Source organism: Pseudomonas sp. LBUM1648 (genome assembly GCF_059716145.1).
In genome coordinates this window covers 3,987,528-4,045,198 of record NZ_CP166808.1, presented here as the reverse complement: position 1 = coordinate 4,045,198, position 57,671 = coordinate 3,987,528, and the positions used below count along the sequence as shown (strand labels likewise).

Below are 57,671 nucleotides of genomic sequence, written 5' to 3'. Positions count from 1 at the left end.
TGGGAAATCGGCATCGCCGAGGGTGACCGCAAACAGGCTGGCCTGATCCCCAACCCCGAAGTGTCATGGGAGGCCGAGGACACCCGCCGCGAATCCCGCACCACCACGGTGATGCTCAGCCAGCCGATCGAACTGGGTGGCAAACGAGGCGCGCGCATTGATGTCGCCAGCCGCGCGCAGGACGCCGCCGGCATCGAGCTTGAACGCAAGCGCAACACATTGCGCGCCGATGTGATTCAAGCGTTCAACAGCGCCCAGACTGCCCAGCAGCGCTTGCAGTTGTCCCGTCAGTCGCTGCAACTGGCCGAGCACGGTTTGCGTGTGGCGCAAGGGCGGATCGAGGCTGGCAAATCATCGCCCGTTGAAGGCACGCGCGCGCAAGTGCAGCTCTCCGAAGTGCGCCTGGAACTGAGCCGCGCCGAACGCGATCAGGCCAACGCCTATCAACAATTGGCGCAGGTCATGGGCGCACCGTTGCCCACTTCGGTCAACGTGCAAGCCGCCACGCAGAGCCTCGCCGCCGTACCGCCACCCACACGTTTGCTTGATCGTCTTAACGAAACCGCCGAGCTGCGTCTGGCCAAATTACAGATCGATCAGCGCGAAGCCTCGTTGGGCCTGGAAAAGTCCCAGCGCATCCCCGACCTGACGGTGAGCATCGGCAGCCAATACAGCGAAACCGATCGCGAGCGGGTCAACGTGGTCGGGCTGTCGATGCCGATTCCGCTGTTCAACCGCAATCAGGGCAACGTGCTCGCGGCCGCGCGGCGCAGCGATCAGGCACGGGACCTGCGCAATGCCACCGAGCTGCGTTTGCGCACGGAAATCCAGACTTCACTGGCGCAATGGCAGACCGCCAACGGTGAAGTCACCGCGTTCAACCAGACCATCCTGCCCGCCGCGCAAAGTGCGGTGGACAGCGCCACGCGCGGCTTTGAAATGGGCAAGTTCGGTTTCCTCGATGTGCTCGACGCCCAGCGCACGCTGATCAGTGCGCGCAGCCAATACATCCAGGCTGTCAGCGAAGCGACGGACGCCCGGGTACGCATCGAACGGATCTTCGGCGACCTCGCCGTCAGCCCTTGAATTTCATCTTTTTGATCACTGCGCGATGGTTTGGCGCAGAGGAGTTTCCATGGATAAAAAACTGATTGTGGTTGCTGCGGCGACCTTGGCATTAGGCATCGGCATCGGCTCGATGTGGTCGGGCAATGCGTCCATCGACGCCCACGCCGATGAAGCAGCGGAACATGCCGATCACGCTGAAGAAGGCGCAGCCGCTGACGGCGACCACGCCGAAGAAGGGCATATCGAGTTGAGCGCCGAGCAGATCACCGCGGCGGGCATTCAACTGGCCCAGGCACAGGCGCAGAACATCAGCCTCGGCCTGCCGTTCCCGGGCGAAGTGCGCTTTGACGAAGACCGCACCGCCCACGTGGTGCCGCGCGTGCCGGGCGTGGTCGAGTCGGTAGCGGTCAACCTCGGGCAACCGGTGAAAAAGGGCCAGTTGCTGGCAGTGATCGCCAGTCAGCAGATCTCCGATCAGCGCAGCGAGCAAGCCGCCGCGCAACGTCGTTTGGCCTTGGCTCGCACGACCTACGAGCGCGAGAAAAAGCTGTGGCAAGACAAGATCTCCGCCGAGCAGGACTTCCTTCAGGCGCGCCAAGCGTTGGAAGAAGCCGAAATCGCCGTCAGCAACGCCCGGCAAAAAATCAGCGTACTCAGCGGCAGCGTGGTCGCTACCGGCGGCAATCGCTATGAACTGCGTGCACCGTTCGACGGTGTGGTAGTGGAAAAACACCTGACGCCGGGGGAGGTGGTCGATGAAACCACGGCGGCTTTCACGCTCTCGGACTTGTCGCGGGTTTGGGTTACGTTCGGCGTGTCACCCAAGGATTTGAGCAAGGTGCAAGTGGGCAAAGCAGTCACCGTCAGCGCCCCGGAACTGAACGCCCAAGTCACCGGCAGCGTGGCTTATGTCGGCAGCCTGCTGGGCGAGCAGACTCGCACCGCAACCGTGCGCGTCACTCTGGAAAACCCGCAGGGTTCGTGGCGTCCGGGGCTGTTCGTCACGGCGCTGGTGGCCACCGACAGCCGTCAGGCGCAAGTCGCGGTGCCGGAAACCGCGATCCAGACCATCGAGGACAAACCCACGGTGTTCGTGCGCACCGACGACGGCTTCAAGGCGCAAGCGGTGGAGTTGGGCAGTCGCGCGGCGGGGCAGGTGGAAATCACTCAAGGGCTGGAGGCGGGCGCGCAAGTCGCCAGCGCCGGCAGCTTCGTCCTCAAGTCGGAACTGGGCAAAGCCTCAGCCGAGCACAGTCATTAATTCTGGAAGGTCCCCATGTTCGAACGCCTGATCCAGTTTGCCATCGAGCAGCGCATCATCGTGCTGCTCGCCGTTCTGCTCATGGCCGGCCTCGGCATCGCCAGTTATCAAAAACTGCCGATCGACGCCGTGCCCGACATCACCAACGTCCAGGTGCAAATCAACACCGGCGCCGCCGGGTTCTCGCCGCTGGAAACCGAGCAGCGCATCACCTTCCCGATTGAAACCGCCATGGCCGGTTTGCCGGCGCTGGAGCAGACCCGCTCGCTGTCGCGCTCGGGGCTGTCGCAGGTCACGGTGATCTTCAAGGACGGCACCGACCTGTTCTTCGCCCGCCAATTGGTCAACGAGCGCTTGCAGATCGCCAAGGAGCAATTGCCCGAAGGCGCGGAAGCGGTCATGGGGCCGATTTCCACCGGTCTCGGCGAGATTTTCCTGTGGACGGTCGAGGCGCAGGAAGGTGCGTTGAAGGAGGACGGCACGGCCTACTCGCCGACCGATCTGCGGGTGATTCAGGACTGGATCATCAAGCCGCAATTGCGCAACGTCCCGGGCGTGGCGGAGATCAACACCATCGGCGGCTTCGCCAAGGAATACCAGATTGCGCCGGACCCGAAACGCCTCGCCGCGTACAAGCTGACCCTCACCGATCTGGTCACGGCGCTGGAGCGCAACAACGCCAACGTCGGTGCCGGTTACATCGAGCGCAGCGGCGAACAGTTGCTGATTCGTGCGCCGGGACAAGTGGCGAGCACCGAGGACATCGCCAACATCGTCATGGCCAATGTCGACGGCACGCCGATCCGCATCAAGAACGTCGCCACCGTGGAAATCGGTCGTGAACTGCGCAGCGGTGCGGCCACGGAAAACGGTCGCGAAGTGGTGCTCGGCACGGTGTTCATGCTGATCGGCGAAAACAGCCGCACCGTCTCGCAAGCCGTCGCCAGCAAGCTTGAGCAGATCAACAAATCCTTGCCCCAAGGTGTGATTGCGGTGCCGGTTTACGACCGCACGCACCTGGTCGACAAAGCCATCGCCACGGTGAAAAAGAACCTCATCGAAGGCGCGATTCTGGTCATAGCGATTCTGTTCCTGTTCCTCGGCAACATCCGCGCCGCGCTGATTACCGCGATGGTGATTCCGCTGTCGATGCTGTTCACCTTCACCGGCATGTTCAGCAACAAGGTCAGCGCCAACCTGATGAGCCTCGGCGCGCTGGACTTCGGCATCATCGTCGACGGCGCGGTGGTGATCGTCGAAAACACCCTGCGTCGACTGGCTCACGCCCAGCAACATCACGGGCGCTTGTTGACCCGGGCCGAGCGTTTCAGAGAAGTGTTTGCGGCGGCCAAAGAGGCGCGGCGACCGCTGATTTTCGGCCAGTTGATCATCATGGTCGTGTACTTGCCGATCTTCGCCCTGAGCGGCGTCGAAGGGAAAATGTTCCACCCGATGGCGTTCACCGTGGTCATCGCGTTGCTCGGTGCCATGCTGTTGTCGGTGACTTTTGTCCCGGCGGCGATTGCGCTGTTCGTCACTGGCAAGGTCAAGGAAGAGGAGGGCGCAGTCATGCGCGGCGCGCGTAATCTTTATGCGCCGGCGCTGGCCTGGGTCATGTCCCATCGCGCGGTTGCCGTGGGCGCTGCGTTGGGCGTGATCGTGCTCAGTGGTGTGCTCACCAGCCGCATGGGCAGCGAGTTTGTGCCGAGCCTCAGCGAAGGTGATTTCGCCCTGCAAGCCTTGCGCGTACCGGGCACCAGCCTGACGCAATCGGTGGACATGCAGCAGCGCCTGGAAACGCTGATTCTGGCCAAAATGCCGGAAGTCGAGCGCGTGTTCGCCCGCACCGGCACTGCCGAAATCGCCTCCGACCCAATGCCGCCGAACATCTCCGACAGCTACGTGATGCTCAAGCCCAAGGATCAATGGCCAGACCCGGGCAAGTCCCGCGACACCCTGATGGCCGAACTGCAAGCCGCCGCCGCGACTTTGCCGGGCAGCAACTATGAACTGTCGCAACCGATTCAACTGCGCTTCAACGAGCTGATCTCCGGCGTGCGCAGTGACGTGGCAGTGAAGGTGTTTGGCGATGACATGGATGTGCTGAACGCCACGGCGACGAAGATTGCAGCGGCCATGCAGAAGGTCAACGGCGCGTCCGAGGTCAAGGTCGAGCAGACCACCGGGTTGCCGGTGCTGACCATCAACATTGATCGCGACAAGGCGGCGCGTTACGGGCTCAACGTCGGTGATGTGCAAGACACGATTGCCGTTGCCGTGGGTGGGCGTCAGGCCGGGACGTTGTATGAGGGCGACCGACGCTTCGACATGGTCGTGCGTTTGTCAGATGACATGCGCAAGGACATCGAAGGCTTGTCGGCGCTGCTGATTCCAGTGCCTGCCGTGAACGGCTCGGCCAATCAAATTGGCTTCATCGCACTGCAAGACGTCGCCAGCCTCGATCTGGTGCTGGGGCCGAATCAGATCAGCCGCGAAAACGGCAAGCGCCTGGTGATCGTCAGCGCCAACGTGCGTGGGCGTGACATCGGTTCATTCGTTAAAGAGGCGGGCGAAGTGCTCGAACGTGATGTGCAGGTGCCGGCCGGTTACTGGACCAGTTGGGGCGGGCAGTTCGAGCAACTGCAATCGGCGGCCAAGCGCTTGCAGATTGTGGTGCCGGTGGCGTTGCTGCTGGTGTTCGGGTTGTTGTTCATGATGTTCAACAATTTGAAGGATGGCTTGCTGGTGTTTACCGGGATTCCGTTCGCGCTGACCGGGGGCGTGATGGCGCTGTGGCTGCGGGATATTCCGCTGTCGATTTCGGCGGGTGTCGGGTTTATCGCGTTGTCCGGGGTGGCGGTGCTCAACGGCTTGGTGATGATTGCGTTCATCCGCAATCTGCGGGAGGAGGGACGTTCGCTCACTGATGCGATCAATGTTGGAGCGCTGACTCGCCTGCGGCCGGTGTTGATGACGGCGTTGGTGGCGTCCCTCGGTTTCATTCCGATGGCGCTGGCGACCGGCACTGGCGCGGAAGTGCAGCGGCCATTGGCAACGGTGGTGATCGGCGGGATTCTGTCCTCAACGATCCTCACGCTGCTGATCTTGCCGGCGCTGTATCAGATTGCCCATCGCCGGGATGAGGACGCAGTCCCCACTTAATGGTGGCTACAACCCCCACCTGATGTGTGAACACAACCCTGTGGTGAGGGGATTTATCCCCGATGGGGCGCGCAGCGGCCCCGCTCTTCTCCTGAAAAGCAGGGGACTGCTGCGCAGTCCATCGGGGATAAATCCCCTCACCACAAATTACTTTTCAGGCCGGCAGCTTCTCTGGTGCGCTGACATTACGAATATGTAATCCCCTCGCCACCGTCACGATAGGTTCGGATTGTTACCTTGATCCCGTCAGCTACTTAAACGAGGAATCAAACATGAAATTGGTAAAAATCAGTGCCTTTGCAGCCGCTCTGGTGATGTCTTCTCTGGCCATGGCCGAAGGTGGCGGTGACCGCACTTTCGAAAAAATGATGACCGCCAACGACCGCTCTGTAGAGCTGTTTGTCGCCCGGGAACAGGCTCGCGACCCGGTCGTCGTCAACGATAAGAAAGATGAAAAAACCCAAGACCTGTAAGCGTGTCGCACTTGATCAAGCCCGTCATCGCGCATCGATGCCGGGCTTTTTTATGGAGGTAATAAACATGAAGTTGATCCAGTGGATGGCGTTTGTCGGGGTGATGGCGACGTCGCTGAATGTGTTGGCTGAAGGCGGCGGTGATCGCACGTTTGACAGGGCGTTGAGTGCCAACGGCAAAGCCATGGAAGAGTACGCCGCCAACCAGGGTAAAGCAGCGCCGGTGGTCAAGGAGTACGCGTACGGGATGAAGCTGGATGTGGTGAACGTGGTGAGTGTTGTGCGTTCGCCCGTGGCTTGCGCGGTAGTGCCTGCGGCGATGACTTATGAGGACTCCAAAGGCCAGCTCAACACCATTAAATACACCGTGGCGGGGGATTGCCGTAAGCGCGGTGGGTGAGGGCTACAGTTGGTATTTCAATTCGTGATGTTTAAGTGTGTAGGTAAATTGCAGAACCTTCCCACAATGTTTTCAGGTTGTCCGTCGGACGTCGGCTCTCTAGGCTGTGAACGTCGCTGCCAATTCAGCGATCTGGATTGGAACCCCGGAACCCCCGAAAGCGCAAAATCGGCTTTCATGACGTATGCTTGCGCACCTTGATGGTGTGCACTCCGTTATGGCGGCTGTGCGCAGGAGACTTCGAGTCTGTCGGGTTTTTTGGTGGCCCGGGTTCCAACCTGCGTACAGCTGCCACCCCTTCGATTGGAACCGAATGGGCCAGCTCCATCACCACACCGGAGTTACACCATGAAAAAGCCAACACCCAATCCGCCCGAAAAAACCATTCCTGCGGACGCCACTACAACGTCTCCCTACGTTTGCGAAGACACCCGCAAACTCCACGAAGCCGCCGACCGCGCCCTCGACTTCTACCTCAAACCCACGGCCGCCATCATGGCCACGCCCTACGTCCAGAACCAGATGTTCCAGGTCAATCCCACCGCCGACACCGAATCCCTGCTGGCCAACGCCAGCGAGTCCCTGGGCTCGGCCAGTGTCATGCTTGGCGACTTCGCCGCGCTGCTGCAAGGCACGCATCGCAAGACGCTGCTGGGGATCGCGCAAGTGGTGATGCTTGGTGAACTGGCGGTGAACAAGGCACTGGATAACGTCGAGCCTGCCGCATAGCCCTGTAGGAGCGAGCCTGCTCGCGATAGCGATGGTTCAGCCAATGAAGATATTGGCCATGCCGACGCCTTCGCTAGCAGGCTCGCTCCTACACTTTTTCGCGGTTCCTGCCGATCTTGAATACATTTACGAAGCTTTTTTTGAGTACGCAATAAAGTTGCCCGTGGATCGCCCCTTGTTGCCGGGAGCCTCTGCATCCATCAGAACAACATTCGACTGATCAATCACACCCAGGGCGCTTGAGTCTCCGCCGTCGAGGTTGACCGACCAGCCGGGTACCGCATTCAAACGATCGATTCTAGCCATGACCTGTGCCCATTCCGGCAAGGTAAATCCAGACGAGTCATCACCACGACGACTGTCTCCGATACCAATCACCAGTCTTGTACGAGCTGATGCGTCACCATGCTCAGAGGGGAGACTGATGGCGGAGCGATTGTTAGGTCTGTTGGCATGCCCAAGGTGTCCCGGCAGGTTGGCGTCAGGATTGAACTGGAATCTGGGCTCCTCCAGATGCCCTTCGGTAAAAACAGCCTGTCCTTCTCGGGCAAGTACCGGTCCTGTCTGAATGAACGACCCATTGCTCATTTTCAGGTCGACATAGCTATCGGCGTAATCAATAGGAACCGGCAAGGACTGTTTATATTGGCCATCAATGAAGCTTGCCCCGATGGAAGTCCATGAGGGTGCGTGCGCATCGGCACGCCGAGCCAGATTGTAAAATCCGCCGTTCAGATAAGCCGTCCATTTTGATTCCGGTGTGCTTATAGCCGCATTCAAACCGGACGCAGAAGCTGTTTTAAGAGACACAGGTTGATCGCCGCCCACAATCCGGCCTTCATAACTCGAGTCAATCGAGAGATAGAAAAGTGTTCGTTCACGTTTGAAATCTCGCGATAGCGATATACCAGCCTGTTCAAAAACCTCGGCATTCCCCATTAGGGCAACAGCGATGATGCCGGGGGCAATCGTGACAATATCTCGATCCTCACGGCGCTGCGCGAGGCTGTCAAAAGCAAACTGCCAAAGTCCTCGCGCTCTTTTTGAGTCCAGCCCGTCAGGGTCGATGTTGATGATTGGATTGCCGTCGACGAACTGAAAGTAATTCAACCCGGCAGCCGCCCCGGCCGGATCCGGATTCAACCACCGCTGCATCCACGCCACGTAATACCTGAACCCATAGTAATAAAGCCCCGTGCAATCGCGCTCTTTCCCCGAATAACGCAGCGTCTTGTAACTCGCCTCGACTTCCTCACGCCCGGCAAACCACGCAGTGGTGCCGAACGGGTGATAACGCTCATGGCTGATTACCTGGCCTGTGCCGTCGAGTTCCAGAGTGCAGGAGCCCAAATGATCGCTCAGGCTGTAACGCTGTTGATCGTTGGCGATGTCCTTGGGCGGTTCGGATTCCCAGTGCAAAACCTGCACGCTGCTGCGCCCGGCCTGAACACTGATGACCTGCAACACTTCACCCGTATTGCGCGTGCGGATTTCCAGGTTCGGCAGATAACGAACTTCAGCGACCAGCGTGCGGGCATTGCTCTGGGTCGAGCGCACTTTGCGCAGGCGCATGCCGTCAGCACCGTAAACGTAGCGCTCGCTGTCGTCAGCCGCCGTGTCACGCTCAACCGGTCGGACTTCGCGTAACTGGTTGCGCAGGTCCCAGTGCAGCGATTGTCGCGGTTGCAGGTGGAGCAAATTGCCGTTGGCATCGAAGCTGTTGCGAAAGTCCTTTTCATCAGGTTCCACGCCATCAATCACTGGCAAACAGCGGTTGCTCTGTGCGGCGGCGATCAAGCGATGGCCGTGATTTTGCGGACCTTCGTGGGTCAATTGCAGCAGGTTGCCGCCGCGGTCATAGCGGTAGGTCTGGGTGTAGTTGGCGCATGCGACGGGATCGTCGAACGCCGAAAACAGTGGTCCTTGATTGGGACCACCGGCCTCCCATCCGGCCGCTCTGATCAACTGATTCAGGCTGTCATACGCGTAACGGTTGATCGGTTCGATCCGCTGGTTGGCGAAGTAGCGAATCGGCAGGGCGGCGTCTTCGATGCTGAGCACGTTGCCCACCGGATCGTAGGCATAGCGCAAGTCTTGCAGGAGGTCGTTATTGCGTTTGGCTTGCAGCCGGGTCAGGCGGCCGTCTTCGGCGGCATATTGCAGCGTGGTGACGACGCCGTTGCCGGCGGTTTCCCGCTCAGTCTGGCCTTGGGCGTTGTACTCGATGGTATTGACCAGGGTCTTCGGCGTGGTATCCGTCTTCAGTTGCAGGCGCACCTCGCGCAGTTGGCCGTCGCAGGTCTGACTGAAAAACTGGCGGTTGCCTTTGGCGTCGGTGTGCTCGATGGCTTCGCCTGGCGGATTGAAAATCGAACGGCTGGTGGCTCCGGTGCCGGTTTCAAGCAACGTGTCGCGCTCGGTCTCAAGTGCGGGCCAGTCGGGGCAGTCCAGTGCGCTTAAAAAATGCCGGGTCTGCTCTAAAACCCCTCCCGTCAAACCGAACCGGGCAAACAACTGGGTGCCTGCCGGGTCATCGTGCCGAATCAGTTGTCCGCACTGGTTGTGCGCGGCGAATGCCGGATCGCTGCCGCCGTAGGCATAACGCTCCGTGCACAATGGCGCGCCGTCCACTGCCTGCTCGAATAGCGTCAGCGGTCTCATCAACTTGTCGTATTCAATCCGCCGCTGACTGCCCCGATCATCCCAGCCAAACACCGTCTGACTCGCTTCGCCCAAGAGGGCGGCGCGCCACCCGGCATCGACGCTGAGCGTGCTCAGAACCTGGCCGGACAGTGAATAGATCGTGGCGAGGTTGGCGGGCGCCGAAGCGTCGGTCATCAGTCGTGGATCGCGCTGTGCCACCAGACGTGCAGCGGCGTCATGCTGCTGAACGGTGATCCGGGCCTCGGTATCGACCGCCTGGCGCCAGTACGCGACCTGTCGGACCGGCAAGCCACGGCCGTCGATGACTGTCAGGTGAGGAGTCTGTGAGTCGATACTCACGTGTTTTTCCACCAGTTGGTTCGCCGTTGTTCGGGAGGCGGATCAAACAGGTCGTTTTCATCAAAGGTCACGGTGTACCAGATGCAGTATTGCTGCTCCCGGCGTAACGGTTGCAGTTGCGGCGGATTGCCTTGCAACATTTTTTTCGCCAGCACCGTTTCGGTCGGTCGGCCTGCCGCGTCGTAGAACTGTTGATCGAAATAGGTGTGCTGACGCATTGACCGAGCAGTGATGTAACGCAACGGTTCGAGAAAGTAGGGGCGATAAGTCCGCACGATCTGGCCCTTGTTGTTGTACTCCACGGGTTGGCTGACGCGACAGCGTCTCGGCACTTCAAACTCCTCGGGCGTGCCGTCGGGCTTGAGAATCAGTTCGTCGTTTGCATCGACCCGCCATGACAGGCCCGGTTCGACTTCCTGTCTGGTTTGCAGCACTCGGCCGAAGCCGTCCCAGCAGATGATGCTTAACCGCACTTGCATCGCTTCATCACCGGGGTAGCGGTCGGCCAACAAGGCGACGGCGTACACCGGCTCACGCTGTGCCGCGTCGATCTGCTGCTTGAGGATGGTCTCGTCCGGGTCGGGATTCTCCAGACCGGCCACGTGCTGCCGCGCCCTGTCGCAAAGGTGCCCGCTGGGCAGAATAAAACCTTCACGCCTGGCCCACGCAAACCATGTCGGGGAGGGTGGCGTGGTGCGTGAGATACGCCCCATCCAACTGAATGGATCGGAAAAACCGGCGCTGGCGAAGTTGCCGATGGCTGTTTTCGGGTCGGCGATGGCGATGGCAGGGTCACGGTCTGCTGGGGGGACGTAGGTTTCCAGACGATGGAAGCCCACCGGTTCTCCCAGTTCCGTACCGCAGAAACTGGTGATCAGCGGTTCGCCGAAGGCGTTGTAACGGGCTTCCTGAATGTTGCGGTTGGCATCCTCGATGGTTGCCGGCAGGAAAGTCCGGTAATCAACGTCAAGGCTGCGTGTGGTACACAGGTCCGGCAAGGTGACTGCGATGGTCAAACATCCGTAGTCGTCGTAGGTAATCTGCGTTTCGCCATGGCTGCGGGTTTCCCGGTACTTCTGGATGTTAAAAAAACCGTCCAGCTTGTGGTAAGTGGGAAAGCCACGGTGCACTGACCACAAATAGTTTTTCGCGTCTGTGGGGTCTGCAACCGTTTGCCGGGCCAACTCGGGCAGAAACAGATCCATGATGTGGTAGCCCACCTCAGGCGATTCGAGTTTTTCTTTGAGGTTGAAGGGCATGTTGCCTTGCTCGTCCTTGAGTTTGTCGTAGGCGCTCAGGGCAATCGCGTCCAGTTCGGCCATTTCGACATGGGCAGGCAAGCCTTCGAAGGTCGCTGCGCCGGGCGCAAGGGTCTGACCGTTCTCGGGGTTGATGTAGTGCTGCATGCTCAAACCGCTCAGCACCGCTTGTCTGGCCCACTCGCCGTCGTCCTTGCTCATTGCAAGAAAATGCTCATGGTGGATCGTGGCGGGAGTCAGAGCCTTTTTGTCCAGAACCAGAACATTGCTGCGATTTCGCCAAGGCAGGCCCAGGCGCCACGCCTGTGGAGCCGGCATGTGAATGGGCTGCGACCGGGTTTGCGTCAGATACCAGTGTTGCTGCGCATCGTCATGGGCGTCCTTCCACCAGGTCTGCTGATACTCGTCACTGAAGGGCGGCGTATCGTCGACGGTTTTACGGCGTGCGTAGTGCACGTCGAAACCATGGAGGCAGACGCCATATTCGTCCCATTCCAGGTTGATGTGATGCTGGCACAACGGGTCGTCCGGGATGTTCGGCTCATACTGGTAACGGATGGACTCCAGGTCCATGGGCTGCACCACGGCGTAGGGCTGATGCTCGCCTTTGGGCCGCAGCACCCGCACCAGATAGCTATTTTCCTGAACCGCGTAGGGCACGGCAGTGGCCGGCTCATCGTCTGCCGCGTAGGTTTCCGAGCGCAGCACTTTGCCGCTCAGGGCGCGGGCGATTTCATGGACGATGTCTTCATCGGCCGCGGTGAAAGGTTGCGTTGCCCTGTCGTTGAAATGGTAGTTGTGCAAAAGCGTGGGTTTGAGGGCAACCGCCAACGGATCGAGTGCGTAATAACCGTCCCGTGAGGGGTCGATGGCATCACCCGTGTGGAACCAGGTCTTGTTCAGGATCGGGGCGGTGAACCCGACAGTCGCGCGTTCAGTCGCCGAGGCTTCGGTATCGCTTTGCAGCAGCAGACGAAAGCCCCTGAACTCGCGTTCACGGCGGTCGTAATAACCGCCACGGTAGCTGAAACACTGTGTCAGGCGGTTACCGGTGATCTCATCGAGCTGCGTTTGCCGGCTGACCAGGTGCATCGCAAACGGCAGGTTGGATACAGGGTTCTCGACCCCGGCGGTGTGCTGTTGTTGTTTTTCGTCCAGCCATTCCTGTGCCGAGCTTCGATAGGTCACGCCGGTGCTGGCGCCCATGTTGTTGCAGGTGCCGTTGACCAGATAGGGTTTGGCTTTGACGAAATCGTAGCGCCAGTGTTGCGGCGCCATGTGCGGCACGGTCAGGATGAGGCTCGAGCAACCCAACCCTTGCAGGTCGGCGGTACTCACCTGGCAGAGCCGGTCGTAGCGTACGCCATCGGGCCAGCGCAGTTCGCGCCTGGTTTGCTCGTAGCCGTTACCGGCATGGTTCATGAATACCCGCAGGCCGTCGGGTTCCAGATAGATCAGATCGGCGGCCCCCGAGCCGTCCAGGTCGGCCAGCAACACTTGGGCGGCGTTGAACTCGCTGTACGCAAACGGCAAGGCACACAGCACAAAGCCTTTGCCGAACCGCCCACGTCCCAGATTCGGCCAGCATTTGACTTCGTTGTGACGGATGCGCACCAGATGTTGCTGCCCGCTGCCGAGCACATCAGCAAACGCCACCAGTTCGGTGGGCGTATCCCTCAGCGGCGGCAGGTCATCGTCATCACCCTCAGGGGTTTTATCCAGATGGGGCACGTCGATGCCGTCGGCGAACCCTTGCTCGCGCCGGTTGGCGTACAGGCGCACGCTGCGGGTGCCGATCAGCGCCAGGTCGCTGAGACCGTCACCGACCAGATTGGTCAGGCGCGACATCGGCTGGAAAAATTCGCTGGGGAAGGCATCGAAAGGTACGAAAGTCGACCAGTTGCGGTCCGGATCAAGGGTGAAAAAACCGCACATTCCGGGCATGGCGAGTACCCAGTCGAGCTTGCCATCTCCGGTCAGGTCAGTCAGCGACTGGTGAATCGGCTTGCGGCTGTCGGCCACCGGAATATGGTCCAGGCGTTTCCAGTCGCTGTAGCACACCTCGTCGCCACCTGTTTCGCCGCGCAACGGCTCGCGGTAATACCAGGCCTGGTCGTAACGACACAGGATTCCGGGCATGCCTTCGCCGTACAAGTCGACCAATTGATAACGCTGGCCGTCGTTGAGGCCGGGCATGTCGGGGAATCGAGTCCAGCCCTGAGGCTGCGGATCGGGTGCGAAAGCGTTATAGCTGAACTCCATCGGCGGCCGACTTTCGGTCTGACCCAGCCCGTCACAGGCCTGGATGTGCGCTGCGGTCAGTTGGCTGTAACCCAACGGACTGGTCCGGTGCTCCAGCAGCAGGCGCTGCACCAGGACGGGTATTTGACCCAGCTCCTCAGGGAAATGATGGAACATCAACACCTGCCGGCACAGGCGACGGGTGCCCAGTTCGAAACCATAGCTGTAGTTCCAGAATGGATCGTCGCGCGCGGGCCATGGTTGTTGTTCAGCGAAGGTTGGCATCTTTTCAAGTTCGATCCAGCGCTCGCCGTAATCGAACACCAGATGAAAGTGCCATTGTTCCTGTTTCCAGCTGTCGGTGGCCCACGCGTACAGGTGCGGATGGGCCTTGGCGTTGCCGTAGCACACGCGGGTCAGATAGCGCTGGGCACGGTAGTCACGCCACTGTGGTGCGGCAGGCGGATCTGTTTCGGCCTTGTACTCGTAAACAATGTGCTCACCCCGGGTGTTGAGGCTTTCGTCGATCATCCACACGCCGACATGCTGCGGGTTGTTCGGGTCGCTGCGGCGCGAGCTATCGGTGGTGCCATAGGCATGCAGACTGCCATCGGCACCGTGGATGAGCCAGAAACCCACGGTGTCGGCCACGGTGGACCAATGTTCGATCAGGGCGAACTCTCCCTCGACCCGCGGCCAGTGGCGCGCCACCTTGTATTCGCTTGTCAGGGGTTCGTTGTTGTAGGTTTTCTCGGTACGAGAGATCAGCTCACCGTTGCTTTCGTTGCGCTCGGGCATCCACACATCGCCGCCAGGCCCCACCACTTGGTCGGTGCCGTCGTACGTCGGCGCGCCCTGAGTCGTGCGCAGGGTGATGGCATTGACTGTCATCCGCCAGCCGATGCCGAACGGGCTGTTGCCCACGTCGCTGCTGTAGCCCAAACCCAGCGCAGGGGCAAAACCGCGTCCGGGAGAAATCGGCAGGGGTAACTCAAGCGACGCCGCCCCGGTGGTGCCAACGCCCCCCCAACCCTTGCCGATGCTTTGAATGGCACCGCCCATTTTTGGCAGGGAAGGGGTGTTGATTTGCATCGTCGACTGTTGCTGTGGCTGTTGTTCGTTCATAGCGAACCACCCTCGCGTCTGGCCGTGTAGCTCACGTGCACGATGATGTCGGTGAGGGATTTGATCTGGGCCTCCCGATCCGCGAGGTTGGTGAAGGTCAGGGTCCAGCGGGAAATGCCCCCGGTGTATTCGAACGGCAGGTAGCGTTCGTCCTGGAAGTTGAGCTGGAACATGCCGTTGTCATCGGTGCCGTGGGAGAGGGCGATCTGTTGGCTGACTCGCAGGTTTTCCTTGGTGGTGCCGGGGGTGGCGGCCATTTCAACTTTGCTATAGGTCTGACTCAGCACCGCGCAGATATCTTTATAGGGGCCAATGCTGACCGGGAGGGTCACGCTGAGGGTCTTGATCCGTCGCAGGTAGTGGTTTTGATTTTTGAAGTCATCGTCGAACATTGGTTGCGTCAGTTCGAATTCACAGGTGCCGTTAGTCTCCAGGTCGTTCTTGATAGCGTCCCAGGTCTTGTTGACGGTTGAGGCCGGATCCTTGTCCTTCAGCTCTTTTAGCGAGACGGTTTTACGGATTTCCAGGTCGCGCTTACTGTTTTTCAGGTAATCGGCATGCATCCGTTGCAGGCTCATTTTCAGCTCTTCGCCGGCACCGAGGCCGCGGTAGGTGGCGTTCCAGGCACCGGGACGGATGAAGGTCTGGCTGAAGTCGCCCATTTCGTATTGCCAGCAGGCCTCGGCTGCCTGACACAGGGATTGAGCGGTGGTGTAAGCGGTGCTGTAGAAACTGGCGAACTTGCTGTTGAGCCAGTCATAGGTCTGGGATCGGCTGAAGCGGTTGCTGCTCAGCAGAAAATCATGGGTCGCCCTGACGTGATCCAACGCGGTTTGCGCCTGGCGCAGTTGCAGTTGAGTGGCTTTGTGTTGTTCGTCACAGACGGCGAGTTGCGCCTTGATTTGTTCGGCTTCGAGTTTTGCCTGGTCATGGGCCTGGGTCCATTCCTGGGCGCGGCGGCGATAACTCTCGATGCGATCCATGAGTTGACCAGCGCTGTTTAGCCATGCTGACTCTGCATGAAGTGTGGCCATCACGCTGTAAGCCGGCGCTTCAAGGCGATGTCCACCTATTGAAAAGCCGATGATATTAGGTGGGGCCTTTGAGCTTTCGCCGAAGGCTTGAGCGACGCAAGCCCCGACTTGGGCCGCGCCGCCCAGAAAGTGAGTGGCCCCCGCGGCGATCTCGAGTTCGCTGACGCCATCGTTCACCAGTTTTTCGTAATAACTGACCCTTCCCGCGATCAATGCCTGACTGGCTTGCAGCGCGTTCTTGTTAGCCTCATCGATCTTCCCGGCCTGCAGTTGTATATCCACAGCCACTTTCGCCATATTCCAGGCCTGTTGCTGTTGCAGCTCAAGGTATTGCGCCGACTCCTTGCGCTCGATCAGTGACAACAAGGTCGAGCCAAACTGAATCACGCTGTCCACCGCGTTCTGGGCCAGGGCAAACATGAACGTAAAGCGGTAATGCGGAATTTGCGGACTCAACAAGCGGCTAAGCGCGGCGCCAGACAAGCCCTGGCCCCAAGCGGCGAGCAGGGCGCGCGGATCCAGCGGCGTGGCGAACAACGGCAGGTTCAAGGCATTACCGGCCATGTCGAGGTGATGCCGCAGGTTGTGCAACCGACTCTCGGCCCGTTCCCAGCGCTGGATCAGCTCAGGGTTGAAGGGGCGGCGCAAGTAAGGATTATCGACGCCGGGCAACGACGGGTCGTCGCGGTATGGCCGCAGGCACAGCAACGGGGCGGCCTCCGAGTCCGGGGCTTTGCCGATGCGCAACGGTGGCTGTTGTTGATACTGGCGTTGCGCGGCGATCAGTTGCCGTTCAAATTCACGCAGCTCCTCATTCTTCGCAAAACTCAGTTCATCCAGCTTGATCGGTGCCCAATCGTCAGCCTGCCGAACGTCCGGACGCGGCCCGAGCAAATCCAGAATGCGTACGTAGCGTAACTTGGCTTCGGCCAACCCGTCCGGGGTCAGTTCCCGATAGGCCTGGTCAGCCTGATTGCTTTCTATATCGATATACAGCCCATACAAGGCCTTGCGAAAGTGCACTGGAAAACTGAGGGCGATCTGATGCGGGTCATCCGGGTACAAAATAGCCTGGCTGGGGTCCGCCGGGGCGGGCCAAACCGGCTCTTCCAGCGGCACTGTCTGCCAGTAGCCGGGGTGTCCCGAGTCGCTGCTTTGGCGTGCAGGATCGAAGACAAACGACAGCCAGTGTTTGGCTTCTTCGTACTGCTGTTCTTCGTTCAAACGGTAAGCCACCAGCCACGGCAGGTAGAGGAACAGTTCGAGGAAATACAGGTAGTAGGCGCCAGAGAAGTCCATCGATTGCGCGCCGAGACCGTTGGGGATCGGCGGTTCCTTCATCTGCTGGGTGTCCCAGCTCAGCAGTGACTCCATGCCGGATTCAGCACGATTGATCAATTGTCTGGCGAAAACGGTATTCATGCGGATCGGCGCCCGCGCTATCGTTTCATCGTCATTTTTCGCGATGCTTGATCCCGTGAAGTCAATGAATTGCGCCTTGCCCAGGGACGGACTGTCCCCCACGGCTGAATCTGTCACATTGTCGATGCTGGGAGCCGTTTGCGGAGAAGCCGGGAGCACCTCGCTCCAGCCGACGCTCAGGGCCTTCAAGGCGCCGCCCTTGATATTCCAGCCGGTAAAGGCGTTCCCCTCGTAAACCAAGACGCCATAAATCAGCGGGATTTTGAGGTCTTTTGCCTCGGGCCAGGTTACGGGCCAACCCTCGGGATGGTTAGTCGTCTGGTCGATCGAGAACGTATAACTTAGCCTGGTGTCTTTGCTCAGACGACTGACGAAATTCGACGCGTTAAGCTTACGCATTTGAACAAATGTTTCGGGTTGTGCATTGGAAATGACATCGTAAGGATGAGCGATGAAAAACTGGTAAGTGTATGGCCCGGACTGTGTGCTCTTCACGGTTTTATTGAGGAGTAACTTATGCCATCCTCCAGAATAAGTTCTACATTCTGTAATAAAGCTCATTCCTGACGGATCCAATATCATTTCCAACATCGCTTTATAGAGACGCTTGCCTCTGAGCGACGCTGCTTGCCCCGGCTTTGTAGCGGGCAACGAGAATGTGTCGCCTCCTGAACCGTCTATGATCAGATTTTTCATGCCCAAGTTATTGGTGAACATATGTGTAGCATTCTGTCGGTCCAGCCAGTCCGTCGTGGCCGTAATGGTCGATCCCTCGAGTAATGTATATCGCTGGCTGTAGAAGCTGGATTCATTGACAACTAAAACCAACTTGAAAAGTTCTTCTGTTGGATCATTTCTACCAAAGATAGAAACCTCAATAGTACGATCCTCGTTAAAATCCTCATCCAGTCTTACGGTCAGCTCAATGTTGGCTTTGCTTTGATCGTAAATCAGGTCGATGTCTTTCTGGCTCTGTCTGATTCGCCGCTGCCAACCTCCGAAGTTCCAGGTGAGGGGATCTTTATCCGGGGTGAAGTGCGTGACACCGCCGAATTCAGGCATACCGCTGGGAAGCCAGTACTGAAGGCGGCCGGCATTGCGGTTGGAACTGGCGAATATGTAGCCGATCAACAGCACATGCCCACGGTCGTCAGCTTCGGGCACAACCTTCCTCGTGTCGCCGGGGGGCGTCCCGATGACAAAACCTTCCACAGGGAACAGCGAACTGGCCTTGGCGTTTTTGTCGATTCGCAGGGTTCTCAGGAACTTGTATCCATCCTTCTCGCCAGATGCACCATCGCCTTGAGTGTAATGGCAGTACAGGGCGATAAACATCGACTCCGGTGACGTCGAGTGGTCATACACCACGATAGTGTGCGTTTCCCGCATGACTTCTTCCGGCGTTATATCGGTACCCAGCGTTTTACAATAACTGTCAATGTAGACCCGAGGCGTGCTCCAACTGTCATCGTATTTCTTGTAGCTGGCATATAAACGGAACCGTGGATGTACCTTGAGGTTTGCGTCATCTGCGCTCTCGTTTTCGATGGCATTCTTGTTCTGGATTTCCACCTCGGCCCAGATCACAAACAAGCGATTATTGAACCAGCACGGCCGTATCGTGTGCTCGAGGGCCGCCTCCGAGATCGGCACATTGGCTTTTTGCCAATCCGTCCAGGCGTTGGGCATAGGCTTGTCGTATTTGGGGGGAGTGTCGCCAAGCGTCTCTGCCTGCTCCCGCAACGGACGCTGGCGCATGTCCAGTGAGCGCCAGTAATAGGCGTTTTCGGCCGGGGATTTGCCAATGAAGTAGTAAGTGCTGTTGGCGAAATCTTCGCCGTCGATGTAGCCATTGCAGACCTTGACGTTGGCCACTTCTTCGAAACGCCCCAGGTAAGCCAATACTGCCGACTGCACTGTGTCGGGCTGAATCTGTGCTTGATTGAGGTCGTTCTCCAACTGCTTGAAACTGTCGGTCTTGGTCAGCCGCAGGGTCGGGTCCAGATAGATGTCTGGAAAGTAATGCAGTTGCTGGGTAGCGGCCCAGACCGGATAGCGGTTCAGACTGTCGCGCCAGCGCTTGATCTGGCTGGGGTTGAGGCTGTCATTGCTGTAGCCGGGTTCCATGTTCAGCATCATGGAGTTGATCAGTTGTTGCAGACTGGCAATGGCGCAGGCCACCCGACTGGTCGGTACATTCTGGCTAACCAGGACATCCAGCAACCAGAACTGAAAAAGGTCGTTGGCGGTCTTGATCAGCTCCACCAGCCCCTGCTCGATCAGGTACTGATCGTTAGGCACAGCTTCGTGCAAGTACAGGGCGAGCATCGCGTCACGCATTGCTTCATTCAGTGGGGCATCGAAAGCAGTCGTCATGATCGTTCCTTAACCATTGGCAGGTGATGAGGCTGAGGCAGGGCGGGCGGCCATGACCGCGTCACCTACGGTTTTCCAGGCATCCAGCGTGCTTTGATCATTCAGCCCGGTGGCTTGCAGCAGCGCCGTGGCGGACAGTCCGCTGGACAGGCAGGTCGCGTGGCAGCGACGTACCCAATCCACTTCTGCCATCGAGCAGGCACGTTTTTCGCTGAGGGTGCCGGTCAGCGCAGCGATTTCCACCTCCGACCATTCCAGCAACCGGGCCAAGGCAGCGTTGGCTGTTTCGCTGGCGACCTGGCGCAGGGCTTTGTTTTTCAGCTTGGCCTTGGCCGGGTTGGCGCAACTGAAATAGCTCAACAGGCTGTCTTCCGATTGGCTTTGGCCGTGGAACCAATGACTGAAACGTTCGAACAGATAGAGGTCGCTGAGCGAGGGTTCGCTGCTACTCGCCGGGTACAGGTCTGCGCTCAGCCAGGCCGGATTGATCAGGAACAGGCGCAATGCGCTGTTGCTCAACCGCAATTGCACGGCGATCTCGGCATGGCGCGACACACGCTGGAAATGCTCGATCAGTGCCGGGTTGACTTCTCGCTCAAGGGCTTCCAGCAAAATGCTGTAAACCGAGGAATGCGCCCAGTGGATGACGGCAACGCAGCGCTCCGGCGGCAGCTTGGTGGTTTCCTGAAACAGCCCTTCAAGCAACTGTGTTTGCCGGTCGTGCGCGCCGAGTAAAAGCTCGACGAGTTTCGCTGCGCACATTTCTTTGACCGGCTCTGTCAGCTTGAGCAGTTTGAGCAGGTCATCAACCCCTGCCTGAAGCCAGGTGATCGGCGCGTCCACCAGGCTCAGTGAACGCTCAAGGCCTGGTAACAGTCCCCCATCATCAAGCAGTTTGTGGCTGATCAGTAACTCGAACCATTCGAGTTGTGCCGGGTTGGTTGTGCCATCGTCGACAAGAGGCAGGCCCAGCGAATTTACTTGCTCCTTGGTCACAACGCTTCGGTCTGTGTCCTCACACAACCGGGTCAATCGGCTGAGCAGATCGTCGGGCAGGGCTGCGGGTTCAGCCACTCGCGTTGGCGGGATGTCATCCAGACCTTCAGCCGCCAAGGGGACATCCGGACCTAAACGCTGCTGCAATTGCGCAACCGTCTGTTGGCTGTCCTTGAGCCAGTCAACAGCCCAGTCCAGTTGCATCAGCACATCAAGAATGTCCGGCTCCGCAGGTGTCGTCCGTGGACTCAAGCGGCCGCTGGCCAGCGCAGTCTTGTAGCGTTGACCACCGAGCAACCCCGTCAGCGTCAACAGGTCGGCGACCGAGTAACCGAAGAGCCGGGCGATCCGCGCCTGACGGTAAAGTGACGAGACGGTGGGCAAGTCGCGTTTGAGCCCGCCCAGGTGTTTTTGGGTCTGTTTGACAATCAGCAGCAGAGAATCTGCGGTCGGTTGCAGGCCGAGGCCGGCACACAATTGCAGCAGGGTTTTCTGCGTAGCCGCATGAGTGGTGGAAAGATCGATTTCCGTTTGATCAAGGATCAGCGGGGTGTCGAACAGTTTTACCGTGTTGAACACTTGGTCAAACAACGGCACCTCATCCTGGCTATTGGCATAGGGCGAGAGATCGTGCATCAGCGCCGCGAATTCCTGGGGATCAATACCGTGACGCTGGTTCAGATGGCGGTAGATGCCGATTGCGCGCAAGGTGTTTTCATTGAGCTCCATTGCAAGATTGGCATCGCCCTCGGCCCGCATAGCGCTGATGATCAACGTGTCCAGTTGTGCGAAGGGGATCTGGCTCCAGCGTTGCAGGCGGACCATGCGTTGCAGGCGATCCAGTCGATTGAGTGAGGTCTTGGTCAGGCGCCACTGCCTGGACTCGCCCAGCCAGACTTGCTCCAGCCCCATGGCATTGTCGAATTGATCGCGCATGATGGATTCGGGCGTCGGGCCTTGTTCACTGTCATATAGGTCCGCGCCCGTGCCGGTGCCATTGACGTAGCAGGCGCCATAGTGGTTCGGGTGGGGAAAGGGCAAAACCTTGCCGACAATGCCACCGATCACCACACCGGCATGTTGCGGGTTCAGGCTTGGGCAGTTGGGGGACAGGCGCACCGCGTATGTACGTCGAGCCAGGAGCATTTCCACCTGTTCGGCGTTCAGGCCGGTGTGCGCCATAAAGTCGGTCAGCATGGCCAAGGTCCAAAGTGGCGAGTCGTGTGTGACGTCGACACCGTAGGACTGTTTGAAAAACGCCTGTTCTGGCGCCGTCAGGATGTACTGCTCATCGAGGGTGAGGGTGACGCGCTGGCTAGCCAGACTTATCGGCGCGACGTCGGTGCCCGTGGTGGTGATCAGATTGAAGTGGGCGGTGTAGCCGCTCTCCTCTGGCTCTGGAAGGGGGTCCTTGGCTTGGATGAATGAAGTGATGGTGCGCTCGCCGGGGAGGTGCATAGCGTTCAGCAGCCATACTCCGTTAGCGTCTGCAGGTGTGGCAGAACCCAGTGACAGTTTCACCTCGGGAATTACTGTTGCGCCGTCCTTTTTAAAGGTCACGGGCACCGTGTTGGTGCCGGCCGTAACATCGACAGGAATATTCGCCTGGGGATCTGCGGCACCGACGTCGTCCTGCCCCGGGGGCAATGAAAAACACTCTCGCATTGGCGTGTGGGAACCCAGGTAGGTGCTCCCGGCGCTCCTCCAGCCATTAATCAACTCATTACGCGTCAGATAAAAATTGCTGAATACCGAGGGTTCGATCAGCAATGCCTGTTGCTGTGGACTCAACCCGGACAATAACCGTTGCGCTTGCAGCACCGGCTGCTCGTACACTTGGCCAAATTGGTTGGTTGCCTTCTGCCCAATCGGCAGCACCAGGCTGGCTCGGTAATTCAACTCCCCCAGTTGGGGTTTCTTGTCAGCCAAACCCAATTGGCATTGATGGTGATAGAAGTTGTAGGGCAGCTCGAAGGGATAGCGCCGCTCGGCCAATACCTGATGGGTGGACTTGGTGCGGTCGGTGGGATTGCCATCCAGGTAAATGCGCAAGTTACTCCCCAGCACCTCATTGACAATTTCCAGCATCGGTTTTGGGGTAAAGGTGCTTTCGTGGGTGATCAACAGATCCTTCAGGTCCGGGCGGCGGTGATCCAGCAAGATGCGTTTTGAGTCGGTGCTGGTGCCTTCCAGCTCCTGAATGAACGCCCGTAGCGTGCTCAGGTAGGCCACTGGCGAATCGATGGCGGCGAGGGCGCCGACCTTGCAGAACTTATCCCAGTTTTCCTTGAACAGATTGGGAAAAGTCGGCCCCAACGGAATGAGCGCGCGAACGCCACTGCGTTGGGCGAGTTGCTGGAACGTGCCGGAAGAAGTTTGGTATTCACGGTACAGGCGCGCAATCAGCGTGGCGTAGCCCATGGCGTTGTCGTAGGCGAGGTCGGCGTCGGCGTCACTGTGTTTGGCAAGTTGCCGCGCAAATGCGGTTTTGGGCAGGCGAATGATGTCGAAGACTGACGTGAACGCCATTTTTTGCATGGCCGATGCAAAATCGCTCCGTCCCTTTTTCAACGAACCTTCAGTCTTGACGAGTGAGGTCATCAGTGAATTGTTGTCATCGGCCATGACGGTGATTCTCCTGCCAGAAAAAGGGAAGGCATCGACTAATGCAATGCCCGGCAGGATCACGCTAACGATAAACAGGGGCGACGTAACCTGTCAGACCTGACAGGTGAATAGCGTATCTTTAGAACAAATTAATATGGTTTTTATGTTTTTTATTTCTTTATCGAAAGGGCAAATAATCCGCGTTCGTTCGTCGGGACTGTCAGGTTTGACAGGTGTCGCCGTTCTTTTTTGGAGGTAGAACGGGAGGATATCGCGCGATGAGGCTGCGCATTCCAGGAGATAAATCATGTCTGACGAAAATGAAGTTGAAGACAATAAAGACGAACTGTCGGGGAAATTCTTAGTTCCAACACCCATTATTACTGCGCCTACCGCAAGTGTTGTCAGTCGTCGATTTAATGTTCATGCAATCACATCGCCGCGGCCTCACTCCAAGTGGAATCTGGATTTCTTCAAGGTCGGCCAAAGTGGCCGATTGAAAAGATACGACGGTGGACCTGGTATCGCTTTTATTGAATTCGTAGTGCCCGATGAATTACCCGTTGGAGAGAATCTTTACTTCAAGATTGAATACCGGGACTTACTCACTACGATATACAGTCCGTGGGCTACCAGTCGTGTTTTTAGAATAATTCAAGCACCCCCGCCCCTGCCGGAGATTCGCGCTCCGGCAGAAGGCTTCTCGCACATCGGAGCCGGTCAGCTCAACGGAACCTGCGTGGCAGGGGCGAAAGTAACGGCGATATTCATCAACGGCAACCCACCGGAGGCAGATGTCTATGTGAACGTGACTGAATGGGCATACAACTACTCATGGGCGCCTGGCAGACATCAGTTCCGGATGAAGCAGACGTTGAACGGAGAGGAATCCGGCCTGACCGGTATACGAACGTTCTACACCAAGGCCCCTCAGCCGACGATCAATCCGCCACCCACCCCGGCGGGGGCGAAACAGGTGCTGACTATTGCCGGCGTTTGGCCTGATGCTCCTACCCTGCAAATGTTCACCGGTGCGAACACACCGGTTGCGGGCACCTTCAGCGCCAGCGGAACCACCCGCACCTTCACACCGACGGCGAATTGGGCATTCGGCACCACCACGGTCAAAGTCGTACAGACGGTGAACGCTGTGGCTTCGGATCCCAGCAATCTGGTGTCCGTCGTGGTTAAACCCTTGGCGCCGCACATCACGACCCCTAAAGAGGGTGAAAGCCATGTTGCCGTAGAGGTGGCGGGCACCTGTGAGCCCGGCGCTACGGTGAAGGTATGGAGTGTCGGTACTGACCTTGGTGCTACCGAGGTAACGGGCACGAGTTGGAAAAACCGCTGGCCCTGGACGCCAGGTCCGAAGGTTGTTCACGCGAGGCAAACGGTAGCAGGGCAGACCTCTGATGACAGTACGGTCATCAACTTCAAAATAAAGCCACCGAAACCGACGATCAGTCCGACACCCAACCCGGCGGCCGCGAAACAGGAGCTGAGCATTACCGACGTTTGGTCCGGTGCAGTCACCCTGCAGATGCTGACTGAGGCAGGCACACCGGTTGCGGGCACCTTCAGCGCCAGCGGAACCACCCGCACCTTCACACCGACGGCGAATTGGGCATTTGGCACCACCACGGTCAAGGTCGTACAGACGGTGAACGCTGTGGCTTCGGATCCCAGCAATCTGGTGTCCGTCGTGGTTAAACCTTTGGCGCCGCACATCACGACCCCTAAAGAGGGTGAAAGCCATGTTGCCGTAGAGGTGACGGGCACCTGTGAGCCTGGCGCTACGGTGAAGGTATGGAGTGGCGGAACTGACCTTGGCGCTACCGAGGTAACGGGCACGAGTTGGATAAACCGCTGGCCCTGGACACCAGGTCCTAAGGTTGTTCACGCGAGGCAAACGGTAGCAGGGCAGACCTCTGATGACAGTGCGGTCATCAACTTTAAAATAAAGCCACCGAAGCCGACGATCAGTCCGACACCCAATCCGGCGGCCGCGAAACAGGAGCTGAGCATTACCGACGTTTGGTCCGGTGCTGTCACCCTGCAAATGCTGATTGAGGCAGGCACACCGGTTGCGGGCACCTTCAGCGCCAGCGGAACCACCCGTACCTTCACTCCGACGGCGAATTGGGCATTCGGCACCACCACGGTCAAGGTCGTACAGACGGTGAACGCCGTGGCTTCGGATCCCAGCAATCTGGTGTCCGTCGTGGTTAAACCTTTGGCGCCGCACATCACGACCCCTAAAGAGGGTGAAAGCCATGTTGCGGTAGAGGTGACGGGCACCTGTGAGCCCGGCGCTACGGTGAAGGTATGGAGTGGCGGAACTGACCTTGGTGCTACCGAGGTAACGGGCACGAGTTGGATAAACCGCTGGCCCTGGACGCCAGGTCCGAAGGTTGTTCACGCGAGGCAAACGGTAGCAGGGCAGACCTCTGATGACAGTGCGGTCATCAACTTCAAAATAAAGCCACCGAAGCCGACGATCAGCCCGCCACCCAGGCCGGCGGCGGCGAGAGAGGTGCTGAACATTACCGACGTTTGGTCCGGTGCAGTCACCCTGCAAATGCTGAACGAGGCAGGCACTACGGTTGCTGGCAGCTTCAGCGCCAGCGGTACCACTCGCAGCTTCACACCGACGGAAGATTGGACCCCGGGCGATAACACCGTCACGGTCGTGCAGACCGTCAACGCTGTGGACTCCGATCCAAGTGATGGGTGCACGTTCACCGTGGAGGTTGGGGAAAAGCCTGAAGCACCACAATTTCTGCTACCGATGGCGGGTGCCAAAACCTCGACACGGCCGGTCATCAAGGTCAGCGGCCTGGCCGGTGCCCTGCATACCGTGCGGCTTGAGGACGGGGGAACGTTGCATGAGAACAACGCGGACGCCGATGGCGTTTTGGAGTTCACGATCCAGACACCTTTGACTCCCGGGACGAACCGCCTCCAAGTGAAACAGAAAGCTAATGGGCCCGCGTCCGACTGGAGTGAGCCGCATCTGTTCACGGTAAAAGAACTGCCGAAAACCCCCATCATTCAGGTGCCGCTGGATGCCGCACTTGTCCCGCGTACACCCGTGATCAGAGGTAAAGGCGAAACCCGAGGACAGATACTTTTGCGTCATGAGGATGACCCCGAGAACCTGATTGCCACGATCAGTGGGTTAACGTCCTGGCGCTGGACCGCCAAGGAGATGTGGCCCCTCGGCGACTACGCCATTCAGGCACAGCAGACAGAAGACGGGGACAGTTCAGATTGGACAGAAACCCGCTCCTTCACGGTGGTTGATGCCCGCTACGGCATTGGCGATGCCACGCCGGTGCTCGGCAATCCGGTGGTGGGCACCGGGCAGAGTGTCATGTTGCGGGTTCAGGTTTTGTCCGGTGACAGCGGGGAGGCGGCCGAAGGGGTGAAGGTGGAATGGCGTATCAAAGGTGAGCAGGATGTCCTGGCGACGACTGAGACCGGCCGTGACGGTTGGGCGCATTATGCCTACACCCCTGAAACTGCCGGCAAAAGTGAAATCGTGGCGGATATCACCAACGATAATGCCGGCGTCGTCATGACCGAACTCTACGAGGTCAACGCCTTGTTGCACGATGACTGGGCGCGGGAGATCACGCTTTATCTGGACGGTCGTCACGTTGGCTTGGCTAAGAGTGACCTCGTTCTGGTGAAAGGCAAACCCTCAAGGCTGCAAATCGAAGTCAAAGCAGGCAGTAAGTTGATTGGCTCTTCCGTCACCTTGCAAGACCTATGGGGGGCTACGGAACATGGCCTGACCTTTGTTCCAGAGCTGGGAACGGCGCAGGTGGTAGAGAAAGTACAGGCCTTGGTTTGGTCCATTTCTTTGGAGGAGGGTCAAAGCGGAATTTTTGGTTTGAACCTGACCAGTCCGGTAATGCCTGACTGGCAATTGCCTGGGCATGTGGTAACGGGAGATTTTGCTGAATTCGTGGACGTCGATCTCGATACGTTCCCACAGGTTTTCGGAGGCGAACCGGCATATCCCTGCCTGGGTGCGACGCATACGGTAAATGTGCGACCCAAACTCAATAGTCTTTTGCTTGGCCTGCCCGTAACGCTGCAGTTGACCCAGGAAGCAGCAGACCTCGGGGTGACCGTGAGTCCGAGTTCCCCTCAAAGAATGAACGAGAATGGAGTGAGTTGGTCGCTGGATTGCGTCAACAGTAGTAAAAGCGGCAACTTTGCAGTGCGGTTGAATTTAGTGGGGTGGGAGTTCACGTCCCCGGAAATGCCGATGTCTCTGGGGCATAACAAGGTCGAGATAACGGAAACGTTTGGCCCTCAGGAAATGGGAGGGTCGGCCAGTTATTGGAGGTATGGCAAGCGAGCGACGTCAACATTCACGGGCCAGCCTGCGGGGGGCGTCCCGGTGACGGTCACTATTTCCGGGACTCCTTCGCAACGTAATACAGGGCCAGATGGCTGGATATACGTCAATTACAATGATGATCAATCTGCAAGTTTGACCATTCGCAATCGTTACGACGGAAGCAGTGCCTGACCCGGATACCCACTCAGCAGGCGTTGCCGAAGGCTGCGAGCCTTTGATCTTGATCTCTAAAGGCATGATTAAAGGTTCGCAGCCTTCGGCATTTGCAGGGGACTGCGTTTCAAGCGGACATAAAAAAGGCGCCCCAAAGGACGCCAAAAAATTCACCTCTTTCCAAAGGAGCAAGGAGCTTCTAAAGGTGAATGTGCATTGCTCGTAAACTCAGAGAATCGCCAACGGATACTCGACAATCACCCGCACTTCATCCAGGTCCGACTCGAATGCCGTGGCGCGAGTGGTGGCTTGGCGCAAGCGCAACGACATGTCCTTCAACGAACCACTCTGCACCACGTATTTCACTTCGATGTTCCGCTCCCAACGCTTCTGGTCGGTCAATGGATTGCCGTCGCCATCGCGGCGCATGTACACGGCGTTGGCGTTGGAATAGTCGGCGTCGGTACCGCGCGCATAACGGGTCATGAACGACAGACCGGGCACGCCGTAGGTGGTCATGTCGAGGTCGTAGCGCACCATCCATGAACGTTCTTTCGGCGAGTTGAAGTCGCTGTACTGGATGGAGTTGTCGAGGAAGATCGAATCGGACTGGCGCAGGTAATCGAAGTCGTCGTTACCGTTGTTGCGCTGATGCGAGAGGGCGAAGGAATGCGCGCCGAATTTCACCCCGGCACGGCCGCTCCAGATGTTGTTGTCGAACTCCCCGAGCAGTTGTTTGCCTTCGTCGACAGCCTTGTAATAGTTCAGACCACCGAACAGCGACACGTCATCCGATAGCGGATATGTCCACGCGGTGCCAGCGTAGTACTGGTTCCAGGCATCCTTGAGGCGGCTGGAATACAGGCTGAAACTGAGGTTTTTGTTCAGCACATAGTCGCCGCCACCGTAAGCGATCCACGGCGAATTGACGGGGCCGGCATAGAAGGTCGCGAAGTTCTCGCGCATGTCGCTGGACACCGGTTGGCTCATCGCATGCAGTCGACCGCCCTGAACCGATAGACCTTCAATACTGGTGTTGGTCGCTGTCACGCCGCGAAAGCTTTCCGGCAGCAAACGCGAGTCGCCGGCCGCCACGACCGGGTTGGCCGGGAATACATCGCCGACCCTGACCACCGTATCGAATGCCCGCACTTTCGCGGCGCCTCCGACCTTGGTGTATTCATCCCGCGCCTCGCCGTCACTGTTGACCGGCAGCACATCAAACGAACTACGGCCACCGTTGCGCCCACCACCGGTGTCGAGTTTCAAGCCGATCATCGCAAACGCATCGACACCGACCCCGACGGTGCCTTGGGTAAAGCCGGATTCGAACTTGCTGATCACCGCATGCGACCAGGCTTCGGAATAACCGTTGCCGGTCGGGCTGGACTCGCCGTTGCGGTGATCACGATTGAAGTAGAAGTTGCGGTTGAGCACCGTCAGGCTGCTGCCTTCGATAAAGCCTTCGGCTTTTTCTTCTGCAAACACCATGGACGGCCCGGAGCCGACCACCACCGCTAAAGCGGCCATCGACATTTTTGTATTGTTAACCATCAAACACTCCTTGGGTTCGGCAGAACGGGAACGTGCTTCGGCGTGGGTTTTATTGTTCGACGGGCAAGCGCCCGCCGGCATGGTCGCCGGGTGACATCGTTGCAAGCTGCGGATAACGCCAAGGTGATGAGGGAATTACAATTTCGTCATATGGGTGGAGCGAAGGCCTTGGATATCAGGTCAGGGCTGCGAGTTGTTCGATTGTCTGCGGAAAACGCTGGACCAGACGGATCAGGGTCGTGGCCTGAGCATTGGGTGTTGCTCGTCCTTGCTCCCAGTTTTCGAGCGTTCGCGTGTTGGTGCGTAGATACATCGCGAATACTGACCGAGAAAGATTAAGTTGCTGACGGATGGCTACCACTTCCTCCGCAGTGATTGGCATCAGTTTTGGCAACTGAACCTTGTGGGTACGCAAGGTGATTTTGCCTTGGCGTTCATCAGCCAGTGCTTCGAGTCCATCCATCAGTTCGGAAAAAATGTCACGTTTCATAGTGGCTTCTCGCGTTGAGTTCTCTATCCAGTGTTTTTCTGAAAAGTTTTTCTGGGCAGGCGTCAGATCGTCCTGCTCGTTTTTGTTGTAGACGGTAAAGAGCCAGAACTGATCGAAGCCTGACCACCAGTAATAAATCACTCGTAATCCGCTGCGTTTACCTTTCCCTCTTCGTTGGTCGCCAAAGCGAATTTTACGAAGCCCGCCTGTGTCCTCGATGAGATCGCCTGCTTCCGGATTTTTCAGCAACTCCAGTTGAAAGCTGCGAAACAGATCGTCATCCAGATAGTCGTCTCGGTGCTTCTGAAACACAGGTAATTCGATAAATAGAGCATCCATGTTCTGTACGTTACCTACGTATAGTGTTGTCTCGAAAATCGAATCGGTCAAGGCTTCCTGGCCTTGCTTTTCGTCCCTTTTTCAACGGTAGACGCCGGTCGTAAAAACACCTGTAGGACGAATCGCCGCGTGTGGTGAGAACGTTCGATTGATCTATGAAGAGACTTCGCAATTGCCGTGTCGGAACAATCCCGCAGCAGTGTCCAACGCCGAATCGCGATAGCGACGGGGGGCAGGGTATGAAGAGGCTGAATGTGCCGACGCCTTCGCGAGCAGGCTCGCTCCCACAATGGTCCAGAGTGGTTACAGACTTTGTGAAACCATCGAAACCTGTGGGAGCCGGGCTTGCCCGCGATGAGGCCAGCGCAAGCGCTCGAGATGCTAAATCCCACAAAAACAAAAACGGCACCCGAAGGTGCCGTTTTCATGTGTAGCCAGCCGAGCAATCAGCCCGCCAGACCCGCCTGCTGAACCAGAGTCAGCAATGGCTGCGGGTAAACGCCGAGGAAGAACGCAACCAGGGCGATGGCCAGCAGCATCACGCCGCCTGCCTTCTGTTCCCAGTGCAGTTGCGCATCGTGGCGACGCAGGTTTGGCTCGATCAGGTACAGGGTGACCATCACGCGCAGGTAGTAGAAGACGCCGATGGCGCTGCCCAGTACCAAGGACCCGACCAGCCACCATTGGTGCGACTCGACACCGGTGGCGATGATGTAGAACTTGCCGATGAAGCCTGCGGTCAGCGGGATACCGGCCAGGGACAGCATCATCACGGTCAGTACGGCGGTCAGGTACGGACGGCGCCAGAACAGGCCGCGGTACTCGTACAGGGCGTCTGCGTCACGGCCGTTGTACGGCGAGGACATCAGAGTGATCACACCGAACGCGCCAAGGCTGGTGATCACGTAGGTGACCAGGTAGACGCCGATGGCTTCTACCGCCAGACCCTTGCTCGCCACCAGTGCGATCAGCAGGTAGCCGAAGTGCGCGATGGACGAGTAACCGAGCAGACGCTTGAGGTTGCTCTGGGTCAGGGCCAGCAGGTTACCGAACAGGATCGAGGCGACGGCGATCACGCTCAGCACGTCGCTCAGTACGCCACTGCTTGCAGCAGGGGAGATCTGGAACAGACGCACCATCACCGCAAACACGGCCACTTTCGACGCGGTCGCGAGGAACGCTGCGACCGGTGCCGGAGCACCTTCGTACACGTCCGGCGTCCACAGGTGGAACGGTACCAGCGACAGCTTGAACGCCAGACCGATCAGCATCATGCCCAGGCCCAATTGTGCCAGCGGGCTAGGCAGACCAGTGGCAGCCAGTGCCTGACCAATACCGACGAAGCTCAGCGAACCGGCGTCTGCGTACAGCAGCGCCATACCGAACAGCAGGAACGCGGAACCGGCGGCCGACAGCACCATGTACTTGATACCGGCTTCCAGCGAACGCTTGTTGAAGAAGGCGTAAGCCACCAGACCGTAGACCGGCACCGACAGCAGTTCCAGACCGATGAACAAGCCGGCCAGGTGCTGCGCGCTGACCAGAACCAGACCACCGGCAGCGGCCATCAGGATCAGCAGGTACAGTTCTTCACGGTTGCCCGGGTAACCCGAACCGCCATCGCCCAGATAGGCGTGGGCGAGGGTGACGCAAGCGAGGGTGGCGACCAGGATCAGCGCCATGTACAGGCAGGCAAAGGTGTCGATCTGCAGCAATGGGGTCACGGCCAGAGGCGCGACTTTCAGGGCTGGCAGGATCGACAGCAAGGCCAGGTTCAGACCGGCCACCGAGATCAGGAACGTCTGCGAGTGGTTGCGGCGCCAGGCGATTGCCAGCATCACCACGATAATGGTGAGGCTGGTGATCAACAGTGGCGCAAGCGCAATAAAGTGTTGAATCGTGAATTCCATAGCGCTCTTACCGGGCCGAAGCGAGTTGAGTGAAGGCGGTGCCGAGCCACTGCTGTACGCCATGCATCGTGGCGGCAGAAGTGTCGAGGAACGGTTGCGGGTAGACGCCGAGGTAAATCAGCAGCACCGCAAGGCCTAGCACCATGATCAGTTCGCGAGCGTCCATGCCGTGCAGGATCGAATCCGATTTGGACGGACCGAAATACGCACGGTGGATCATGATCAGCGAGTAGACCGAACCGAACACCAGACCGGAGGTGGCAATCGCGGTGATCCAAGGCCAACTGGCGAACGAACCGATCAGGATCAGGAACTCGCCGACGAAGTTACCGGTGCCTGGCAAGCCCAGCGAAGCGGCTGCGAAGAACAGGCTGATCGCCGGCAGGTAAGCGATACGCGACCACAGACCGCCCATCTCACGCATGTCACGAGTGTGCAGACGCTCGTACAACTGACCGCTGAGGATAAACAGTGCTGCTGCCGACACACCGTGCGCGAGCATCTGGATCACGGCACCTTGCAGCGCCAGTTGGCTACCGGAGTAGATGCCGATCAGTACGAAGCCCATGTGGGAAACGGACGAGAAGGCGATCAGACGCTTGATATCGGTTTGGGCGAACGCCAGGAACGCACCGTAGAAGATCCCGATCAGACCGAGGGTCATGGCGATCGGCGCGAACTCGGCCGAAGCGTTCGGGAACAGCGGCAGGGCGAAACGCAGCAGGCCGTAGGCAGCGGTTTTCAGCAAGATACCGGCGAGGTCGACGGAACCAGCGGTCGGCGCCTGGGCGTGAGCGTCAGGCAACCAGGAGTGGAACGGTACGACGGGCAGCTTGACCGCGAAGGCGATGAAGAAGCCGAGCATCAGAATGTACTCGGTGGTCATCGACATCTTGGTTTTCAACAGGTCGGCGTAGTTGAAGGTAATCACGCCAGTGTTGTTGAAGTTGACCAGCACCAGACCGAGGATCGCCACCAGCATGATCAGGCCGGAAGCCTGAGTGAAGATGAAGAACTTGGTCGCTGCGTAGATCCGGGTTTTCTTGCCGTCCGAAGAACTGTGACCCCAGAGCGCGATGAGGAAGTACATCGGCACCAGCATCATTTCCCAGAAGAAGAAGAACATGAACAGGTCGAGGGCGAGGAACACGCCGACAACGCCGCCCAGGATCCACATCAGGTTCAGGTGGAAGAAGCCAACGTGACGTTGAATCTCTTTCCACGAGCACAGTACCGACAAGATACCCAGCAGACCGGTCAGCAGAATCATCAACAGCGACAGGCCGTCGAGGGCCAGGTGCACGCTGATGCCGAATCGTTCGATCCAGATGTGCTTGAACTCAAGCGCCCAGGTCGGATCGGCGCCAGGCGCCGGGGCAAATGAATAGTTGCCGGTCGCCCACAGCCAGAGGCCGATCGCGAGCAACAGGGACATGGTGATCAGCGCAATCCAGCGGGGGAGGGTAGCGCCGAAGCGCTCACCCATCCAGCACAGCAGGCCGCCGATGAAGGGGATCAGGATTAGCCAAGGCAGAATCATGACGGGCTCGTTTCCTTTCGCAAATTCGCAAGGTTCATATCAGACCGCTACCAGCACGATGGCGCCAATAACCAGCACGGCACCAGCAGCCATCGAAGCAGCGTACCAACGCAGTTGACCGGTCTCGGTGCGGCTCAGGGCAGTGTGACCACCCTTGGCCATACGCGGGATCAGACCGATGGTCTGGTCGAGCGGGTCTTTGCGCAGGATGTGGCTGATCGCAAGGTACGGCTTGACGAACAGTTTGTCGTAGATCCAGTCGAAGCCCCAGGCAGCGAACCACCAGGCCGAAAGGAAACGGCCGATGCCGCTGTTGGCAATTGCCGTCACGAAGCGACGCTTGCCGAGGAACAGCAGGGCCGCCAGCAGGATACCGGCCAGGGCGATGGCGCCCGACGCGATTTCCAGACTGTGCTTGGCTTCGCCACCGGCATGGCCAACGCTCTCAGGCAGTACGCCGTGCAGCGGTGGAACGATCATGGCGCCGACGAAAGTCGACAGCACGATCAGCACCGACAGCGGCAGCCAGTGAGCGATGCCGTGACCGGCGTGGGCTTCGGTCTTGGCTTCACCGTGGAACGCGATGAAGATCAGGCGGAAGGTGTACAGCGACGTCATGAACGCACCCACCAGACCTGCATAGAGCAGACCGTGGTTGCCGCTGGCGAACGCTTCCCAAAGGATTTCGTCCTTGGAGTAGAAACCAGCGGTGACCAGTGGCAGGGCAGACAGTGCCGCGCCGCCGACGATGAAGCTGGCATAAGCCAGTGGCAGTTTCTTCCACAGGCCGCCCATCTTGAAGATGTTCTGCTCGTGGTGGCAGGCAACGATCACCGCACCGGAAGCAAGGAACAGCAGGGCCTTGAAGAAGGCGTGGGTCATCAGGTGGAAAATCGCGCCATCCCAGGCACCAACGCCCAGCGCCAGGAACATGTAGCCGATCTGGCTCATGGTCGAGTAGGCGAGGATACGTTTGATGTCGGTTTGTACCAGTGCCGCAAAACCAGCCAGAACCAGGGTCACACCACCGACGATGCCGACCAGGTGCAGGATGTCCGGCGCGAGGGTGAACAGGCCGTGAGTACGGGCGATCAGGTAAACGCCTGCGGTCACCATGGTTGCAGCGTGGATCAGTGCCGAAACCGGGGTAGGGCCGGCCATCGCGTCTGCCAGCCAGGTTTGCAGCGGCAGTTGTGCCGATTTACCGACAGCGCCGCCCAGCAGCATCAGGGTCGCCAGCGTGATCCAGAAATCGCCGACCTGGAATTTCTGCGGTGCCAGCACCAGCAGTTCCTGGATGTTCAGCGTGCCCACTTGCTGGAACAGGATGAACAGGCCGATGGCCATGAACACGTCGCCGATCCGGGTCACGATGAAGGCCTTGAGTGCGGCGTTACCGTTGTTGCGGTTGCTGTAGTAGAAACCGATCAACAGGTACGAGCACAGGCCTACGCCTTCCCAACCGAAGTACAGGAACAACAGGTTATCGCCCAGGACCAGGAACAGCATGCTGGCGATAAACAGGTTGGTGTACGAGAAGAAGCGCGAGTAACCCGCTTCACCGCGCATGTACCAGGAGGCGAACAGGTGGATCAGGAAACCTACGCCAACCACCACGCCGAGCATGGTGATCGACAGGCCGTCGATGTAGAGGGCGAAGTCAGGCTTGAAGCCTTCCACCGCCATCCACTGCCAAAGCACCAGGGTGTAGTGACCGCCTTCGGGAGGCGCGACGTTGAATTGCCAGATGACGTAGGCGGTGACAATCGCCGACAAGCCAATGGAACCCACGCCGACCAGCGCCGAAAGGTTTTCCGACCAGCGTCCACGGGAGAACGACAGCAGCAGGAAACCGATCAGAGGGAATACGAAAGTCAGAAAGATTAAGTTCATCCGCGCATCTCACTGGCAGCGTCGATATCGAGCGTGTGGAAGCGGCGATACAGTTGCAGCAGGATCGCCAGGCCAATACTGGCCTCGGCGGCTGCCAGGCTGATCACCAGGATGAACATGATCTGTCCATCCGGCTGGCCCCAGCGGGCGCCTGCAACGATGAAGGCCAGTGCCGCGGCGTTCATCATCACTTCCAGACTCATCAACACGAACAAAATGTTGCGGCGGACCATCAGGCCGACCAGACCAAGGCAGAACAGGATGCCGGCAACCGCCAGTCCATGCTCGAGAGGGATAGCAGGCATGTCTTACTCCTTCGCCTCGTTACGGCCCAAATGGAACGCCGTGACGGCTGCGGCGAGCAGCAGCATCGAGGCGAGTTCGACCACCAGCAGGTACGGGCCGAACAGGCTGATGCCCACGGCTTTCGCGTCTACGGTGGTGTGGCCGATGGCCTGACCGCTCTGGTGAGCGAACAGCACATACAGCAGTTCGGCCAGCAGCAGGGCGGCGAGAATCACCGGCCCCGCCCAGATACCGGGCTTGAGCCAGACGCGTTCCTGCTGAACGGCGGCGGGGCCCAGGTTCAGCATCATCACCACGAACACGAACAGCACCATGATGGCGCCGGCGTAGGCGATCACTTCCAGCACGCCGGCGAACGGTGCGCCGAGTGCGAAGAAGGTCATGGCCACGGCGATCAACGAGATGATCAGGTAGAGCAGGGCGTGCACAGGGTTGGTGTTGGTGACCACGCGAAGCGTGGACACAACAGCGATACCCGATGCGAAATAGAAAGCGAATTCCATCGTTCTTCCTTAAGGCAGCAAGCTCTTCACGTTGATCGGTTCGGCTTCGTTCTGCGCAGCGCCTTTCGGCTTGCCAGCGATTGCCATACCTGCAACACGATAGAAGTTGTAATCAGGGTTTTTGCCGGGGCCGGAGATCAACAGATCTTCTTTCTCGTACACCAGATCCTGACGTTTGAACTCGGCCATCTCGAAATCCGGGGTCAGCTGGATTGCGGTGGTCGGACAGGCTTCCTCGCAGAGACCGCAGAAAATGCAGCGCGAGAAGTTGATACGGAAGAAGTCCGGGTACCAGCGACCGTCTTCGGTTTCAGCTTTCTGCAGCGAGATGCAACCCACCGGGCAAGCCACGGCGCACAGGTTGCAGGCTACGCAACGCTCTTCGCCATCGGGGTCGCGGGTCAGGACGATACGACCACGGTAGCGTGGTGGCAGGTAGACCGCTTCTTCCGGGTATTGCAGGGTGTCGCGCTTGCGGAAGCCATGGCCAAAGACCATGACCAGGCTGCGCAACTGGGTACCAGTACCCTTAACGATGTCGCCAATATATTTGAACATGGGTCAAATCCTCACTGAACCGCAACCGCGGGCGTGTTCCACAACACAACCGCAGCGGTCACCAGCAAATTGATCAGGGTCAGTGGCAGGCAGAATTTCCAGCTGAAGTCCATCACCTGGTCATAACGCGGACGCGGGATGGAAGCGCGCAGCAGAATGAACAGCATGATGAAGAACGCGGTCTTCAGTGCGAACCACAGGAACGACAGTTGCGGCAGGATGCCGAACGGACCGTGCCAGCCACCGAAGAACAGGGTGACCAGCAGCGCCGAAATCAAGATGATGCCGATGTATTCACCGACGAAGAACATGCCCCATTTCATACCGGCGTATTCAATGTGGTAACCGTCAGCCAGTTCCTGTTCCGCTTCCGGCTGGTCGAACGGGTGACGGTGAGTCACGGCGACGCCAGCAATGAAGAAGGTACAGAAGCCGAAGAACTGCGGAATGATGAACCACAGGTTCTGCGCCTGGTACTCGACGATGTCGCGCATGTTGAACGAACCGACCTGCACCACGATGCCCATCAGGGCCAGGCCCATGAACACTTCGTAGGACACGGTCTGCGCCGAGGCACGCAAGGCACCCAGCAGGGCGAACTTGTTGTTACTCGACCAGCCGGCGAACAGCACCGCGTAGACCGACAGACCGGCCATGGCGAAGAAGAACAGCAGGCCGATGTTCAGATCCGCCACACCCCAGGTCGGGGTGATCGGGATGATTGCGAACGCAATCAGCAAGGCGGACATGGCCACAACCGGTGCCAGGGTGAAGATCACCTTGTCAGCAAACGGCGGGGTCCAGTCTTCCTTGAAGAACATCTTCAGCATGTCGGCGGCGATCTGGAACATACCAAACGGGCCAACGCGGTTCGGACCATAACGGTCCTGCCACCAGCCCAGCAGGCGACGTTCGACAAAGCTGAGCAACGCGCCTGCGACCACTACGGCCAACAGAATCACGATCGCTTTGATGACCGTCAGGATCACATCGATCACTTCAGGGGTGAACCAGGTCATTGCGCTGCCTCCTGCAGACCGTCGACGGATACGCCGGCGAATGCCGGTGGAATGCCGGCGATGCCCGCAGGCAATGCCACCAGACCTGCGCCCAGTTCTTCATTGATACGCAATGGCAGACGCAGGGTCTGGCCGGCCACGTTCAGGCTCAGCAGTGCACCGTCGTTGACCCCAAGGCGATCCGCTTCAGACTTGGCCAGTGCAACGTAGGCCGCTGGAATGCGTTCCTGCACAGGAGCGGCTTTCGAAGAGTTCTCGTCGCTACCGAACAGGTGGTAGAACGGCACAGCTTGCCAGGTGCCCGGCGCCGGGTTGAATGCGCGCGGAGCGGCAGCGAACCAGTTCAGCGAATCACCGGTGCTTTCGATCAGGCGGGTGCCCGGGTCGCCAGCGCGGATGTGACCACCGACTTCGTCCTGGAACTTGTTCCAGGCCTGCGGCGAGTTCCAGCCCGGCGACCAGGCGAATGGCACCTGCTGACGCGGTTCGGCGGAGCCCGAGTAACCTTCCATGGAGAAGGCAAACGCGGTGTCTTTGTCTTGCGGGGTGCGTGGTTCGTGAACGCTGATGTCGGCGCGCATCGCGGTGCGACCGGAATAACGCAGCGGCTCACGCGCCAGTTTCAGACCCTTGATACGGAACGCAGCAGACGGTGCAGCGTCGACGATACGCGCCAGTTGCTCGGTGCTCGAAGCAACGGCAGCGGTGACGTGGTCGAGTTGCGTCCAGTCGATCGGCTGGTTCAACAGGGTGGCGCGCAGGGCGTGCAGCCAGCGCCAGCCTTCGTGAACCAGAATGCTCGCGTCCAGGTATTGCGGATCGAAAACCTGGAAGAAACGCTGGGCGCGACCTTCCTGGCTGACCAGCGTACCGTCGCCTTCAGCGAAGCTGGCGGCTGGCAGTACCAGATGCGCGCGGTCGCTGGTAGCAGTCTTCTGATGGTCAGCAACGATCACCACTTTCGCGGCGTTCAGCGCAGCATCGACTTTCTCTTTGGCGGTGCGGGTGTACAGATCGTTTTCCAGCACGACGATGGCGTCGGCTTTGCCATCGATGACGGCTTGCAGCGCAGCATCCACCGATTCGCCACCGAGCATGGCCAGACCGAGGCTGTTGGCTTCCGGCACGATCAGGCTGATCGAACCGTTTTTCTCGCGCAGCTTCAGAGCCTTGGCGATGTTCGCCGCCGCTTCGATCAGCGCTTTCGAACCCAGCGAAGTGCCGGCGATGATCAGCGGACGTTTGGCCGCGAGCAGGGCGTCGGCGATGCGCTTGGCCAGTTCCAGTGCTTCAGCGTCCAGACCTTCAACGGCCGGTGCGCTGGCGTCCAGAGCGTGAGCCACGGCGAAACCGATGCGCGCCAGATCATCGGGAGCTGCGTGAACGCATTCTTCGGCGATATCGTCGAGCTTGGTTTCAGCGAGGCTGGCGATGAACAGCGGGTTCAGCGCGTGCTGACCGATGTTTTTCACCGCAGCGTCGAGCCATGGCTGAACGCGCATGGCGTCGGCCATTTCTTCGGCTTTGCCTTTGACCGACTGACGCAAGGACAGCGCCATACGGGCGGCGGTCTGGGTCAGGTCTTCACCGAGGACGAACACGGCGTCGTGGTCTTCGATGTCGCGCATGTTTGGCACTGGCAGCGGGCTGTCTTTGAGCACTTGCAGGACCAGACGGATGCGTTCCAGTTCGGACGCTTCGATACCGGAGTAGAAGTGCTCGGCGCCAACCAGTTCACGCAACGCGTAGTTGCTTTCCAGGCTGGCACGCGGCGAACCGATACCGACGATGTTGCGACCGCGCAGCAGATCGGCAGCCTTGTCCAGCGCAGCATCCAGTCCAAGCTTGGTGCCGTCGGCCAGCAGTGGCTGACGCGGACGGTCGGTGCGGTTGACGTAGCCATAACCGAAACGGCCACGGTCGCACAGGAAGTACTGGTTCACCGAACCGTTGAAACGGTTTTCGATGCGACGCAGTTCACCGTAACGCTCACCCGGGGAAATGTTGCAACCGCTGGAGCAGCCATGGCAGATGCTCGGCGAGAACTGCATGTCCCACTTACGGTTGTAGCGCTCGGAGTGAGTCTTGTCGGTGAACACACCGGTCGGGCAGACCTCGGTGAGGTTGCCGGAGAACTCGCTTTCGAGGGTGCCGTCTTCAACGCGACCGAAGTACACGTTGTCGTGGGCGCCGAATACACCGAGGTCGGTGCCGCCAGCGTAGTCCTTGTAGAAACGCACGCAGCGGTAGCAAGCGATGCAGCGGTTCATTTCGTGGGAAATGAACGGGCCCAGTTGCTGGTTCTGGTGGGTACGTTTGGTGAAGCGATAACGGCGCTCGTTGTGGCCGGTCATCACTGTCATGTCTTGCAGGTGGCAATGACCGCCTTCTTCGCACACAGGGCAGTCGTGCGGGTGGTTGGTCATCAACCATTCGACAACACTGGCGCGGAACGCCTTGGATTCTTCATCTTCGATGGAGATCCAGGTGTTGTCGGTGGCTGGGGTCATGCAGGACATGACGATGCGACCACGGGTGTCGTTCTCGTCGGTGTACTGCTTGACCGCGCACTGGCGGCAAGCCCCGACGCTACCAAGCGCGGGGTGCCAGCAGAAATATGGAATGTCGAGGCCCAGCGACAGACATGCCTGTAACAGGTTGTCTGCCCCGTCGACTTCGAGCGCTTTGCCGTCTACGTGGATAGTGGCCATGGTTCAAAGGTCTTCGTTGGCCCGGTGTCAGCGGGCGTGGCTAATGGAATCTTGTTATCCGTGCGAATCAAACCAGCCTCGAAAGGCGTCATCGCAGGAGGCGAAGGGCACGGGCCCTTCACCTTATTAAGCGTTTACGCGCCGATTACGATCGGCCTTGCCAGAGGCGGGACGGCGGCGCTGACAGGCGCGATACCGGCTTCGAACTCTGGACGGAAGTATTTGATGGCACTGCCCAACGGCTCCACGGCACCCGGTGCGTGAGCACAGAAGGTTTTGCCTGGGCCGAGGAAGCCGACCAGACCCAGCAGGGTCTCGATGTCGCCCGGTTGGCCTTCGCCATTCTCGATGGCCATCAGCAGCTTGACGCTCCATGGCAAACCATCACGGCACGGTGTGCAGAAACCGCACGACTCACGGGCGAAGAACTGTTCCATGTTGCGCAGCAGCGAGACCATGTTGACGCTGTCGTCCACCGCCATTGCCAGGCCGGTACCCATACGGGTGCCCACTTTGGCGATGCCGCCGGCGTACATTTGTGCGTCGAGGTGTTCTGGCAAGAGGAAACCGGTACCGGCGCCACCTGGCTGCCAGGCCTTGAGCTTGTAACCGTCGCGCATGCCGCCGGCGTAGTCTTCGAACAACTCGCGACCGGTGACGCCGAATGGCAGTTCCCACAGGCCCGGATTCTTGACCTTGCCGGAGAAGCCCATGAGCTTGGTGCCCATGTCTTCGCTGCCTTCGCGGGCCAACGATTTGTACCAGTCAACGCCGTCGGCAATGATCGCCGGCACGTTGCACAGGGTTTCAACGTTGTTCACGCAGGTCGGCTTGCCCCACACGCCAACGGCGGCAGGGAAGGGCGGCTTGGAACGCGGGTTGGCGCGGCGGCCTTCGAGGGAGTTGATCAGTGCGGTTTCTTCACCGCAGATATAACGCCCGGCGCCGGTGTGGACGAACAGCTCGAAATCAAAACCCGAACCCAGGATGTTCTTGCCCAAAAGGCCAGCAGCCTTGGCTTCTTCCACGGCACGGTTGAGGTGCTTGGCGGCGGTGGTGTATTCGCCACGCAGGAAGATGTAGCCACGGTAGGTTTTCAGCGCGCGAGCACTGATCAGCATGCCTTCGATCAGCAGATGGGGCAGTTGCTCCATCAGCATGCGGTCTTTCCAGGTGTTCGGCTCCATTTCATCCGCGTTGCACAGCAGGTAGCGGATGTTGATGGATTCGTCTTTGGGCATCAGGCCCCACTTCACACCCGTGGGGAAACCTGCACCGCCGCGACCTTTGAGGCCTGCGTCTTTCACGGTCTGGACGATGTCGTCCTGGGCCATGTCGGCGAAGGCTTTGCGCGCTGCGGCGTAACCGTTCTTGGCCTGGTATTCGTCGAGCCACACGGCTTCACCGTCGTCACGCAGGCGCCAGGTCAGCGGGTGTGTCTCGGCCGAACGCTTGATGCGGTTGGCCGGGCCGAAAGATGTCAGGGTCATACGTAGCCCTCGAGCAGTTTGGCAACGCCAGCAGGCTGCACATCACCAAAGGTGTCGTCGTCGATCATCAGCGCGGGTGCCTTGTCGCAGTTGCCGAGGCAGCAGACAGGCAGCAGGGTGAAACGACCGTCGGTGGTGGTCTGACCCAGGCCGATGCCCAGATTGTTCTGGATTTCGCTGACCACCGACTCGTGGCCGCCGATGTAGCAGACCATGCTGTCGCAGACGCGAATGATGTGACGGCCGACCGGCTGACGGAAGATCTGGCTATAGAACGTCGCCACACCTTCAACGTCGCTGGCCGGGATGCCGAGGATCTCGCCGATTGCGTACAAGGCGCCATCCGGCACCCAGCCGCGTTCTTTCTGAACGATCTTCAGGGCTTCGATCGACGCCGCGCGCGGGTCTTCGTAGTGATGCAGCTCGTGCTCGATGGCCGAGCGCTCGGTTTCACTCAGGGTGAAACGGTCTGTCTGGATAAGCGTGCTGTTCATGCTTAGCGGTCCACGTCGGCCATAACGAAGTCGATACTACCCAGGTACGCAATCAAGTCCGCGACCATGCTGCCTTTGATCACCGAAGGGATCTGTTGCAGATGCGGGAAGCTTGGAGTACGGATCCGGGTACGGTAGCTCATGGTGCCGCCGTCGCTCGTCAGGTAATAACTGTTGATGCCCTTGGTCGCTTCGATCATCTGGAAGGATTCGTTGGCCGGCATGACCGGGCCCCACGAAACTTGCAGGAAGTGCGTGATCAAGGTTTCGATGTGCTGCAGCGTGCGCTCTTTCGGCGGCGGCGTGGTCAGCGGGTGATCCGCCTTGTACGGGCCTTCCGGCATGTTGCGCATGCACTGGTCGATGATCTTGATGCTCTGGCGCATCTCTTCGACGCGAACCATGCAGCGGTCGTAGGCATCGCCGTTGGCGGCCAGCGGCACTTCGAACTCGAAGTTCTCGTAGCCGGAGTACGGACGCGCTTTACGCAGGTCGAAGTCGCAACCGGTCGAACGCAGGCCGGCACCGGTGACGCCCCATTCCAGGGCCTCTTTGGTGTTGTAGGCAGCGACGCCGATGGTACGACCCTTGAGGATGCTGTTTTGCAGGGCAGCCTTGGTGTATTCGTCGAGGCGTTTTGGCAGCCACTCAACGAAATCTTTCACCAGTTTTTCCCAGCCGCGTGGCAGGTCGTGCGCGACGCCACCGATGCGGTACCAGGCCGGGTGCAGACGGAAACCGGTAATGGCTTCAATCACCGTGTACGCCTTCTGGCGGTCGGTAAAGGTGAAGAACACCGGGGTCATGGCGCCGACGTCCTGGATGTAGGTACCCAGGAACAGCAGGTGGCTGGTGATCCGGAAGAACTCGGCCATCATGATGCGGATGACGTCGACCTTCTCGGGCACCTTGATGCCGGCGAGCTTCTCGACCGAGAGCACGTACGGCAGGTTGTTCATCACGCCGCCGAGGTAGTCGATACGGTCGGTGTACGGAATGAAGCTGTGCCAGGACTGACGCTCGGCCATCTTCTCGGCACCACGGTGGTGGTAACCGATGTCTGGCACGCAGTCGACGATCTCTTCACCGTCCAGTTGCAGAATGATGCGGAACGCACCGTGCGCCGAAGGGTGGTTCGGGCCCAGGTTGAGGAACATGTAGTCCTCATGGGTGCCGGAACGCTTCATGCCCCAGTCTTCAGGACGGAAGCGCGCGGCTTCTTCCTCAAGCTGTTGCTTGGCGAGGTTGAGACTGTACGGATCGAATTCGGTGGCGCGCGCCGGGAAGTCCTTGCGCAGCGGGTGACCTTCCCAGGTCGGCGGCATCATGATGCGCGACAGGTGCGGGTGGCCTTTGAAGTCGATGCCGAACATGTCCCAGACTTCACGCTCGTACCAGTTGGCGTTCGGCCAGATGCTGGTAACGGTCGGCAAGCTCAGGTCGCTTTCGGACAAGGCGACTTTGATCATCACGTCACTATTACGCTCAAGCGACATGAGGTGATAGAACACGGTGAATTCGGCGTCCGACGGCAGCCCTTGACGCTTGGTGCGCAGACGCTCGTCCACGCCGTGCAGGTCATAGAGCATGACGTACGGCTTGGGCAGGTTGCGCAGGAAAGTCAGGACTTCGACGAGTCTGGCGCGAGCCACCCACAGCACCGGCATGCCGGTGCGGGTCGACTGAGCGGTGAACGCTTCGGCGCCAAAACGGTTGTTGAGTTCGACGACCACATCCTGGTCGTCGGCCTTATAAGGCGGGATGTACAGAGCACTGCCTGTAGTCATGGTTATTTTTTCGCTTTCGGTCAACGTAAAGAATGAAGCCAGCTTCTCGTTTCTTTGTAAGAACAGATCTGGATCAGACTTCGTCAGGGCTGCGCAGGTTGGTGACTGCGATTCGCTGTTCGCGGCGCTGTTCCTTTTGCGAAGGCATGTCGGCGCGATAAACGCCTTGATCACCAACGACCCAGGAAAGCGGACGACGCTCCTGTCCAATCGATTCCTGCAACAGCATCAAGCCTTGCAGAAATGCTTCCGGACGGGGCGGGCAGCCAGGTACGTAGACGTCCACCGGCAGGAACTTGTCCACCCCTTGAACAACGGAGTAGATGTCGTACATGCCACCGGAGTTGGCGCACGAACCCATGGAGATAACCCACTTCGGTTCGAGCATTTGCTCGTAGAGACGCTGAATGATCGGCGCCATCTTGATGAAGCAGGTACCGGCGATAACCATGAAGTCGGCCTGACGCGGTGATGCCCGGATAACTTCGGCGCCAAAGCGCGCGATGTCGTGGGGCGCCGTGAAGGCAGTGGTCATTTCCACGTAGCAGCACGACAAGCCGAAGTTGTACGGCCACAGGGAGTTCTTACGTCCCCAGTTGACCGCGCCACTCAGCACGTCTTCCAGCTTGCCCATGAAAATGTTTTTGTGAACTTGATCTTCTAACGGATCGGAAACGGTTTCCCGTTCGCCAATCGGATACTGCTCGTTAGGAGCATCGGGGTCGATCCTGGTGAGATTGTATTGCATTGCCAAAGCCTCATTGTTTCAGCTTCGCCTGCCGCTTGCGACGAGCTTCCGGAGCCCAGTCAAGGGCGCCCACTCGGAACAGGTAGACAAGACCTGCCAACAGAATTGCTATGAAAACGAGAGCTTCGACGAATCCGGTCCAGCCGCTTTCGCGGACAGACACAGACCATGCAAAGAGAAAGAGGGCTTCGATATCGAAGATCACGAACAGCATCGCGACCAGATAGAATTTGGCTGAGAGCCGCAAGCGGGCGCCACCGGTAGGTAGCATGCCCGACTCGAACGGTTCGTTTTTGCTGCGGCCCCAGGCTTTTGACCCGAGGAGGCTGGAGACGCCAAGCATGAAGGCACACAGGCCGACGACACCCAGCAGGAAAATGGCAAAGCCCCAGTTGTGGGCCATGAGTCCTGTCGCTTCGGGCATGCTGGTAATCCTTAACAGAGAGCAAAGGTCTCTGAGCTTGATAAAGAAATAGGCAGTGACGATATGTCGCAGCAATCAATCGCGCTGATTTTATGGCTAAACACCCTGCAAGTAAAATTCCTATAGCGAAATTATTTATTGGAATAAGGACATAGCGCGCCTCCGATGCCCCGTAGCCCAAGCATAGCGGGCATTAGCCGGTTTTCTGCGAATTATGTTTTGTGGGAAATGTAACGAGCATAGTTGCGGCTAAATGATAATTAATATCGTTTGAGGTGATTTTGTAACTGTTTAGCGGTGCAGTAGTTGGGAAGTTGTCTTATATGCCCGTTACTGCAAGTAGCGGTGGCGCCTGTTTTAACTGATTTTTCTGACGCCTATACCGCTATGGATCAATGTTTTTTCAGAAAGGTCTGACACAGAACCTTTGGGATTTGTGTGGTGAGGAACATCACAGGCAAAAAAACGCCCCGAACCAGTCGGGGCGTCAGTCTTTCGGCTCTGCGGTTAGCTTTCTATTCGATCCGCAGAGGCCGTTTGCTCAGGTGAAGCAGATCAGTGGAACTGTTCTTCTTCGGTCGAACCGGTCAGTGCGGTTACCGAGGACGAGCCACCCTGAATCACGGTGGTCATGTCATCGAAGTAGCCGGTGCCCACTTCCTGCTGGTGAGCCACGAAGGTGTAACCCTTGGAGGCGTCAGCGAATTCCTGCTCTTGCAGCTTCACGTAGGCAGTCATGTCGTTACGGGCGTAGTCGTGCGCCAGGTTAAACATGCTGTGCCACATGTTGTGAATGCCGGCCAGGGTGATGAACTGGTGCTTGTAGCCCATGGCGGACAGTTCGCGCTGGAACTTGGCGATGGTCGCGTCGTCCAGGTTTTTCTTCCAGTTGAAGGAAGGCGAGCAGTTGTACGACAGCAGTTGGTCCGGGTATTCCTTTTTGATCGCTTCAGCGAAGCGACGAGCCTCGTCCAGATCCGGCTTGGCGGTTTCGCACCAGATCAGGTCGGCGTAAGGGGCGTAAGCCAGACCACGGGCGATCGCTTGATCCAGACCTGCACGTACCTTGTAGAAACCTTCCTGGGTGCGTTCGCCAGTCACGAACGGCTGGTCGTACGGGTCACAGTCGGAAGTCAGCAGGTCAGCGGCGTTAGCGTCGGTACGCGCCAGAATGATGGTCGGCGTGCCGGCAACGTCAGCTGCCAGACGCGCTGCGGTCAGCTTCTGTACGGCTTCCTGGGTTGGCACCAAAACCTTGCCGCCCATGTGGCCGCATTTCTTCACGGAAGCCAGTTGGTCTTCGAAGTGAACGCCGGCGGCGCCTGCTTCGATCATGCTCTTCATCAGTTCGTAAGCGTTCAGTACGCCGCCGAAACCGGCTTCAGCGTCAGCCACGATCGGCGCGAAGTAGTCGATGTAGCCATCGTCGCCCGGGTTCTTGCCGGCTTTCCACTGGATCTGGTCAGCGCGACGGAACGAGTTGTTGATGCGCTTGACCACGGTTGGCACCGAGTCCACCGGGTACAGCGACTGGTCCGGGTACATCGATTCGGCGGAGTTGTTGTCCGCAGCTACCTGCCAGCCCGACAGGTAGATTGCCTGGATACCGGCTTTGACTTGCTGAACAGCCTGGCCGCCGGTCAGGGCGCCCATGCAGTTGACGAAATCTTTCTCTGGACGGAAGGACGGCTTGGCACCCTGGGTTACCAGGTTCCACAGCTTCTCGGCGCCCATTTTCGCAAAGGTGTGCTCAGGTTGAACCGAGCCACGCAGACGGACGACGTCAGCAGCGGAATAAGTGCGAGTCACGCCTTTCCAGCGCGGGTTTTCAGCCCAGTCTTTTTCAAGGGCTGCAATTTGCTGTTCGCGTGTCAGTGCCATGGAGATAAACCTCGTCGCGTCTTTTATGAAAAGTTGTTCTGCGGTGGAAAATTCCTGCGCTCGCTGACCAGAAGCTTAGGTGGTCAAGTCGGATTCGGCGGGGTAGGCGACGGGATGAACGATGAGCTCGAGAGGAAGTGAGCAGGTAAAGGCGAAACTGGCGGGCGCATTCGGGCGTCGTGGGCCTTTATACGAACTACAGTGTGATGCCGGGTTACCTAATTACGCTTCCGTCCCTCGGGACAACTTCGTTCCAGTCGGCAACCTCGTCAAACACACCTTGTGGGCGGTACAGACACGAAACGGTTCGCGGGGTAGATGCGAACAGCGTTTCGAAGGCCCTTGCCAGGGCCTCTGATTAGCGGGAGCGAGGCCATCATGCCTTCGCTTTTTTGGCTCGTCAAACGTTTTGTAGTGCTTTTTTTAAAGCACTACATCTGTCGTCTAATACGACTAATCAGTCAGTTTTCGGTGCTTTAGTCCAGGCTGTCGACTTTCACCCGCAGGGTCATGTCATCCCGGCCTTGAGTCGAGTAGCTACGGGCCAGACCCTGTTTGTCAGCCTGAGTCTGGCGATTGACGCCGGCCAGAGTGATCCACTCGCCGAGGCGCCCGCTGACGGTTGTGTCGGTACTTTGCACGTTCACTACATCGGGACGTTCCTGGCTCATGCGGTCACGGTTGGTACTGATTGCCAGATGAACGATGTCGCCGGTGACGCTCGCGGTGACGTAAAAACCCTGAGTGACGTTGCGGTACTGGGTCTGGCTGCTGTAATCGCCGTAGGAGTTTGTCTGGCTGTTGGTGATCGGCACGCTCTGGCCGACCTGGATCAGCGCCGGAGCGCCTTCGCTGGCCTGTACTTGCTGAATGCCGCCGTCACGGCTGGCGGTGCTGCGGCTGATGATGCGGGTCTGCGCACCGTTGACTGAATAACCTTCGTCGCCACGGCCATTGTTTTCGTTGGTGTCGACGGTAATCAGCAGGCGTTTCGGCGAGGTGTCGAGTTGGGTCAGCAACGCCTTGAGTTCCTGAATCTTGTCCGGCTCCGCCTTGACGATCAGTTGGTTGCCATAGGCGCTGACCTGGCCGTCCTTGCCGAGGAAATCCTGCGCCATCTGCAGCATGTCGGTGCTCGTACGGTACTTGAGGGGGACGATTTCTGTGGCTGCCATCACCGAAAAACTGCAGCCGAGCAGCAGGGTGGTGAGCAGGGTGCGTAGGGACATGTCCGTTATCTCCGCTTTCGAAAGGCTTGATATTGCCAGTTTGTCGGCCCCGGGTGGGGCAAGTTGAATCCAAGACAGCAAAACGCCCCGGCATCGTTCGATGTCGGGGCGTTTGCTGAAGTTTGCATATTGCTCTTGTGGCGAGGGGATTTATCCCCGATGGGCTGCGCAGCAGACCCAAAATTTTAGGGCCGCTTCGCGCCCCATCGGGGATAAATCCCCTCGCCACAAGGTTTCATTCAGCTAGCGGTTGGGCCGAATGGCGAACCATATCGACATGCGGAATCCCTGCTTCCAGGAACTCCTCACTGACCAGGCTGAAACCCAGGCGCTCGTAGAACGCCGTGGCTTGCACCTGAGCGCTGAGCATTTGCTGCTTCAGTCCGCGCTCTTCTGCTTCAGCAATGACCGCTTGCATCAGCGCGTCACCGACCTTCATGCCGCGCCAGTCTTTCAGCACGGAAACCCGGCCAATGTGCCCATCGGGCAACAGGCGCGCAGTGCCGATTGGAAAGTCGCCCTCAAATGCCAGGAAATGCACAGCGGTCGCGTCATCGGCGTCCCATTCCAGCTCGGGTGGCACCGATTGTTCGGCGATGAACACCGTTTCACGAATGCGCCGGATCTCGGCGATGTCCTTCTGCCAGTCTGCGACACGTACGCGAATTTTATTCATCAGCGAACCCCAGGCTGCCTTGCTTGACCAGTTCGCACAGCAGGCCGCGACCGTCTTCGTCGTTCAGCCACTCGCCAAGGTTGTCGGTGTGCAGGGCGTCGGCGGCGCAGATCAGCTTCAGCAGCTCGCGCAGTTTGCCCGGCAGATAACGGCTCTGGCCGCTGGCGAACAGCAGCAGATCGTCATCGACTTCCGACCAGGCCAGGCGCGCGCTCGGGTTGCGGATCAGCACGGCGCCATCTTGCAGAGCACTGAGGAAGTCCTCTTCTTCGACTTCTTCCGGGCCGGCTACGAGTTCCGGGTAGCGTGGCTCGGTCATGTACTGGCCGAACCAGGTCAGCAGCAGACGCTCGTCGCTCATGTGTTCGGCGAGCAGGCTTTTCAGGCGATCCAGCGCATCGTGCTGAATCTGATGCGGATCGGCCGCTGGCTGCGCGTCGGCGTCGGTGTAGCGCTCTTCGTCGGTCAGGAACTGGCTGAGGAAGTCGGTGAAGTGGGTCAGCACTTCAGACGCGCTCGGGGCGCGGAAGCCTACCGAGTAGGTCATGCAGTTATCCACGGCGACGCCGCAGTGGGCCAGACGCGGTGGCAGGTAAAGCATGTCACCCGGTTCCAGAACCCACTCTTCGGTTTCGTGGAATTCGGCGAGGATGCGCAGGTCCGCGTGTTGCAGCAGCGGGCTCTCGGAGTCGCACATCTGGCCGATTTTCCAGTTGCGCTTGCCGTGACCTTGCAGCAGGAACACGTCGTAGTTGTCGAAGTGCGGGCCGACGCTGCCACCTGGGGCTGCGAAGCTGATCATCACGTCGTCGACGCGCCAGCTCGGCAGGAAGCGGAAGTTTTCCAGCAGTTCGCTGACTTCCGGTACGAATTGATCGACTGCCTGAACCAGCAGAGTCCACTCTTTTTCCGGCAGCTTGCTGAATTCGTCTTCAGCGAACGGGCCGCGACGCAGTTCCCATGGGCGCTCGCCATGCTCGATGACCAGGCGCGATTCGACTTCTTCTTCCAGGGCCAGGCCGGCCAGTTCGTCGGCGTCGATCGGGCTTTCGAAGTCAGGAATCGCCTGGCGGATCAGCAGTGGCTTTTTCTGCCAGTAGTCGCGCAGGAATTCGCGCGCCGTGATGCCGCCCAGAAGTTGAAGAGGAATATCGGAATTCATATGTAACCTATTGAAAAAAAGCACTTTTCAGACGGGAATAAAAACGCCCGGCGCGGCCGGGCGTCTCAAACGGTTCAAGCGGTCGATCAGATGCGTTTGGCTTGCGCTACAGCGTTGCCGATGTAGTTGGCCGGGGTCAGCTGTTTCAGCTCGGCTTTCGCTGCGGCTGGCATGTCCAGGCCGTCGATGAAAGTCTGCAATGCTTCAGGGCTGATGCCCTTGCCGCGGGTCAGTTCTTTCAGCTTTTCGTACGGGTTTTCGATGTTGTAGCGACGCATCACGGTCTGGATCGGCTCAGCCAAGACTTCCCAGCAAGCGTCGAGGTCAGCGGCAATCTTCTGCTCGTTGAGCTCCAGTTTGCTGATGCCTTTGAGGCTGGCTTCGTAAGCGATCACGCTGTGGGCGAAGCCGACACCGAGGTTGCGCAGTACGGTGGAGTCGGTCAGGTCGCGCTGCCAGCGGGAGATCGGCAGTTTGCTCGCCAGGTGCTGGAACAGCGCGTTGGCGATGCCCAGGTTGCCTTCGGAGTTTTCGAAGTCGATCGGGTTGACCTTGTGCGGCATGGTCGACGAACCGATTTCGCCAGCGATGGTGCGCTGCTTGAAATAACCCAGGGAGATGTAGCCCCAGATGTCACGGTCGAAGTCGATCAGGATGGTGTTGAAGCGCGCAATGGCGTCAAACAGCTCGGCGATGTAGTCGTGCGGTTCGATCTGCGTGGTGTACGGGTTGAAGCCCAGACCCAGCTCGTCTTCGATGAAGGCGCGGGCGTTGGCTTCCCAGTCGATCTGCGGGTAGGCCGACAGGTGAGCGTTGTAGTTGCCGACAGCGCCGTTGATCTTGCCCAGCAGCGGTACGGCAGCGACTTGAGCGATCTGACGCTCGAGACGGTAAACCACGTTCGCCAGTTCTTTACCCAGAGTGGTCGGCGAAGCCGGTTGACCGTGGGTACGCGACAGCATCGGCACGTCAGCGAAACGGATGGCCAGTTCGCGGATGGCGTTGGCAGTCTGGCGCATCAGCGGCAGCATCACGTCGTCACGGCCTTCGCGCAGCATCAGGGCGTGGGACAGGTTGTTGATGTCTTCGCTGGTGCAGGCAAAGTGGATGAACTCGCTGACCTTGGCCAGCTCCGGCAGTTTGGCCGCCTGCTCTTTGAGCAGGTATTCGATCGCTTTGACGTCGTGGTTGGTAGTGCGCTCGATCTCTTTGACGCGCTCGGCGTGCTCCAGCGCGAAGTTTTCAGCCAGTTCATTGAGAACGGCGTTGGCCTCGGCGGAGAAGGCTGGCACTTCCGGGATACCGGTATGGGCGGCCAGGCGCTGGAGCCAGCGCACTTCAACCAGAACGCGGGCACGGATCAGGCCGTACTCGCTGAAAATCGGGCGCAAGGCCTGGGTTTTGCCGGCGTAGCGGCCGTCAACAGGGGAAACCGCAGTGAGCGAAGAGAGCTGCATGGGGTGTTCTCGGACAGTCGGGCAACGAAATGGGGCGCGTATCATACATGAAAAAATCCGCCGGTCCGTTGCCAACTGACCGGCGTATTACGCGTTACAGACTACAAAGCTTTTATTGCGCGGCGATTTACTCGCTGCGCATCAACGGGTACAGCTCTTTGAGCAGCTTGCGGCGGCTGACCACCAACTGCCAGCGATGCCCGCCGAGTTGACGCCACAGGCGCGCCGAACGGATGCCGGCGAGCAGCAAGGCGCGGATTTTCGATGCGTTGCTCGGCTGCTGCAGGTTGCGCATGTCGCCATGCACTTGAATCCGCTGGCGCAGAGTGCTCAAAGTGTCCTGATAAAGTGCGCCGCACGCGGCAACCACATTTTCGTGGGCCGGGCCGAAGTGCTCGACCTGCGACTGGATCTGCGGCAAGCGCTTGCCGATCGTGTCGAGCAGGTCGCCACGTTTGGCCAGTTGGCGCTCAAGACCGAGCATCGACAGGGCATAACGCAGTGGCTCGCGCTGCAAAGTGCTTGGGTCGCGTTCAAGTGCGCCGATCAGCGCCCGGTAACCTTCACGCAGGTTGATATCGTCGCCGCCGTACACGTCCAGCGTGTCTTTCGGGTCGCGCACCAGCAGGCTGCCGAGCATGCAGCTCAGGCCGGCCTCGTTGGTCTGGCCAGTCTTGGCGATCCGGTCAACCAGTACGGCCGCGAGAAACACGCCGCCCAGCGCCGTCAGTTGCTCCTGAGTCGGGCTCATGCCTGACCGCTCCACGGCTCGGCGACTTCGATCACGCCGCCACCGAGGCATATTTCACCGTCATAGAACACCACCGACTGGCCCGGCGTGACCGCGCGCTGCGGCTCGTCGAACACGGCGCGGTAACCGCTCGCGGTTTTTTCCAGAGTGCAGGCCTGATCGCTTTGGCGATAGCGCACCTTGGCGGTCAAGCGCAGCGGCTGGCTCAGGTCGATCGGGTTGACCCAATAGATTTCCGAAGCGAGCAGGGCGCTGGAGAACAGCCATGGATGGTTGTTGCCCTGGCCGACGATCAGTTCATTGTTGTCCAGATCCTTGCGCAGCACGTACCACGGCTCGTCGCCGGCATCCTTCAAGCCGCCGATGCCCAGGCCCTGACGCTGACCGATGGTGTGATACATCAAGCCGTGGTGACGGCCGATGACTTCGCCTTCGGTGGTCTTGATCTCGCCCGGTTGTGCCGGCAGGTATTGCTTGAGGAAGTCGCTGAAACGCCGCTCGCCGATAAAGCAGATCCCGGTGGAATCCTTCTTCTTGGCGGTGGCCAGCTCGTATTTCTCGGCAATTGCGCGCACATCCGGTTTTTCCAGTTCGCCGACCGGGAACAGCGTCTTGGCGATCTGTTCGCCGCCGACGGCGTGCAGGAAGTAGCTTTGATCCTTGTTCGGATCAAGGCCTTTGAGCAGTTCGGTGCGGCCATCGATGTCGCGGCGGCGCACGTAGTGGCCGGTGGCGATCAGGTCGGCGCCGAGCATCATGGCGTAGTCGAGGAACGCCTTGAACTTGATTTCGCGGTTACACAGTATGTCCGGGTTCGGCGTGCGCCCGGCCTTGTATTCGGCCAGGAAGTGCTCGAACACGTTGTCCCAGTACTCGGCGGCAAAGTTGGCGGTGTGCAGCTTGATGCCGATCTTGTCGCACACGGCCTGGGCATCCGCCAGATCGTCCATGGCGGTGCAGTATTCCGTTCCGTCGTCTTCTTCCCAGTTCTTCATGAACAGGCCTTCCACTTCATAGCCCTGCTCGATCAGCAGGAGAGCGGAAACGGAAGAGTCCACGCCGCCGGACATGCCGACAATGACGCGCTTCTTGGATGTGTCAGAAGGGGCTGGATCACGCATAGGGATTCAATGAGTGTCTTGAAAAAGGACGCGATTCTATCAGGCTCACGGCCTCAAGGCTAAAGAGAAGGGCGGATCAGTTCGAGGCCGAAGTGATGGCCGGCCAGGTAATCATCGATGCAGCGGATGATCAGCTCACTGCGCCAGTTGTCGCGCTGCTCGATTAATTCTTCGCGAGTCAGCCACTTGGCGCCGAGGATGCCGTCGTCGAGTGGGTAGTCCGGATGGTGTTTTATGGCCTTCGCGGAGAAGCAAACACGTTGATAGGTCACGCCGTTGCTTGGCGCGGTATACAGGTAAATGCCGATCACGCCGGTTGGTTCGACGTCCCAGCCGGTTTCTTCGAGGGTTTCGCGCACGGCGGCTTCGATCAGGGTTTCATCCGGGTCCAGGTGGCCGGCGGGCTGGTTGAGCACGTTACGGCCGGCCTTGTGCTCTTCGACCATCAGGAAGCGGCCGTTGTCTTCGACGATGGTGGCGACGGTGATGTGGGGGAGCCAGTCCATAGGGATTCCTCTGTCTTCTGTGTATCTTTGCCTGAAAACACAAACCCCGGCACCAGGCCGGGGTTTGTGATGTTCCCTTTACAACCTTAAACCAGCGCAGCAATCGCCGCGTTGAGGGTTGCGCTTGGGCGCATGGCTTTGCTGATCAGTTCGGCATTGGCGTGGTAGTAACCGCCGATGTCCACTGGCTTGCCCTGAACGGCGTTGAGTTCGGCAACGATGGTTGCTTCGTTCTCGGTCAGAGTCTTGGCCAGAGTCGCGAACTGCGCTTGCAGTGCAGCGTCTTCAGTCTGGGCTGCCAGGGCCTGAGCCCAGTACATCGCCAGGTAGAAGTGGCTGCCGCGGTTGTCGATGTTGCCGACTTTGCGCGATGGCGACTTGTTGTTGTCGAGGAACTGGCCAGTAGCCTGATCCAGAGTCTTGGACAGAACCAGCGCTTTCGGGTTGTTGTAGTTCACACCCAAATGCTCGAGGGATGCCGCCAGAGCCAGGAATTCACCCAGCGAATCCCAGCGCAGGAAGTTCTCTTCGACCAGTTGCTGCACGTGCTTCGGAGCCGAGCCGCCGGCGCCGGTTTCGAACAGGCCGCCACCGTTCATCAGCGGCACGATCGACAGCATCTTGGCGCTGGTGCCCAGTTCCATGATCGGGAACAGGTCGGTCAGGTAGTCGCGCAGTACGTTACCGGTCACCGAGATGGTGTCCTTGCCTTCGCGAGTGCGCTGCAGGGTGTACTTCATTGCGTCGACCGGCGCCATGATCTGGATGTCCAGACCAGCAGTGTCGTGATCCTTCAGGTAAGCCTGAACTTTCTCGATCACTACGCCGTCGTGAGCGCGCATTGGGTCCAGCCAGAAAATAGCTGGAGTGCTGCTGGCGCGAGCACGGTTGACGGCCAGTTTGACCCAGTCCTGGATCGGCGCGTCTTTGGTCTGGCACATGCGGAAGATGTCGCCGGCTTCAACAGCCTGTTCCATCAGCAGGGTGCCTTTGCTGTCGGTCACGCGAACCACGCCGTCAGCCTTGATCTGGAAGGTCTTGTCGTGCGAGCCGTACTCTTCGGCTTTCTTCGCCATCAGACCAACGTTTGGCACGCTGCCCATGGTGGTCGGATCGAATGCGCCATTGGCTTTGCAATCTTCGATCACGGCCTGGTAGATGGTTGCGTAGCAACGATCCGGGATCACAGCCTTGGTGTCGTGCAACTGACCGTCGGTGCCCCACATCTTGCCGGAGTCACGGATCATCGCTGGCATCGAGGCGTCGACGATAACGTCGCTCGGCACGTGCAGGTTGGTGATGCCTTTGTCGGAGTTGACCATCGCCAACGACGGACGTGCGGCGTAGACCGCTGCCATGTCAGCTTCGATCTGTGCCTGTTGCTCGGCCGGCAGGGCCTTGATGCGAGCGTACAGATCGCCGATGCCGTTGTTCAGGTTGAAGCCGATCTGGGCCAGCACGTCAGCGTGCTTGGTCAGCGCGTCTTTATAGAACTCGGCAACGATCTGGCCGAACATGATCGGGTCGGAGACCTTCATCATGGTCGCTTTCAGGTGAACCGACAGCAGCACGCCTTGAGCCTTGGCGCTTTCGATTTCAGCAGCGATGAATGCGCGCAGGGCGTTTTTGCTCATCACGGCGCAATCGAGGATCTCGCCAGCCTGAACGCTGGTTTTTTCTTTCAGGACGGTAGCGGTGCCGTCTTTGGCGATCAGTTCGATCTTCACAGCGTCAGCGGCGTCGATCAGGGCAGCTTTTTCGCTGCCGTAGAAATCGCCGGTGCTCATGTGCGCGACGTGGGACTTGGAGTCTTTGGCCCAGGCGCCCATTTTGTGCGGGTGCTTGCGTGCGTAGTTCTTGACCGACAGCGGAGCGCGACGATCGGAGTTGCCTTCGCGCAGAACCGGGTTCACGGCGCTGCCCTTGACCTTGTCGTAACGCGCCTTGGCGTCTTTGTCGGCGTCGCTGGTCACGGTTTCCGGGTAATCCGGCAGGTTGTAACCCTGAGCTTGCAGCTCTTTGATTGCGGCTTGCAGCTGTGGCACCGAAGCGCTGATGTTCGGCAGCTTGATGATGTTGGCTTCAGGCGTAACGGCCAGGTCGCCCAGTTCGGCGAGGTGGTCGGCTACGGCTTTTTCGCCCAGTTGCTCGGGGAAGCTGGCCAGAATGCGCGCTGCAAGAGAGATATCGCGGGTTTCCACGGCGATATCGGCCGAGGCGGTGTAAGCCTCGATGATCGGCAGCAGGGAATAGGTGGCGAGGGCTGGGGCTTCGTCGGTGAAGGTATAGATGATCTTCGAGCGGGTGGGCATATTCGGATTAACTCTCTCTTCTTTGCTAAAGCGTGCGCAGAAACTCGAGGGGCGCCGGGTAAGCGCGTTCGTTCAAAGTCATCCATGAACCGAATGTCGAGATTCTTCGCGGTGATGTTGGGTGCATCAGTAGAGCGTCAAGCGGTCGGGCTGCGGTAACAGCTCAACCAATCAGGCGGAAAGTCTCGTTCTAGAGAGGCCAGCCGTCGTGACCCTTTGGTCAGCGGGCGGCATTATACATAGGTAGCTGGCAATCTGCCGATGGTTCATATGCAACGATTCTCGTCCATTGGTCTAAAGGTCGCAGGGCAGGGTGAGGCGTAGAGTCGCCGCGAATGCTTGAGTTTGGCGCTTTTCCCTTTGCTTTCAGGCTTGTACGAAACCAGATGTGCTCGCGCCGTGAACAGAGGGTTTGCGTGTTGATTTAACTGGGTTACGCTCGAACCAAGCCAGATGTTCAATCCAAACAATGGAGTTCAGCATGGGTTACAAGAAGATTCAGGTTCCAGCCGTCGGCGACAAAATCTCCGTCAATGCAGACCATTCTCTCAATGTTCCTGATAACCCGATCATCCCCTTCATCGAAGGTGACGGCATTGGTGTCGACATCAGTCCGGTGATGATCAAGGTTGTCGATGCTGCAGTTCAAAAGGCATACGGCGGTAAGCGCAAGATTTCCTGGATGGAAGTCTATGCCGGGGAAAAAGCCACTCAGGTTTACGATCAGGACACCTGGCTGCCTCAGGAAACGCTGGACGCAGTCAAGGATTACGTGGTTTCCATCAAAGGCCCTCTGACCACTCCGGTGGGTGGGGGCATTCGCTCGCTGAACGTGGCCCTGCGTCAGCAACTCGACCTATACGTCTGCCTGCGCCCGGTGCGCTGGTTCGAAGGTGTGCCTAGCCCGGTGAAAAAGCCTGGCGACGTCGACATGACCATCTTCCGAGAAAACTCCGAGGACATTTACGCCGGTATCGAGTGGAAGGCCGGTTCGCCGGAAGCCACCAAGGTCATCAAATTCCTTAAAGAAGAAATGGGTGTCACCAAGATCCGTTTCGACGAAAACTGCGGCATCGGCGTCAAGCCGGTTTCTTTAGAGGGCACCAAGCGTCTGGCGCGCAAGGCTCTG

36 protein-coding genes and 1 pseudogene (2 of these 37 cut by a window edge) are annotated in these 57,671 nt (G+C 58.8%); 8 read left to right on the top strand and 29 right to left on the bottom strand.

Going from position 1 to position 57,671, the window contains the following annotated elements; translation table 11 throughout:
- The 6 genes from ACA043_RS18360 to ACA043_RS18335 all read left to right on the top strand — a co-directional run.
- Positions 1-1,086, top strand: the 3' portion of a protein-coding gene (locus tag ACA043_RS18360; protein ID WP_497657623.1) for a TolC family protein. 171 nt of this gene lie to the left of the window's left edge; the window shows 1,086 of its 1,257 coding nt (coding positions 172-1,257); its start codon lies off the left edge, out of view; it ends in the stop codon at positions 1,084-1,086.
- A gap of 49 nt (positions 1,087-1,135) precedes the next feature.
- A complete protein-coding gene (locus tag ACA043_RS18355; protein ID WP_497657622.1) occupies positions 1,136-2,329 on the top strand; it encodes an efflux RND transporter periplasmic adaptor subunit in 1,194 nt (397 codons plus the stop codon).
- Between the two features lie 15 nt (positions 2,330-2,344).
- Complete coding sequence (locus ACA043_RS18350; protein WP_497657621.1) at positions 2,345-5,491, top strand: CusA/CzcA family heavy metal efflux RND transporter; 3,147 nt, start codon at positions 2,345-2,347, stop codon at positions 5,489-5,491.
- A gap of 272 nt (positions 5,492-5,763) precedes the next feature.
- Positions 5,764-5,964, top strand: a complete 201-nt coding sequence (locus ACA043_RS18345) for a co-regulatory protein PtrA N-terminal domain-containing protein (protein WP_187678490.1) — start codon at positions 5,764-5,766, stop codon at positions 5,962-5,964.
- 67 nt (positions 5,965-6,031) lie between these two features.
- On the top strand, positions 6,032-6,364 hold the full coding sequence (locus tag ACA043_RS18340; RefSeq protein WP_497657620.1) for a DUF2790 domain-containing protein: 333 nt from the start codon (positions 6,032-6,034) through the stop codon (positions 6,362-6,364).
- Positions 6,365-6,712: 348 nt separating this feature from the next.
- Entirely contained in the window at positions 6,713-7,093 is a 381-nt protein-coding gene (locus tag ACA043_RS18335; RefSeq protein WP_497657619.1) for a DUF6124 family protein, read from the top strand.
- A gap of 126 nt (positions 7,094-7,219) precedes the next feature.
- On the opposite strand, the gene ACA043_RS18330 is transcribed toward ACA043_RS18335, so the two are convergent.
- Genes ACA043_RS18330 through ACA043_RS18315 form a run of 4 tightly spaced genes read right to left on the bottom strand, consistent with a single transcriptional unit; the run spans position 7,220 to position 23,174 of the window.
- On the bottom strand, positions 7,220-10,096 hold the full coding sequence (locus ACA043_RS18330) for an RHS repeat-associated core domain-containing protein (RefSeq protein ID WP_497657618.1): 2,877 nt from the start codon (positions 10,094-10,096) through the stop codon (positions 7,220-7,222).
- Positions 10,093-14,721, bottom strand: a complete 4,629-nt coding sequence (locus tag ACA043_RS18325) for a SpvB/TcaC N-terminal domain-containing protein (RefSeq protein ID WP_497657617.1) — start codon at positions 14,719-14,721, stop codon at positions 10,093-10,095. The genes ACA043_RS18330 and ACA043_RS18325 overlap by 4 nt, the downstream gene beginning before the upstream one ends.
- A complete protein-coding gene (locus ACA043_RS18320) occupies positions 14,718-19,553 on the bottom strand; it encodes a Tc toxin subunit A-related protein (protein WP_497657616.1) in 4,836 nt (1,611 codons plus the stop codon). Before ACA043_RS18320 ends, ACA043_RS18325 begins: the two co-directional genes overlap by 4 nt.
- Before the next feature lie 9 nt (positions 19,554-19,562).
- Positions 19,563-23,174, bottom strand: a complete 3,612-nt coding sequence (locus ACA043_RS18315) for a Tc toxin subunit A (RefSeq protein WP_497657615.1) — start codon at positions 23,172-23,174, stop codon at positions 19,563-19,565.
- Between the two features lie 289 nt (positions 23,175-23,463).
- On the opposite strand from ACA043_RS18315, the gene ACA043_RS18310 reads away from it, so the two are divergent.
- Positions 23,464-27,699 (top strand): hypothetical protein, encoded by a 4,236-nt coding sequence (locus ACA043_RS18310; protein ID WP_497657614.1) that lies wholly within the window; start codon positions 23,464-23,466, stop codon positions 27,697-27,699.
- A 210-nt stretch (positions 27,700-27,909) separates the two neighbouring features.
- On the opposite strand, the gene ACA043_RS18305 is transcribed toward ACA043_RS18310, so the two are convergent.
- The 25 genes and pseudogenes from ACA043_RS18305 to ACA043_RS18185 form a co-directional block, all read right to left on the bottom strand.
- Entirely contained in the window at positions 27,910-29,235 is a 1,326-nt protein-coding gene (locus ACA043_RS18305; protein ID WP_497657613.1) for an OprD family porin, read from the bottom strand.
- 175 nt (positions 29,236-29,410) lie between these two features.
- Complete coding sequence (locus ACA043_RS18300) at positions 29,411-29,725, bottom strand: helix-turn-helix domain-containing protein (protein WP_339432013.1); 315 nt, start codon at positions 29,723-29,725, stop codon at positions 29,411-29,413.
- Positions 29,715-30,064: pseudogene (locus tag ACA043_RS18295) on the bottom strand (toxin). Before ACA043_RS18295 ends, ACA043_RS18300 begins: the two are co-directional and overlap by 11 nt.
- 446 nt (positions 30,065-30,510) lie before the next feature.
- Entirely contained in the window at positions 30,511-31,974 is a 1,464-nt protein-coding gene (gene nuoN / locus ACA043_RS18290) for an NADH-quinone oxidoreductase subunit NuoN (RefSeq protein WP_123529219.1), read from the bottom strand.
- Positions 31,975-31,981: 7 nt separating this feature from the next.
- Positions 31,982-33,514, bottom strand: a complete 1,533-nt coding sequence (gene nuoM / locus ACA043_RS18285) for an NADH-quinone oxidoreductase subunit M (protein WP_187678485.1) — start codon at positions 33,512-33,514, stop codon at positions 31,982-31,984.
- A gap of 39 nt (positions 33,515-33,553) precedes the next feature.
- On the bottom strand, positions 33,554-35,407 hold the full coding sequence (nuoL, locus tag ACA043_RS18280) for an NADH-quinone oxidoreductase subunit L (protein WP_187678484.1): 1,854 nt from the start codon (positions 35,405-35,407) through the stop codon (positions 33,554-33,556).
- Positions 35,404-35,712: an NADH-quinone oxidoreductase subunit NuoK gene (gene nuoK / locus ACA043_RS18275; RefSeq protein WP_187678483.1), complete on the bottom strand. Its 309-nt coding sequence runs from the start codon at positions 35,710-35,712 to the stop codon at positions 35,404-35,406. The genes nuoL and nuoK overlap by 4 nt, the downstream gene beginning before the upstream one ends.
- Positions 35,713-35,715: 3 nt before the next feature.
- Entirely contained in the window at positions 35,716-36,216 is a 501-nt protein-coding gene (nuoJ, locus tag ACA043_RS18270) for an NADH-quinone oxidoreductase subunit J (protein WP_187678482.1), read from the bottom strand.
- Between the two features lie 9 nt (positions 36,217-36,225).
- On the bottom strand, positions 36,226-36,774 hold the full coding sequence (nuoI, locus tag ACA043_RS18265) for an NADH-quinone oxidoreductase subunit NuoI (RefSeq protein WP_016987418.1): 549 nt from the start codon (positions 36,772-36,774) through the stop codon (positions 36,226-36,228).
- A gap of 11 nt (positions 36,775-36,785) precedes the next feature.
- Complete coding sequence (gene nuoH / locus ACA043_RS18260) at positions 36,786-37,793, bottom strand: NADH-quinone oxidoreductase subunit NuoH (RefSeq protein ID WP_008082852.1); 1,008 nt, start codon at positions 37,791-37,793, stop codon at positions 36,786-36,788.
- Positions 37,790-40,504: an NADH-quinone oxidoreductase subunit NuoG gene (nuoG, locus tag ACA043_RS18255; RefSeq protein WP_497657612.1), complete on the bottom strand. Its 2,715-nt coding sequence runs from the start codon at positions 40,502-40,504 to the stop codon at positions 37,790-37,792. Before nuoG ends, nuoH begins: the two co-directional genes overlap by 4 nt.
- Before the next feature lie 134 nt (positions 40,505-40,638).
- Complete coding sequence (nuoF, locus tag ACA043_RS18250; RefSeq protein ID WP_100845732.1) at positions 40,639-41,994, bottom strand: NADH-quinone oxidoreductase subunit NuoF; 1,356 nt, start codon at positions 41,992-41,994, stop codon at positions 40,639-40,641.
- On the bottom strand, positions 41,991-42,488 hold the full coding sequence (gene nuoE / locus ACA043_RS18245; RefSeq protein WP_007920186.1) for an NADH-quinone oxidoreductase subunit NuoE: 498 nt from the start codon (positions 42,486-42,488) through the stop codon (positions 41,991-41,993). Before nuoE ends, nuoF begins: the two co-directional genes overlap by 4 nt.
- A 2-nt stretch (positions 42,489-42,490) precedes the next feature.
- Positions 42,491-44,275, bottom strand: a complete 1,785-nt coding sequence (gene nuoC, locus ACA043_RS18240; RefSeq protein ID WP_497657611.1) for an NADH-quinone oxidoreductase subunit C/D — start codon at positions 44,273-44,275, stop codon at positions 42,491-42,493.
- A gap of 73 nt (positions 44,276-44,348) precedes the next feature.
- Positions 44,349-45,023: a NuoB/complex I 20 kDa subunit family protein gene (locus ACA043_RS18235; protein ID WP_003223809.1), complete on the bottom strand. Its 675-nt coding sequence runs from the start codon at positions 45,021-45,023 to the stop codon at positions 44,349-44,351.
- Between the two features lie 10 nt (positions 45,024-45,033).
- The gene (locus ACA043_RS18230; RefSeq protein ID WP_003223812.1) at positions 45,034-45,447 is read right to left on the bottom strand and encodes an NADH-quinone oxidoreductase subunit A; all 414 of its coding nucleotides are present in this window, start codon (positions 45,445-45,447) and stop codon (positions 45,034-45,036) included.
- 555 nt (positions 45,448-46,002) lie between these two features.
- Positions 46,003-47,328, bottom strand: coding sequence for an isocitrate lyase (gene aceA / locus ACA043_RS18225; protein ID WP_187678476.1), 1,326 nt, complete (start codon positions 47,326-47,328; stop codon positions 46,003-46,005).
- A gap of 476 nt (positions 47,329-47,804) precedes the next feature.
- Entirely contained in the window at positions 47,805-48,557 is a 753-nt protein-coding gene (locus ACA043_RS18220) for a secretin N-terminal domain-containing protein (protein WP_497657610.1), read from the bottom strand.
- A 235-nt stretch (positions 48,558-48,792) separates the two neighbouring features.
- Positions 48,793-49,233, bottom strand: a complete 441-nt coding sequence (locus ACA043_RS18215) for a GNAT family N-acetyltransferase (protein ID WP_401272194.1) — start codon at positions 49,231-49,233, stop codon at positions 48,793-48,795.
- Positions 49,226-50,395 carry a ribosomal protein uL16 3-hydroxylase gene (locus ACA043_RS18210; RefSeq protein WP_187678474.1) on the bottom strand — a complete coding sequence of 390 codons (1,170 nt, stop codon included), beginning with the start codon at positions 50,393-50,395 and terminating at the stop codon, positions 49,226-49,228. The genes ACA043_RS18215 and ACA043_RS18210 overlap by 8 nt, the downstream gene beginning before the upstream one ends.
- An 86-nt stretch (positions 50,396-50,481) precedes the next feature.
- Positions 50,482-51,852, bottom strand: coding sequence for an adenylosuccinate lyase (purB, locus tag ACA043_RS18205; protein WP_187678473.1), 1,371 nt, complete (start codon positions 51,850-51,852; stop codon positions 50,482-50,484).
- Positions 51,853-51,979: 127 nt separating this feature from the next.
- Positions 51,980-52,603, bottom strand: coding sequence for a high frequency lysogenization protein HflD (gene hflD / locus ACA043_RS18200; RefSeq protein ID WP_187678472.1), 624 nt, complete (start codon positions 52,601-52,603; stop codon positions 51,980-51,982).
- Entirely contained in the window at positions 52,600-53,724 is a 1,125-nt protein-coding gene (gene mnmA, locus ACA043_RS18195; RefSeq protein ID WP_497657609.1) for a tRNA 2-thiouridine(34) synthase MnmA, read from the bottom strand. Before mnmA ends, hflD begins: the two co-directional genes overlap by 4 nt.
- A 59-nt stretch (positions 53,725-53,783) precedes the next feature.
- On the bottom strand, positions 53,784-54,230 hold the full coding sequence (locus ACA043_RS18190) for an NUDIX hydrolase (protein WP_497657608.1): 447 nt from the start codon (positions 54,228-54,230) through the stop codon (positions 53,784-53,786).
- A gap of 86 nt (positions 54,231-54,316) precedes the next feature.
- Positions 54,317-56,542 carry an NADP-dependent isocitrate dehydrogenase gene (locus ACA043_RS18185; RefSeq protein ID WP_497657607.1) on the bottom strand — a complete coding sequence of 742 codons (2,226 nt, stop codon included), beginning with the start codon at positions 56,540-56,542 and terminating at the stop codon, positions 54,317-54,319.
- Positions 56,543-57,023: 481 nt separating this feature from the next.
- Here ACA043_RS18185 and icd point away from each other — a divergent pair, with 481 nt between their 5' ends.
- Positions 57,024-57,671, top strand: the 5' portion of a protein-coding gene (icd, locus tag ACA043_RS18180; protein WP_187678468.1) for an NADP-dependent isocitrate dehydrogenase. 609 nt of this gene lie beyond the right edge of the window; only the first 648 of its 1,257 coding nucleotides appear in the window; its start codon is at positions 57,024-57,026; its stop codon lies beyond the right edge, outside the window.

Coding starts and splice junctions, on each gene's coding strand:
- ACA043_RS18355 (WP_497657622.1), top strand. CDS start 1,136: ATGGATAAAAAACTGATTGTGGTTGCTGCGGCGACCTTGGCATTAGGC.
- ACA043_RS18350 (WP_497657621.1), top strand. CDS start 2,345: ATGTTCGAACGCCTGATCCAGTTTGCCATCGAGCAGCGCATCATCGTG.
- ACA043_RS18345 (WP_187678490.1), top strand. CDS start 5,764: ATGAAATTGGTAAAAATCAGTGCCTTTGCAGCCGCTCTGGTGATGTCT.
- ACA043_RS18340 (WP_497657620.1), top strand. CDS start 6,032: ATGAAGTTGATCCAGTGGATGGCGTTTGTCGGGGTGATGGCGACGTCG.
- ACA043_RS18335 (WP_497657619.1), top strand. CDS start 6,713: ATGAAAAAGCCAACACCCAATCCGCCCGAAAAAACCATTCCTGCGGAC.
- ACA043_RS18325 (WP_497657617.1), bottom strand. CDS start 14,721: ATGAACGAACAACAGCCACAGCAACAGTCGACGATGCAAATCAACACC.
- ACA043_RS18320 (WP_497657616.1), bottom strand. CDS start 19,553: ATGACGACTGCTTTCGATGCCCCACTGAATGAAGCAATGCGTGACGCG.
- ACA043_RS18315 (WP_497657615.1), bottom strand. CDS start 23,174: ATGGCCGATGACAACAATTCACTGATGACCTCACTCGTCAAGACTGAA.
- ACA043_RS18310 (WP_497657614.1), top strand. CDS start 23,464: ATGTCTGACGAAAATGAAGTTGAAGACAATAAAGACGAACTGTCGGGG.
- ACA043_RS18305 (WP_497657613.1), bottom strand. CDS start 29,235: ATGGTTAACAATACAAAAATGTCGATGGCCGCTTTAGCGGTGGTGGTC.
- ACA043_RS18300 (WP_339432013.1), bottom strand. CDS start 29,725: ATGAAACGTGACATTTTTTCCGAACTGATGGATGGACTCGAAGCACTG.
- nuoN (WP_123529219.1), bottom strand. CDS start 31,974: ATGGAATTCACGATTCAACACTTTATTGCGCTTGCGCCACTGTTGATC.
- nuoM (WP_187678485.1), bottom strand. CDS start 33,514: ATGATTCTGCCTTGGCTAATCCTGATCCCCTTCATCGGCGGCCTGCTG.
- nuoL (WP_187678484.1), bottom strand. CDS start 35,407: ATGAACTTAATCTTTCTGACTTTCGTATTCCCTCTGATCGGTTTCCTG.
- nuoK (WP_187678483.1), bottom strand. CDS start 35,712: ATGCCTGCTATCCCTCTCGAGCATGGACTGGCGGTTGCCGGCATCCTG.
- nuoJ (WP_187678482.1), bottom strand. CDS start 36,216: ATGGAATTCGCTTTCTATTTCGCATCGGGTATCGCTGTTGTGTCCACG.
- nuoI (WP_016987418.1), bottom strand. CDS start 36,774: ATGTTCAAATATATTGGCGACATCGTTAAGGGTACTGGTACCCAGTTG.
- nuoH (WP_008082852.1), bottom strand. CDS start 37,793: ATGACCTGGTTCACCCCTGAAGTGATCGATGTGATCCTGACGGTCATC.
- nuoG (WP_497657612.1), bottom strand. CDS start 40,504: ATGGCCACTATCCACGTAGACGGCAAAGCGCTCGAAGTCGACGGGGCA.
- nuoF (WP_100845732.1), bottom strand. CDS start 41,994: ATGACCCTGACATCTTTCGGCCCGGCCAACCGCATCAAGCGTTCGGCC.
- nuoE (WP_007920186.1), bottom strand. CDS start 42,488: ATGAACAGCACGCTTATCCAGACAGACCGTTTCACCCTGAGTGAAACC.
- nuoC (WP_497657611.1), bottom strand. CDS start 44,275: ATGACTACAGGCAGTGCTCTGTACATCCCGCCTTATAAGGCCGACGAC.
- ACA043_RS18235 (WP_003223809.1), bottom strand. CDS start 45,023: ATGCAATACAATCTCACCAGGATCGACCCCGATGCTCCTAACGAGCAG.
- ACA043_RS18230 (WP_003223812.1), bottom strand. CDS start 45,447: ATGCCCGAAGCGACAGGACTCATGGCCCACAACTGGGGCTTTGCCATT.
- aceA (WP_187678476.1), bottom strand. CDS start 47,328: ATGGCACTGACACGCGAACAGCAAATTGCAGCCCTTGAAAAAGACTGG.
- ACA043_RS18220 (WP_497657610.1), bottom strand. CDS start 48,557: ATGTCCCTACGCACCCTGCTCACCACCCTGCTGCTCGGCTGCAGTTTT.
- ACA043_RS18215 (WP_401272194.1), bottom strand. CDS start 49,233: ATGAATAAAATTCGCGTACGTGTCGCAGACTGGCAGAAGGACATCGCC.
- ACA043_RS18210 (WP_187678474.1), bottom strand. CDS start 50,395: ATGAATTCCGATATTCCTCTTCAACTTCTGGGCGGCATCACGGCGCGC.
- purB (WP_187678473.1), bottom strand. CDS start 51,852: ATGCAGCTCTCTTCGCTCACTGCGGTTTCCCCTGTTGACGGCCGCTAC.
- hflD (WP_187678472.1), bottom strand. CDS start 52,603: ATGAGCCCGACTCAGGAGCAACTGACGGCGCTGGGCGGCGTGTTTCTC.
- mnmA (WP_497657609.1), bottom strand. CDS start 53,724: ATGCGTGATCCAGCCCCTTCTGACACATCCAAGAAGCGCGTCATTGTC.
- ACA043_RS18190 (WP_497657608.1), bottom strand. CDS start 54,230: ATGGACTGGCTCCCCCACATCACCGTCGCCACCATCGTCGAAGACAAC.
- ACA043_RS18185 (WP_497657607.1), bottom strand. CDS start 56,542: ATGCCCACCCGCTCGAAGATCATCTATACCTTCACCGACGAAGCCCCA.